At 40.7% G+C, this 49,277-nt stretch carries 45 protein-coding genes, 1 pseudogene and 1 riboswitch; of the genes and pseudogenes, 18 read left to right on the top strand and 28 right to left on the bottom strand.

The genetic code is table 11. From position 1 onward, the window contains the following. Nucleotides 1-529 precede the first annotated feature (529 nt). The 4 genes from pfkA to BUB05_RS15010 all read left to right on the top strand — a co-directional run bounded on the left by pfkA (nucleotide 530) and on the right by BUB05_RS15010 (nucleotide 4,485). Nucleotides 530-1,489, top strand: coding sequence for a 6-phosphofructokinase (pfkA, locus tag BUB05_RS15025; protein WP_073050440.1), 960 nt, complete (start codon nucleotides 530-532; stop codon nucleotides 1,487-1,489). A 170-nt stretch (nucleotides 1,490-1,659) separates the two neighbouring features. Further along, entirely contained in the window at nucleotides 1,660-2,376 is a 717-nt protein-coding gene (locus BUB05_RS15020) for a GntR family transcriptional regulator (protein ID WP_073050439.1), read from the top strand. Nucleotides 2,377-2,604: 228 nt separating this feature from the next. Next, nucleotides 2,605-3,054 carry a PTS sugar transporter subunit IIA gene (locus BUB05_RS15015; protein WP_073050438.1) on the top strand — a complete coding sequence of 150 codons (450 nt, stop codon included), beginning with the start codon at nucleotides 2,605-2,607 and terminating at the stop codon, nucleotides 3,052-3,054. Between the two features lie 36 nt (nucleotides 3,055-3,090). Then, nucleotides 3,091-4,485, top strand: coding sequence for a PTS fructose transporter subunit IIC (locus BUB05_RS15010; RefSeq protein WP_073050437.1), 1,395 nt, complete (start codon nucleotides 3,091-3,093; stop codon nucleotides 4,483-4,485). A gap of 115 nt (nucleotides 4,486-4,600) precedes the next feature. Here the strand turns inward: BUB05_RS15010 and BUB05_RS15005 are convergent, their stop codons facing one another. Genes BUB05_RS15005 through BUB05_RS14995 form a run of 3 tightly spaced genes read right to left on the bottom strand, consistent with a single transcriptional unit; the run spans nucleotide 4,601 to nucleotide 8,964 of the window. Continuing rightward, on the bottom strand, nucleotides 4,601-5,584 hold the full coding sequence (locus BUB05_RS15005; RefSeq protein ID WP_073050436.1) for a substrate-binding domain-containing protein: 984 nt from the start codon (nucleotides 5,582-5,584) through the stop codon (nucleotides 4,601-4,603). Then, nucleotides 5,571-7,346, bottom strand: coding sequence for a sensor histidine kinase (locus tag BUB05_RS15000; protein WP_245819916.1), 1,776 nt, complete (start codon nucleotides 7,344-7,346; stop codon nucleotides 5,571-5,573). The genes BUB05_RS15005 and BUB05_RS15000 overlap by 14 nt, the downstream gene beginning before the upstream one ends. Before the next feature lies 1 nt (nucleotide 7,347). Beyond that, nucleotides 7,348-8,964 carry a response regulator gene (locus tag BUB05_RS14995; RefSeq protein ID WP_073050434.1) on the bottom strand — a complete coding sequence of 539 codons (1,617 nt, stop codon included), beginning with the start codon at nucleotides 8,962-8,964 and terminating at the stop codon, nucleotides 7,348-7,350. A 189-nt stretch (nucleotides 8,965-9,153) separates the two neighbouring features. Here BUB05_RS14995 and BUB05_RS14990 point away from each other — a divergent pair, with 189 nt between their 5' ends. Beyond that, nucleotides 9,154-10,401 carry a putative manganese transporter gene (locus BUB05_RS14990; RefSeq protein ID WP_175548577.1) on the top strand — a complete coding sequence of 416 codons (1,248 nt, stop codon included), beginning with the start codon at nucleotides 9,154-9,156 and terminating at the stop codon, nucleotides 10,399-10,401. 516 nt (nucleotides 10,402-10,917) lie between these two features. Here the strand turns inward: BUB05_RS14990 and BUB05_RS14980 are convergent. Both BUB05_RS14980 and BUB05_RS14975 read right to left on the bottom strand, forming a co-directional pair. Beyond that, nucleotides 10,918-11,391, bottom strand: a complete 474-nt coding sequence (locus BUB05_RS14980) for a GyrI-like domain-containing protein (protein WP_073050433.1) — start codon at nucleotides 11,389-11,391, stop codon at nucleotides 10,918-10,920. Nucleotides 11,392-11,778: 387 nt separating this feature from the next. Further along, nucleotides 11,779-13,071, bottom strand: coding sequence for an MFS transporter (locus tag BUB05_RS14975; protein ID WP_073050432.1), 1,293 nt, complete (start codon nucleotides 13,069-13,071; stop codon nucleotides 11,779-11,781). A 402-nt stretch (nucleotides 13,072-13,473) separates the two neighbouring features. Between BUB05_RS14975 and BUB05_RS14970 the strand changes: the two genes are divergently transcribed. Next, entirely contained in the window at nucleotides 13,474-14,751 is a 1,278-nt protein-coding gene (locus tag BUB05_RS14970) for an MFS transporter (RefSeq protein WP_073050431.1), read from the top strand. A gap of 154 nt (nucleotides 14,752-14,905) precedes the next feature. Here the strand turns inward: BUB05_RS14970 and BUB05_RS14965 are convergent. The 9 genes and pseudogenes from BUB05_RS14965 to BUB05_RS14925 all read right to left on the bottom strand — a co-directional run. Beyond that, nucleotides 14,906-15,184: pseudogene (locus tag BUB05_RS14965) on the bottom strand (glutaredoxin family protein); the annotation flags it as partial. Between the two features lie 78 nt (nucleotides 15,185-15,262). Beyond that, complete coding sequence (locus tag BUB05_RS14960; RefSeq protein ID WP_073050430.1) at nucleotides 15,263-15,883, bottom strand: GGDEF domain-containing protein; 621 nt, start codon at nucleotides 15,881-15,883, stop codon at nucleotides 15,263-15,265. A 203-nt stretch (nucleotides 15,884-16,086) separates the two neighbouring features. Next, nucleotides 16,087-18,060, bottom strand: coding sequence for a transketolase (tkt, locus tag BUB05_RS14955; RefSeq protein ID WP_073050429.1), 1,974 nt, complete (start codon nucleotides 18,058-18,060; stop codon nucleotides 16,087-16,089). 199 nt (nucleotides 18,061-18,259) lie between these two features. Beyond that, entirely contained in the window at nucleotides 18,260-19,591 is a 1,332-nt protein-coding gene (locus BUB05_RS14950; protein WP_073050428.1) for an APC family permease, read from the bottom strand. Nucleotides 19,592-19,731: 140 nt separating this feature from the next. Beyond that, entirely contained in the window at nucleotides 19,732-21,321 is a 1,590-nt protein-coding gene (locus tag BUB05_RS14945) for an NAD(P)/FAD-dependent oxidoreductase (RefSeq protein ID WP_073050427.1), read from the bottom strand. A 34-nt stretch (nucleotides 21,322-21,355) separates the two neighbouring features. Next, complete coding sequence (locus tag BUB05_RS14940) at nucleotides 21,356-22,837, bottom strand: phosphohexomutase domain-containing protein (RefSeq protein WP_073050426.1); 1,482 nt, start codon at nucleotides 22,835-22,837, stop codon at nucleotides 21,356-21,358. Nucleotide 22,838: 1 nt separating this feature from the next. Next, a complete protein-coding gene (locus BUB05_RS14935; protein ID WP_073050425.1) occupies nucleotides 22,839-24,878 on the bottom strand; it encodes an ATP-dependent helicase in 2,040 nt (679 codons plus the stop codon). Nucleotides 24,879-25,026: 148 nt separating this feature from the next. After that, nucleotides 25,027-26,433, bottom strand: a complete 1,407-nt coding sequence (locus BUB05_RS14930) for an MATE family efflux transporter (protein WP_073050424.1) — start codon at nucleotides 26,431-26,433, stop codon at nucleotides 25,027-25,029. Beyond that, entirely contained in the window at nucleotides 26,434-26,865 is a 432-nt protein-coding gene (locus tag BUB05_RS14925; RefSeq protein WP_073050423.1) for a MarR family winged helix-turn-helix transcriptional regulator, read from the bottom strand. Nucleotides 26,866-27,270: 405 nt separating this feature from the next. Here BUB05_RS14925 and BUB05_RS14920 point away from each other — a divergent pair, with 405 nt between their 5' ends. From BUB05_RS14920 to pflA, 8 genes are all read left to right on the top strand, one after another. Further along, a complete protein-coding gene (locus tag BUB05_RS14920; RefSeq protein ID WP_073050422.1) occupies nucleotides 27,271-28,050 on the top strand; it encodes a nitroreductase family protein in 780 nt (259 codons plus the stop codon). Nucleotides 28,051-28,445: 395 nt separating this feature from the next. Beyond that, the gene (locus tag BUB05_RS14915) at nucleotides 28,446-28,913 is read left to right on the top strand and encodes a DUF2975 domain-containing protein (RefSeq protein WP_073050421.1); all 468 of its coding nucleotides are present in this window, start codon (nucleotides 28,446-28,448) and stop codon (nucleotides 28,911-28,913) included. 9 nt (nucleotides 28,914-28,922) lie between these two features. Continuing rightward, nucleotides 28,923-29,135 carry a helix-turn-helix domain-containing protein gene (locus BUB05_RS14910; protein WP_073050420.1) on the top strand — a complete coding sequence of 71 codons (213 nt, stop codon included), beginning with the start codon at nucleotides 28,923-28,925 and terminating at the stop codon, nucleotides 29,133-29,135. Then, entirely contained in the window at nucleotides 29,135-30,739 is a 1,605-nt protein-coding gene (locus tag BUB05_RS14905; RefSeq protein ID WP_073050419.1) for a DUF4153 domain-containing protein, read from the top strand. Before BUB05_RS14910 ends, BUB05_RS14905 begins: the two co-directional genes overlap by 1 nt. Before the next feature lie 66 nt (nucleotides 30,740-30,805). Then, nucleotides 30,806-31,054 (top strand): hypothetical protein, encoded by a 249-nt coding sequence (locus tag BUB05_RS14900; protein WP_073050418.1) that lies wholly within the window; start codon nucleotides 30,806-30,808, stop codon nucleotides 31,052-31,054. A 152-nt stretch (nucleotides 31,055-31,206) separates the two neighbouring features. After that, on the top strand, nucleotides 31,207-32,106 hold the full coding sequence (locus BUB05_RS14895; RefSeq protein WP_073050417.1) for a DMT family transporter: 900 nt from the start codon (nucleotides 31,207-31,209) through the stop codon (nucleotides 32,104-32,106). Between the two features lie 103 nt (nucleotides 32,107-32,209). Continuing rightward, nucleotides 32,210-32,294: riboswitch (ZMP/ZTP riboswitch) on the top strand. A 45-nt stretch (nucleotides 32,295-32,339) separates the two neighbouring features. Further along, nucleotides 32,340-34,565: a formate C-acetyltransferase gene (gene pflB, locus BUB05_RS14890; protein WP_073050416.1), complete on the top strand. Its 2,226-nt coding sequence runs from the start codon at nucleotides 32,340-32,342 to the stop codon at nucleotides 34,563-34,565. A gap of 21 nt (nucleotides 34,566-34,586) precedes the next feature. Next, nucleotides 34,587-35,315, top strand: coding sequence for a pyruvate formate-lyase-activating protein (gene pflA, locus BUB05_RS14885; RefSeq protein WP_073050415.1), 729 nt, complete (start codon nucleotides 34,587-34,589; stop codon nucleotides 35,313-35,315). A gap of 24 nt (nucleotides 35,316-35,339) precedes the next feature. On the opposite strand, the gene BUB05_RS14880 is transcribed toward pflA, so the two are convergent. After that, on the bottom strand, nucleotides 35,340-36,365 hold the full coding sequence (locus BUB05_RS14880) for an acyltransferase (RefSeq protein WP_073050414.1): 1,026 nt from the start codon (nucleotides 36,363-36,365) through the stop codon (nucleotides 35,340-35,342). Nucleotides 36,366-36,747: 382 nt separating this feature from the next. On the opposite strand from BUB05_RS14880, the gene BUB05_RS14875 reads away from it, so the two are divergent. After that, nucleotides 36,748-37,047 (top strand): hypothetical protein, encoded by a 300-nt coding sequence (locus tag BUB05_RS14875; RefSeq protein ID WP_073050413.1) that lies wholly within the window; start codon nucleotides 36,748-36,750, stop codon nucleotides 37,045-37,047. Nucleotides 37,048-37,107: 60 nt separating this feature from the next. Here the strand turns inward: BUB05_RS14875 and BUB05_RS14870 are convergent, their stop codons facing one another. Continuing rightward, the gene (locus BUB05_RS14870; protein ID WP_073050412.1) at nucleotides 37,108-37,701 is read right to left on the bottom strand and encodes an exonuclease domain-containing protein; all 594 of its coding nucleotides are present in this window, start codon (nucleotides 37,699-37,701) and stop codon (nucleotides 37,108-37,110) included. A 226-nt stretch (nucleotides 37,702-37,927) separates the two neighbouring features. Here BUB05_RS14870 and BUB05_RS14865 point away from each other — a divergent pair, with 226 nt between their 5' ends. Further along, nucleotides 37,928-38,164, top strand: coding sequence for a hypothetical protein (locus tag BUB05_RS14865; protein ID WP_073050411.1), 237 nt, complete (start codon nucleotides 37,928-37,930; stop codon nucleotides 38,162-38,164). 89 nt (nucleotides 38,165-38,253) lie between these two features. On the opposite strand, the gene BUB05_RS14860 is transcribed toward BUB05_RS14865, so the two are convergent. From BUB05_RS14860 to BUB05_RS14820, 9 genes are all read right to left on the bottom strand, one after another. Then, nucleotides 38,254-38,574: a hypothetical protein gene (locus BUB05_RS14860; RefSeq protein WP_073050410.1), complete on the bottom strand. Its 321-nt coding sequence runs from the start codon at nucleotides 38,572-38,574 to the stop codon at nucleotides 38,254-38,256. Between the two features lie 324 nt (nucleotides 38,575-38,898). Next, a complete protein-coding gene (locus BUB05_RS14855; RefSeq protein ID WP_245819912.1) occupies nucleotides 38,899-39,330 on the bottom strand; it encodes an acyl-CoA thioesterase in 432 nt (143 codons plus the stop codon). Nucleotides 39,331-39,416: 86 nt separating this feature from the next. Beyond that, nucleotides 39,417-40,364, bottom strand: a complete 948-nt coding sequence (locus BUB05_RS14850) for an MBL fold metallo-hydrolase (RefSeq protein WP_073050409.1) — start codon at nucleotides 40,362-40,364, stop codon at nucleotides 39,417-39,419. A 67-nt stretch (nucleotides 40,365-40,431) separates the two neighbouring features. Further along, nucleotides 40,432-40,617: a hypothetical protein gene (locus BUB05_RS14845; RefSeq protein WP_073050408.1), complete on the bottom strand. Its 186-nt coding sequence runs from the start codon at nucleotides 40,615-40,617 to the stop codon at nucleotides 40,432-40,434. A gap of 90 nt (nucleotides 40,618-40,707) precedes the next feature. Further along, nucleotides 40,708-41,580 carry an isocitrate lyase/PEP mutase family protein gene (locus BUB05_RS14840; protein WP_073050407.1) on the bottom strand — a complete coding sequence of 291 codons (873 nt, stop codon included), beginning with the start codon at nucleotides 41,578-41,580 and terminating at the stop codon, nucleotides 40,708-40,710. A 24-nt stretch (nucleotides 41,581-41,604) separates the two neighbouring features. Then, nucleotides 41,605-41,916: a DUF6951 family protein gene (locus BUB05_RS14835; RefSeq protein ID WP_073050406.1), complete on the bottom strand. Its 312-nt coding sequence runs from the start codon at nucleotides 41,914-41,916 to the stop codon at nucleotides 41,605-41,607. A gap of 125 nt (nucleotides 41,917-42,041) precedes the next feature. Continuing rightward, nucleotides 42,042-43,328 carry an FAD-dependent oxidoreductase gene (locus tag BUB05_RS14830; RefSeq protein WP_073050405.1) on the bottom strand — a complete coding sequence of 429 codons (1,287 nt, stop codon included), beginning with the start codon at nucleotides 43,326-43,328 and terminating at the stop codon, nucleotides 42,042-42,044. Nucleotides 43,329-43,476: 148 nt separating this feature from the next. Next, the gene (tsaA, locus tag BUB05_RS14825; RefSeq protein ID WP_073050404.1) at nucleotides 43,477-43,890 is read right to left on the bottom strand and encodes a tRNA (N6-threonylcarbamoyladenosine(37)-N6)-methyltransferase TrmO; all 414 of its coding nucleotides are present in this window, start codon (nucleotides 43,888-43,890) and stop codon (nucleotides 43,477-43,479) included. Nucleotides 43,891-43,940: 50 nt separating this feature from the next. Continuing rightward, entirely contained in the window at nucleotides 43,941-44,624 is a 684-nt protein-coding gene (locus tag BUB05_RS14820) for a methyltransferase family protein (protein ID WP_073050403.1), read from the bottom strand. A gap of 294 nt (nucleotides 44,625-44,918) precedes the next feature. On the opposite strand from BUB05_RS14820, the gene BUB05_RS14815 reads away from it, so the two are divergent. Then, entirely contained in the window at nucleotides 44,919-46,073 is a 1,155-nt protein-coding gene (locus BUB05_RS14815; RefSeq protein ID WP_073050402.1) for a double-cubane-cluster-containing anaerobic reductase, read from the top strand. Continuing rightward, on the top strand, nucleotides 46,073-46,825 hold the full coding sequence (locus BUB05_RS14810; RefSeq protein WP_073050401.1) for an acyl-CoA dehydratase activase: 753 nt from the start codon (nucleotides 46,073-46,075) through the stop codon (nucleotides 46,823-46,825). The genes BUB05_RS14815 and BUB05_RS14810 overlap by 1 nt, the downstream gene beginning before the upstream one ends. Before the next feature lie 94 nt (nucleotides 46,826-46,919). On the opposite strand, the gene BUB05_RS14805 is transcribed toward BUB05_RS14810, so the two are convergent. From BUB05_RS14805 to BUB05_RS14795, 3 genes are all read right to left on the bottom strand, one after another. After that, the gene (locus tag BUB05_RS14805) at nucleotides 46,920-47,759 is read right to left on the bottom strand and encodes a pirin family protein (protein WP_073050400.1); all 840 of its coding nucleotides are present in this window, start codon (nucleotides 47,757-47,759) and stop codon (nucleotides 46,920-46,922) included. Nucleotides 47,760-47,875: 116 nt separating this feature from the next. After that, nucleotides 47,876-48,697: a nitroreductase family protein gene (locus tag BUB05_RS14800; protein WP_073050399.1), complete on the bottom strand. Its 822-nt coding sequence runs from the start codon at nucleotides 48,695-48,697 to the stop codon at nucleotides 47,876-47,878. A gap of 172 nt (nucleotides 48,698-48,869) precedes the next feature. After that, nucleotides 48,870-49,277 (bottom strand): IS200/IS605 family accessory protein TnpB-related protein (locus BUB05_RS14795; RefSeq protein ID WP_139258032.1); only part of this gene is annotated, 408 nt, incomplete at its 5' end.

The following is a 49,277-nucleotide window of genomic DNA, read 5'->3' as shown; positions in this document are numbered from 1 at the left end:
TCTTTCTTGAAATTTGTCAAAGGTCAAAGGCATTTTGACCAACCTTTTGAAGTGGTTTCAAACTCGCAGGCAGTTTTTAACTCACTCTAGCGTTTATGCCGCGAAAGCCTATTTATGATGAGAAGATGATATGTTATGCTCGTGCAAAGCATCACATGTCCTCTTAGTGTGTCCTTTTTACAGGTGGGATGCTTCTGGTGCTTCTCAACATATCATCAGAGGCTCGTCGTCAATAGGTCGTGGAATAAATGCGGGCTTTTCCCCACACAAAAAGCACTGAAGTCCAGTGCTCATGTTTTTATTTTTTCGGGACATTTTCTAAAATGCTTGACAATTAAATTGAAAAAAATCTCATCAAAAGGAAGTTTACTTTTTTACGACAGTCTATTGACAAAACATTACATGATGTTTTAATATAAATCATAATGTTTTAATATCTTTTTATATAAAATTAAAATGTATTAGCATCATTATTTTCACAATTATAATTGGCAAAGGGGAAAAACGTAATCCGGCAAGGAGGAATTTTATGCGAAGAATAGGAGTACTGACCAGTGGTGGAGACGCTCCCGGCATGAATGCGGCAATCAGAGCCGTTGTAAGATATGCAATTTACAGGAATATTGAAGTACTTGGCATTAAAAAGGGATATAAAGGCCTAATAGAAAATGATATTAAGCACATGGACTTGTCCTCAGTGGCCGATATTATCCATAGAGGCGGTACAATCCTTGGAACAGACCGCTGCGAAGAGTTCAAAACAGAAGAAGGCTTCAACAAGGCTCTTGACAACATACGATATAGGGATATTGACGGAATAATTGTAATCGGTGGAGACGGATCCTTCCAAGGTGCCAGGAAGCTGAGCCTGGCAGGTATCCCTACCATAGGCATACCCGGCACTATTGACAACGACCTTGCGTATACTGAATATACTTTGGGATTCAATACGGCATTAAATACGATACTGGATTCCATCAGCAAAATAAGAGACACTTCATCATCTCACGAAAGGACGAATATTATTGAAGTAATGGGCAGAAATTGCGGAGATCTTGCACTTTATTCAGGGCTTGCAGGAGGAGCAGAGGTTGTAATAATTCCTGAAGCGCCCATTGATATGGATACAATATGCGAAACAATTATGAGAGGAAAAGCACGTGGCAAGAAGCACAGTATAATAATGCTTGCTGAAGGTTCTGGTAATGCATACGAATTAAAGGATGCCATTACAAATAAATTTGACGTTAACATCAGATGCACCGTATTGGGATATATACAAAGAGGAGGAACTCCTTCCGCTTACGACAGACTTTTGGGCAGTAGGCTGGGAGCCAAAGGAGCAGAGCTTCTCGTTGGAGGGACTGGAAATGTTGTGTTGGGAACTAAAGACAACGTGATATTCAATATGGATATAGATGAAGCGCTGAAAATAGAAAAACAATTTGATTACGAAGCTTACGAACTGACTAAGATACTGTCCATGTAATAAAATTATGTTAAAAATCCATATAATATGTCCATGTTGAATGTAGTCATAATAAATATTATACATTTTGTATTGTATTAATATTATTTATATGATATTATAATGTCATTCATTTTCGTCATATATTGTATTATGATGTTATATTCTAAGTATGGAAAGGGGGCATAACAATGTTAGATCATGATAGCATAATTCCACTATACGAACAAATTTCAGAAAAAATCAAAGAAGAAATTCAAAAAGGAACTTTTGGTTCTCAAAAGCGACTGCCTACGGAAGGTCAGCTGGCTGAGCAATATGGCGTTAGCCGTATAACTATTCGTAGTGCAATAACCGAACTTGTCAAACAAGGATTGGTAAACAGAAAACAGGGCAAAGGAACATTTATCACCACACCTTCAATGCAAAAAGATTTCAAGCGCCCAGGAACTGGTTTTACCCAAATCTGCCTTGAAAATGGCCAGAAGGCTAGTTCCAAGGTTTTGGAAGCTGGAATTTTTGTTCCAGATGATCCAAAAGTGATTGAATGGCTCGAACTAAAAGAGGGCGATGAAGCAGTAAGAATTGTTCGATTGCGTTATGTAGGTGATATGCCTTGTATTATAGAAGAAAACATATTCCCCATGAAATACAGTTATCTTCTGGATATAGACTTAACCGGTTCAATATATAAATATCTGAAGGAAGAAAAAAATATTGATGTAGTAGCCGGAGAATTGATTCTGAACATCATTCGTCCGGATCAAAAAACCGCCCGTCTGCTGCAAAAGTCCAAGAATACGCCTTTACTTAAAATCAGCGGCAGGTCATTCAGCACGACTGGAGAAATACTCCACGTATCAAAGACCATTGGTTATGGAGAAGAATTCGATTATATTATAAGATAAATATATCAGCAAATTTCCCTTTTCGGGTAAATAAACAATATCCTGATCTTAAATATCAAGCTCTCATTCAATTTATTGAATGGGAGCTTTTATTTTTTAGCCTAATTACAAATATCAGATTTTTCAATTTTCACATCATGATTTTCAAGTTTTTAAATCATAATCTGTCCTATAATGTACCTAAGAAAACGTTTAACTTTCCTAAGTTATGCGAAAGGAGTTAATAAAATGATTATCAATGAAAATCTGGTTAAACTTAATCTGGAAGCTTCCTCAAGAGAAGATGTACTGAAAAAACTTACATCAATAGCTTCAGAAAACGGAAAAGTAAATGACGAAAATGCATACATAGAAGCAATATTAAAGAGGGAAGAAGAATTTTCAACAGCCGTTGGATTTGGTGTTGCAATCCCTCACGGAAAGTCCGATTCAGTCAACGAACCATTCTTTATGTTCTCAACTGTCGATTCCATCGACTGGAAATCAATGGACGGAAATCCCGTAGACCTTGTTTTCCTCATAGGAGTGCCGGCAAACGATGCAGGTTCAACACATTTGAAGATACTGGCAGCCTTGTCGAGAAAGCTTATGAAGGAACCATTCAGGGATTCACTTAGAAATGCAAACTCATCAAAGGAAATAATGGACATACTGGAAACAAGCGAATTGGGATTATAAACAATTGGCAATAATCAAATCATAGGAGGAATAATAATGAAAATTTTAGCAGTAACATCATGTCCTACAGGTATAGCCCATACATACATGGCAGCCGAAGCACTTGAGCAGGCAGCTCAAGAAAAAGGCTATAAAATCAAAACAGAGACAAGAGGTTCTGTCGGAGTGGAGAATGAACTGACAGCTGAAGAAATAGCAGCAGCAGATGCCATCGTACTGGCAATAGACACTGCAGTACCAATGGAAAGATTCGAAGGTAAAAAACTTGTTACAGTTGGTGTAGCCGACGCCCTTCAAAAATCAAGCGAACTAATAGACCAGGCCTTGAAGGCTCCTGCATACAGCACAGGCAGAAACACTGACAATAAAGAAGCAGATCTTAAGACCAAGCAAAGCACTGAAAGGAAAGGCCCTTATAAGCATCTGATGAATGGAGTATCCTTCATGATACCTTTCGTTGTTGCAGGAGGTATTGCAATAGCACTTTCCTTCCTAATCGGTGGATACATTGGATTCCAGGAAGAAGGCACTTTGGCTGCATATCTCATGGGTATTGGAGGCACAGGCGGTTTTGGTCTCATGATTCCTATACTTGCAGGTTACATAGCCTATTCAATAGCTGACAGACCGGGTCTCGCAGTAGGTATGATTGGCGGTTCCGTTGCAACCCAGATAAATGCTGGTTTCCTTGGTGCAATCATCGCAGGTTTCATGGCAGGTTACGTAGTTGAAGCCATGAAAAAATACATCAAGCTTCCGAAGAATCTTCAAGGCATCATGCCCGTACTCATAATACCGGTATTTGGTTCACTTATTGTAGGTTTGTCCTTCTTCTATATCATAGGCGGTCCGGCTGCAGCCATCAATACTGCAATGAACGACTTCCTTACAGGCATGGAAGGAAGCAGCGCCGCCGTACTGGGCTTGATAATCGGACTTATGATGGCATTTGATATGGGCGGCCCTTTGAACAAGGCAGCCTACGCATTCGGAACAGGTACACTCGTTGCAGGAACAGGTTCGGCAGTAATGGCAGCAGTTATGGCCGCCGGCATGGTTCCCCCTATAGGCCTTGCACTAGCTACCTTCGTATTCAAGAACAAGTTTACGGCAGCAGAAAGAGAATCAGGAAAATCAGCCCTTGTACTGGGAATCAGCTTCATCACGGAAGGTGCAATCCCATTTGCAGCAGCCGACCCTGTAAGAGTAATTCCATCAATCATGGCAGGAGCAGGAGTAACAGGCGCACTGTCAATGATATTCAATGCAACACTAAGCGTACCTCACGGCGGTATATTCGTATTCTTCGCAGTGGAAAACCTTGGCATGTATCTGGTATCAATACTGGTAGGTTCACTTGTTTCTGCAGCACTTGTAGGATTCCTGAAAAAGCCGGTAGAAACTGTTCAATCTTTAAAGGCAGCTCAGTAAACGATCTTATAATTCAAAACAATATGCACATTTGTCTGATATAAAAAAGAAGGGATGCTGAACCAGCAGAAGTTGGCTCAGCATCCCCTTTCCTTGTCAAATTTGACCTTCACCATCATTCAAGGAAAGGAATTATGAATTTCTGGTTCTCCTCTTGGAACATGTTGTCCTTATCAACAAGCACAACATCAACATCTATGAATCCGGATCCCTTTCCGCCCTTAGCCTGCCTGTATGCCTCCTTGACACTCAAATATCCCATATTGAATGGTCTTTGAACAATGATCGCCTTGATGATATCCTTCTCCAGATAGGAAGCCGCTTCTTCGCTTATATCAAATCCTACAACCATAATCCTGTCATTAAGTCCAAGATCCTCAATAGCCTTTGCTATGCCTATCAATGTAGCTTCATTGGTTCCGAACAAGCCTGTAACTTCAGGATAATCTTCGAGAAAAGCCTTAGTTTTTTCATAAGCTATAGCAGTATCGTTGCCGCTGTATGGAATTTCATCCACAATCTTCATGTTTTTGTATTGACTTATCCCCTGCTTGAACCCCTCTTCACGGTCAGTGGCAGAAGTAGCGCCTTCGAGATGGGATATGATTCCCACAGTTCCTTCCCCCTCCATAAATTCAGCCAACTCTTCACCCAGAATTCTTGCCGCTTCTACATTGTCTGTTGCTACAAAACTGTGTTCTTCTTCAATATTGACATCTGAATCCACTGTAAGAAAGGTTATTCCACTGTCATAAACTTCCCTGGATACATCGGCCAGAACATTGTAGTCACTGGCAGCCAATATGATTGCCATAGGCCTTGCCTCGATTCCTTCCCTTACGAACCGGATCTGGTCGTCAAAGTCCAACTCACGTTCTGGACCTGCAAAGACAAGGTCCACACCAAGTTCATCTGCTGCCACTTTGACACCTCGTTCCACACTGTGCCAGAATGTACTGTTTTCGGAACTGGTTTTGGATACAAAATATATCAATTCATTTCTGTTCCCAAAACCAATATTAGCCAATAAAAGTACCAGAACAAGGGACAGCAGTCCAATGGAACCTCCAAGAAAATAGGATACTTTATTCTTTTTCATTTCCATCCTCCCTGGTAAATACCTTTGGCAGCTTCATTGTTATTTTTGTTCCCTCAAACTCTTCGCTTTCAATATCTATGCCGTATTCATCGCCATAATGGAGTTTGATGCGCTGATCTACATTCAAGACACCGATTCCACCCTTGCCCGAGCCGCCTTTCTCGCCCGGTTCAAGCAATTTTCGAACAGTTTCTTCATCCATTCCCACTCCATTGTCTTGAATGATAATCTCCATATACTCATCTTTGTCAGTCAATCGGATCCAAATCATTCCCGGAGTTGCCAGCTTCTTAATGCCGTGATATATAGCGTTTTCAACTATAGGCTGTATAATGATTTTAACGATTCTAAGGGACAGAAGCGAAGGGTCCGCCTTAATCTCATAATTCAACTTTTCACCATATCTAAGCTTCTGTATTTTCAGATAGCTTTCAATATGCTCAATTTCCTGGGCTACAGTGACAAATTCATCTCCTCTGTTTATAATGATTCTGAACAGTTTTGCCAGTGAATCAGTCATTTCCACTACTTCCCTGTTCATTTCCGCTTCAGCCATCCAGACAATGGAATCCAGAGTATTATAGAGAAAATGGGGATTGATTTGAGACTGAAGGGATTTAAGCTCGAATTTACGTTTCGCTTTTTCAGACTGCTTGTTCCTCTCCACAAGATTCTTGATTCTTCCAGTCATATCGTTGAAGGTATCAGCCAATTCTCCAAACTCATTTTCCTCCTTGATATCAACCACAGTATCCAGATCACCGTACTTGAACCTGTTCATGCCGTCATTCAAATCCTTGATAGGATGCAAAAAACGCCTCGAAATGATTACCGAAATCAGTATGGCAAGTACCAGTGAAAGTCCAATCAACAGGATATAAATCTGTTTGGTCACCCTTTCATAAGGATTGAGCTCATCAACATAAACGGCTCCAACCACCTTCCATCCTGAATAATCGGATGTGGAAATAATATAATCCTTAACCCTGTCTTCTTCCATTGTTGACACATAACCATCCTTGGAATCAACGATCAGCTGGATATCTTCATGCCTGATCCCGCTGTAAATCAGTTCGTGTTTCGGATGATAAACTATATTTCCCGCTTCATCCGTTATGAACATGTACCCTTTTTCACCCAGACTTACATTGTTAAGCACATCATCAATCAAGTTGAAGTTCAGGTCTATCACTGCAGTGCCAAGATAATCTCCACTTTCAACATCGAAAATACCCGTACTGCATGATACAACCCATTTGTATCTGTCTACGATTAAATTTTGAATATGTGCATTGGATATATCCATGAACTCCCCGTCAGCAGATTTCACATCATGCATTTCCATAGGCATGGGGAAATCCTGTTTCAATTCATAGCCTCCTTCATTCACTATGACTGAACCGTCTTTTCGCACAAGGAAAACATTGACAGCATCATTCCTGGATACCAGATAGTCATTGAGCATATCTGAAATATTGCCTTCAAGCTCGGAATCGGTTTCTTCCATTTCAAAATAACTGTAAATCTCTTCATTCGATTTGATTGTATTCAATGAAATTTCAATATTGTTCAAATAGTGCTCTATATCATAGTTGATTTGATTGACCAGCTGTTTTACATACTCATTGGTGTTCTCATCCACCGTCCTGGTCGTTATAAGAAATGATACAATTCCTATGATTGTAATCATCATCACTATGGCAATTGAAAAGGATATGGCAATCAAATTCTGTATGCTGAGCTGGCGCCATTTTCCAATCATGTCATCCACGCCCCTTCCTGCGCCATTCAGAAGGTGTGGACTTCACATGCTTCTTGAAATTATAACTGAAATAATTTGGATCTTCATACCCTACGGCTCTGGCGATTTCATACATCTTCCGGCTGGTGTTGGCAAGGAGATATTTTGCCTGGTCCATGCGCAATCTTGTGAGATAATCCACAAAAGTCTCTCCGGTTGTCTGCTTGAAAAGTCTGCTGAAATGCCCGGGACTCAAGAAAAGAGTCTTGCACAGACTTTCAAGGTTAAGATAAGGGTCGGAATAGTTTTCTTCCATATATTTGATTGCAGAATTTACATATCCCTGTTCTTCATTCCTGCGGATTTCCTTTATTCTGCCTGAAAGGGTTTCACAAAGTTCAATGTAATAATCTTTAATATCATCAAAGTCATTCATCTCGAACACCTGGCTGAAAATAGTATAATCCATATCCTGTTCGCCATCATCCACTTGCCTTATATCGTTGTATGCCTTTAAAATTGTGATGGTGATCTTTAGCAGCATGGTTCTGAAATCTTCAATATCAATCTTTTCATGATGAATCATGGAAAAAATGTAATCTATAACCTTTTGGAGGTTTTCCTTGTCTCCAACCTTAATCAAATTCTCCATTCTGACAATCTGTTTGTCAAATTTATTAAAAGCAAAGGAAGACTTATTCTCGACATCAGTCTTCAGAATAACTTTTCCACTGCCTTCAAGCACCTGATACTCCAATGCAGTAATGGCATCCTGATAGGCATAGGATAACTCACCCGTCTCGTAATATGCATCGCTGAGTCCAATTGTTGCATCCATATGAAACAAATTATCAATCTGCAACGTAATATCTGTCAGACCTGTTATCAGTTCATTCAATTCTTCGCTTTGATCTTCACTTTTCCCTTTAAATATCATACAAATCTGATTACCCGGTCCGAAGAAGATTATGTCCTGATCAACTCTCGCCAGCAATTCCTCCGTCAGGTTGTAAATTGCAAATTCAAGAAGGGGTCTGTCCTCTCCCCAAAATTCCTTTTCAGATTCACGACCATCCTTAATGGTCATAACACCAACCCGATAGTAATTCGCTTCAAGATTGATTCCCATTTCCATCTCACTCATGCTAAAATCGGGCTGAGAGTAGCCTAGAATAAGATTCATCAGGTATTTGTCGATCATAAGCTCCTTGCTCTTTTCATACTGCTTCCGGAGGAACTCAAGATTCTTCTTGTCGGCAAACCTCTGGTCCATTTCAATTTTGATTTTACCCAGAGTTTCCGTAAAACTATCCTTGGTTATTGGCTTCAACAGATAATTTGAAACATTCAAATCAATGGCCTGCTGCGCATAATCAAACTCATTGTATCCTGTCAGGATGATTATGGTCATGTTGAGGTGGCTCTTGCGAATCTGCCTGCTAAGTTCCAGTCCATCCATAAAGGGCATGGATATATCCGTAATCACAAGGTCCACAGGATTCTCTTCCAGATATTCAAGTGCCATCTGCCCGTTATCCGCCTCATGAACAAGCTTATATCCCAGCTGCTCCCAATCGATAATACGCGATATGATATTTCTAATAGGTATTTCATCTTCTACAATCATGACTTTGTACATATCTTCTCTCCCGACCAAATTGTTATCATGATAAATAAATCCTAATATAATTTTATCATATATAGGTTGGACTTAAAATACAATAAGAGGTAATTTATCCATATTGAAGACCTTCATGAATATATGGTAAAATAATAATGAATAGACAATATAATAGATAGCTGGTACAGTCAAGGAGGAGATGCATCCGTGAAAACAGATATTCTGGAAATTATATTAACAAGCGCCGAAGAAGCCTTTCTTGAAGTTGCTGTTTTTGTAGGATGCGTACTTCTTATAATGGCTTTCATAAACTACAAGAAGCATGACGAGCCCCTCGTTTCCATTGAAAAGACAATGAAGTTCCAACCTGTTATTGGAGCCTTCATCGGACTCATTCCAGGATGCGGTGGAGTCATATTCCTTGTTCCTCTTTTTTTCAAAGGTACAGTAAGCTTTGGTGCTATTATTGCCGCTTTGATAGCAACAACTGGAGATGCAGCTTTTGTACTTATTTCGACTGTGCCGCTCCAGTTTGTGGTTGTAAGTTTCGTAGCTCTTGTCACGGCAATAGCAACAGGATATTTGGTGGATAATTCAAGGATTGGCGAAATGCTTTTGAAAAGATACGTTGAAAGGAAAATACCTCCAGATGAACTGGCGGAATTGCACAGGAAGGCAACACATACAATAAGTTATTCAGAACTGAAGAAAAAGCAAATAGACCATATTGGTCATGAGGAGGGAGACGAGATGGATATCGTGCTCCATCACAAGTCCAAAGGTCATGAAAAATACGGAACTCTCAGTTACCGGTTCACTCACGGTTCCTTTGCAATATATTGGACAATAATGTTAATAGGATTAATAATGGGTATTCTTCTCATGTTCCAGGTTGACATAGACAAGGCATTATTTGAAGGCGCCGGCAGGATAACAGGAAGTGTAGGAATTGTATTTTCAATTGTAGTGATGGTTTTGTCAAAGAAGATCATAAAAGCACAAAGCCACGAAGAGACGGAACTGAAAAGTTTGTCCCTTAGGGAAGCGTTCATCCACAGTGCCGAAGAAACAGCCTTTATCACCACCTGGGTTTTTGTAGCCTTTATGATTTCATCCCTTGTTATGTTCAGGATAGGACATGGTAACATTGCGGAAGGGGAAGAAATACTTAAATCGATGATATCTTCGGCCGGGCCCGGAATAGCTGCCGTAGTACTGGGGGCTGTCATAGGATTGATACCGGGATGCGGACCACAGATTATATTTGTTTCTCTTTACCTCAAAGGAATGATTCCCTTCGCAGCTCTGCTGGCTAATGCATTGTCCCAGGACGGTGACGGATTGTTCCCCATGCTTGCAATAGATTTGCGCTCTTCCTTCTGGGCAAGCTTAATAACGACTTTGCCTGCCCTTATTATGGGACTGGTATTTTATTTGCTGGAATTCACCATATAAAAGCTATAAAAAAACATTCAAGCGAAAATCCTCACTTGAATGTTTATCTTTAACAGCTTAGGAACATGACCCTGAACAAGAACCACAACTGGCAGGTCCTTGATTGACTGGCGCTACCATGTAACCCCCTTGGCGGTGCTCGACTCTAAAATCGCCTAATTGATCATGTAAATCTCCTTCAATGATGAAGTTGACTCCTTCAAAATCACATGCCTTGTCTCCATCTTTTAACTCATCCAGAGCTAATCCAAAACTTGGACCCGCTCAACCCATTCCTGCAATGTAAATTCTTACATTACCAGGTTGGTCGGTTTGGGCAGCTATGATTTTTTTAATTTCATTGGCTGTTTCTACATTTGAAAAAATTTTCACTCTTACTCTCCTACATGTTTTCAATAATGTTTATTCTAATTGTAGTATATAATTAAGTTTACAAATTGTAAAGCATTTTAACCATTTGAAAAATAGAACGAGAGCCCCCGGCACTCGTTCTGGTTTATAAACTCCTGTTTACTTCTATTGTACTTCCTGTTCCAATGGGAATACAACCTTGGTCTGAATCTCACCTTCAACAGTTTCCAGCGGATCATCCACATAAAACTCGTATGATACTCCCTTTGGCTTGTAGTTGTGCTCTTCCATCCATCTTCTGATGGTATCGTGGTTTGGCTCTATTTCCTCGTAGGTACCTACATGTACGCAGGAAACTTTCTTTCCACCAGGTATGTCTCTTGCCATTATATCCTTGTGTCCCTTGATTTTCTTTCTTACTGTCATACCAACTTCAATTTCAAGTTTTTCAACATCATTGTTGTGGAAAGCCACAAAAGGTGCGCCAACGGGAATTTCATTTATTCCATTCAAGTATCCCTTTATTCTGCTGTAGCATTCGCTAAGTACCTTTGGCATTTCTTTGATAGTTGTTGTCCTCTTGATCACTAAAACATGGTGAGTTACTTTTTCATCGATTATCTTACATTGGTAATTCATAATATTCCCTCCTGATCTATATTGTTTTTTGCTTTTTATTTTACTTCTTAACTAATTATACCTCTCTTTTTATTTTATTGCAAACGTTTTCTTCGTTGTAATATCAACGTTTAGTTAAATTATTAACATAGTTGCTATGGCAATAATGTTAAATAATTAACGGCATATGTTCATTAGTTCATTTTGCTGGATAGTTAAAAACTTGTCTATTTCCCTTCTGTTAAATCCTTAACCAAATTCAGCAAAAAAGCCTAACCTTTTTTAATAAAAATTTAAGCTTCATTTTTATTTCGTGGAATTTCATTAAAAACAAACCTAAACTAGCATTTTTTTACGCATTTATTAAGCCGCAAGGAAACTTTCCTAAGCTGAAAAAAACATCAACCATCAGTCTGACGACTCGGTTGATGCTCCTTTCATACTTGCTGTACCATTTATCCTCTTGTCCATATACCCAGTAGCCATGAATCCCAGGAAAGCCACTATCGATATGGCGCCTATTCCCTTCCATGCAGTTTCGTAACTGAAGTTGACCATCATATAACTCATGATTCTGGGGCTTACTACAAATCCTGCCCCCATGAGAAATTCAATTATTGCACTGAACCTTCCCCTGTAGTTAACAGGAGTATGGGACATTATGAATACATTGGAATTTGTCACCATCACTATCTCCGCAACTGTCCATATGAATACGGACATGAAATAAAGAGGCAGCCTGGACCCGATGAAGGCTATCATTCCAAAACCTATGGTATTCAGAAGAGATGCCAGGGCTACATTGTAAACAGGTCTGAATCTTTTCAGCAGTTCCGTTAGGAGTATGGTAAGGGACAATACTACAACTGCATTAAAGCTTATGAGCATTCCGTAATAAGCAGCTCCATATTGCCCTCCGAAGACATGATCCATGTGCAGGGAAAGACCAAATCCCATTTGCGCATATACTGCCGAATTAAATATTGCAAACATTGTATACATTAATAGAACAGGCTTTTTTATGAAAATCCCTGCTGTAAAGCCGCTTTCCATCTTTTCTCCACCTTCAGCCTCTTCCATTTCTTCATTGGAAAGCATTGTCTCCTTAACGAATAAGGCTATTAGTACAACACTGATCATAGTCGTTATGGCATCTCCCAGGAAGAACCACTTGACATAATTGGCCAGAAGGAATCCTCCCAGTATGGGACCTATGGCTACTCCTATGTTTATCCCGAGATAAATAAGGGAATAGGACCGCCTTCTTTCATCCTGGTTTTTTGTGATATCCGCCACCATTGCATTGTTAATGGGACCAACCATGTTATAAAGGAAGGATGCGATTATGAGAAGAACTGGTATGATCTCCGGCCTTGTATCGGTCAGTATTCCGCAGGCAACAAAGAAAAGGGAGCCTAGAAACTGTACGGAAACAAAGATGATTTTCCGACCCTTCTTGTCTGCAACATATCCTCCTATGAATGGTGAAAGCATCGAGACGGCACCGTTTAGCAGGACGTAATTGGCTATGTCGCCTTCGCTCATTCCCAGCTTGGTTTTCAAATAAAGGGCAAGAAAGGAATATACGAAACCTCCCAACCTGTTTATTATCCTTGCTATAAATAGTATGTAAATGCTTCTCGGCAGACCTCCATAATTTGTCTTAACCGATTTAACAGCACCTTTAAAGCTGAATTTCAAACACCACACCTCCTGTGACTCCGCCGCATTAACGCTCAAACATATAATTTCATATCATTATATCAAGTAAAGAACCACAATTATTGTGAAGATATTTTAACAATAATTATGATTTTTTAACAATATTGACATTCATAATTCATAGTTCTATACTTAAATTGAACGAATGTTGTACAAAATTGAATTGGAGCAAAAGAAGCTTCAATGTACGCAAATAATTAATGGAGGTTGCTTTCATGTTGAGAAGAGAAATATTACAAACCGGAACTGAATACAATGCAATAATCAATATTAAAGTAACCTGTGTATAGGACAGTTATTGTTATATTCGAATACCTGCCGTAAACAAGGTTATTGTTTGCGGCTTTTTTACGCCCTTTCACAGGTTAACCGGAGGAATTTATGAAATCATTTAAAGAAATATTCAACCCCTATATGGGGCTTAAACGCGAAATATACATACTCTTCATTTCCAGACTTGTAAACGCCCTTGGAGCATTCATATTCCCTTTCATGACACTGCTTTTAAAAGACAAGATAGGACTGGATGAATCAGCAGTGGGACTGTTTTCCGCACTGTGCGGCCTTGTATATGCACCTGCCAGTCTTATAGGCGGCAAGATATCCGATACAATCGGCAGAAAGAAAATCCTTGTGATTTTCGAATCACTGGGAATGGCAAGCTACCTGATCTGCATATTCCTGGAACCGGGAATGACAATGGTATACATGCTCATGAGCGTCAGCTTCTTCTTTGGAGTGGCAGGACCTTCCCATGACGCAATGGTTGCGGACCTAGCATCGGATGAAGAAAGGCAGGGAGCATATTCACTTCTGTATCTTGGATTCAATCTTGGATTTGCAGTGGCCATGCTCTTCGCAGGAAGGCTTTTCGCCAACCACCTGAAGCTTATGTTCGCCATAGATGCTGCAACAGCCTTTCTTGCCATAGGGCTCATAGCACTGTTTGTCAAGGAAACCTATAATCCTGAAGAAAGCAGGAAAATTGCTGAGGAATCCACTGCAAAAGGGAACGGCAATCTTGAAGCCCACAGCAACGAACCTATATTCAAGGTGCTTTTGAACAGACCCGTACTGCTTTACTTTGCCATGGCAATCTTCGGATACAGATTCGTATACAGCCAGTGGTCATTCATGATGCCACTACATGCAAGCTCTAATTTCGGCGAAGCAGGCTATACCCTTTATGGTGCTCTGGGTTCAATAAACGCCCTGGTTGTAGTAATTTTTACACCAATACTTACAAGCCTGTTCAGCAAGGAAACAAATATCAAACGGATAATCTATGCCGGAATTCTCTTTACCCTAGGATTTGGAATGCTTGGATTCATATCTGTTGAATTGGCCTTCTATGCTTCTGTAGTTATCTTCACCCTTGGAGAAATACTTGAAGCAATAAGCGTCATGCCTTTTATAATGAACCACACTCCCGCATCCCACAGGGGAAGGATGAGTTCTGTCCTGCCCATGATCATGGGAGCAGGATATTCACTTGGACCTTTTGTTATGGGAATGGTACTTGAAGGGACAAGCTTTGAATATTCATGGAAGCTTGTAGGCATAATTGTACTGACCGCGACAGTCTTCATGGGATTTCTTGAATTATACGATAGGAGAAACCATGATTTGTCGACTAATAAAGAGGGTTCAACTGTTTAAGAAAAAGACAGCCATGCTGCGTTATCCACTTAATACAAACACTTTAAGAAATTATGCTTATCATTATTGTACTATAAAGAAACGGTCTGTGAATTTCGATTTCACAGACCGCTGTATTTCAATAACATATCTTAATATTACTTTATTATTCACTCTATATAACCTGGCCGCATTTCGGACATTTCACGGCTGAAGATCCCCTGTATTTTGGAATTCTCAATTTTTGTCCACAGTTGGGACATTTTCCCACGCTGTAGTCAACAAGTTCGTCTATCTTCTGCGTGTCAAGACCAACTACAGTCTCGCTTCCGATAAGGAATGCAGGCACACCCATTATTCCCTTCTCCATCAACTCCTTTCTTGCTTCCATGTCAGTGTTGATGTTCTTTTCAACATACTTGTAGCCTCTTTCTCTAAGGAACTCCTTAGCAGTCGCACAATGTGGTCAGGTATTGCTTGAATACATTATTATGTTTATCATCGAAAACTCCTTTCATGCCAAATCTTGCAATTATATGCTTTTTCTCTGATCAAATCTATGCTTGTCAGCCTTCAGGTTGTCCTTCGCCCTTTCAACGACATCTATAACCGACTCATTGAAGCGGTACTGTGATATTCCTATGCAATATGAATAATGAATTATATGTTCCATGAGGTGAACTTCCCAATCCTTCATGAAAAACTCTATCTTTGCCTCGACAATCCTGGCATCGTCAAAATTGGTTTCAGAAAGAAGAACTATGAACTCGTCATCTCCCCACCTGGCAATTGAATCTTCAGCTCTCAATATGGACTTAACACTCTTTGCAAAATTTTTGAGAACTTCGTCACCTGCTGTATGACCATATTTTTCATTGATTTCCTTAAAGTCATTGATGTCAATCAGAAGAAGTGAAAAAGGTTTTCTTGTCCTTTCCGCCCTGCTCTTCTTGTGTTGAAGAATACTCTCAAAAGCCTTGGGGCTGTAAAATCCTGTGAGCTTGTCCGTATAACTTTCCTGCTTGAGCATTTCCTTTAGCTGTGCAATCTCTCTTTCCTGAACAAAAAGCTCTTCATTTTTCTTGTCAAGTTCCCTCTGCAGCTTATCGATCAGTTCCCTTAACTTTTCTTCTTCTTTAAGTTCGTATGACAAATCATCATCCCTTTCATAGAAATTTTATTACAGATTATATATTTATTATTGTATCTCAAATTCTGGAAGATTACAAAAATATTTAAGAAATTTAACACTAAAATTCTCAGGACATCGAGCCCTTCGAATTATCTTGAACACCATGTACAAAAAAAGCGCATAAACCACTCAAACATGGTTTATGCGCAATTATTACTTCAATCTTAAAGCATTTCTTCAACAATCTTCACTACATTTTCAACGTTGAAGCCGTATTTCTCTATAACAAGTCCACCTGGTGCACTTGCTCCGAACTGGTCTATTGTAAGAAGCTTTCCTTCAAGTCCAACATACTGTCCCCATCCAAGAGAAGCTCCCATTTCGATTCCAAGTCTTTTTCTTGAAGCAAGAGGAAGAACCGATTCCTTGTATTCTGCAGACTGCTCGTTGAATCTCTTGAATGAAGGAAGTGATACAACCCTTGTATCGATTCCCTTTGCCTTAAGAGCTTTCTGTGATTCAATTGCAAGTGCAACTTCACTTCCTGTTGCAATAAGTATCGCATCTATCTTATCGGCTTCAGGGGATATTACATATCCACCCTTTGCCACTCCCTCTCTTGAAGCCTGGTCAAGAGTAGGTACGTTTTGTCTTGTAAATACAAGTGAAGTAGGAGTAGTCTTCGACTCTACTGCAAGCTGCCATGCTGCCATCACTTCATTTGCATCCGCAGGTCTGATTACATCCATGTTCGGAACCGCTCTAAGTCCTGCAAGCTGCTCAACAGGCTCATGTGTAGGTCCGTCTTCACCAACTGCAACAGAATCATGGGTAAAAGCAAATATTGAAGGTATTCCCATCAATGCCGCCATTCTCATTGCAGGCCTCATGTAATCGCTGAATATGAAGAATCCGCCACCGAATCCCTTGAGTCCGTGAAGAGTAAGACCGTTCACCACTGCTGCCATTGCATGCTCTCTTACACCATAGTTGATGTTTCTTCCTGCAGGAGTCTTTGCCGAGAAATTCCCGTCGATTCCCTTGACCTTAGTAGAACCTGAAAGGTCTGCACTTCCACCTATAAGAAGTGGGTTTTCTCCCTGAAGAAGCTTAAGCACATCTCCTGATGAAGCTCTTGTCGCTACAGATGCCTTTGGCTCGTATCCGTCAAAAATCTTGTCATAATCTATATCCAAAGCTTCGCCGTTCATTGTCTGAAGAAGGTATTTTGCATCTTCAGGATATGCAGCCTTGTATTCTTCAATCATTTTCGCCCAAGACTCGTAAGCAGCTACACCTTTCACTTCATTTTTAGCCTTGAAATCATCATATACTTCCTGAGGGATTTCAAAGGGACCATGGTTCCATCCAAGAGCTTCCCTTGTTACTACTGTCTTTTCCTCTCCTATTGGAGAACCATGTGTAGAACTGCTTCCTGCATCAGGAGAGCCGTGTCCTATGACAGTTTTTATCTCTATAATCGTCGGCTTGTCCGTAATCTTCTTTGCTTCTTCTATTGCCTTTGCAACAGCTTCTGCATCTTCACCATCTTCGACACGGAGGTAGCTCCAGTTCATCGACTCGTACTTGGCCTTTACATCTTCCGAGTTTGCCATGCTTACAGGTCCGTCTAGCTGTATGTCGTTTGAATCGTAAAGAACCACAAGTTTTGAAAGTCCCAGGTGTCCAGCAAGACTGATCGCCTCCTGAGTTACACCTTCCTGAAGATCTCCGTCTCCGCAAAGGACAAAGGTATGGTGGTCAACAACAGGATATCCTTCCTTGTTGAATCTGTTTGCCATGTACAATTCAGCAATGGCCATTCCTGTTGCCATAGCGATTCCCTGTCCCAATGGACCGCTTGTCGTATCAACACCTTCAGTGTGATTGTACTCCGGATGTCCAGGAGTCTTTGATTCCCATTGTCTGAAATCCTTCAATTCATCCATTGAAAGATTGTGTCCAGTCAAGTGCAGCATTGAGTATAGCAGTCCCGATCCGTGGCCTGCAGCCATTACGAATCTGTCCCTGTTGAACCACTTGGGCTCTGCAGGATTATATGCCATATGTTCAGAATACAGAGAATACATCATTGGAGCCGCTCCCAGTACGATTCCCGGATGTCCGCTGTTTGCCTTGTTGATCATGTCCACACCCAACATTCTCATGGCATTGATTGAAGTTTGATTTTGATTCATTATTTCACCTCATATTTATTTACATATTATTTTATTGACTTTTCTAATTACTCCATACATTCATGTATTTTATTTGATTTCACCCTTTTCTTCAAGTCTTTTCTTAACTAATTTCAATTATTTTGAAAGGTTTAAAGGAAGGCGGCAACAAAAAGGATGAATAGAAAGGCATTGCCTGTCGATTCATCCAGATTATCTGCTATTTTCTATAGAACACCAATCCCACAAGAAGAACCAGCAGGGAGATACCAAGATATATGCCTATACTTGGATTAGTTATTCCACCATAAAGTATGATGGCAGATCCTAGAATTGCGAAAACCGGAATACAGTATCTCTTCCAGAAGTTAAGGTCGTCAAAATTCTTCATATACCATATATACAGGAATATATACAGACCGTATATCAATACAATAGGTATTTCATCAAGTCCTATGTACTGCCCAAACCAGTTGTTTAGACTTCCATACCATATCAACAAATAAATGTATGATATGATTGCTGCATATATTGAAGCTCCCGGAGGCATTGTAGTCTTTTCATTCACCTTTGACAACAGCTTCGGAAAAGGTCCCTGATTTCTAACCGCCAGTGAATAAGGCATTCTAATATTTGAAACTACAAGACCGTTTAATGTACCCAGACATGAAACCACGACAAAAGCTATCAAGATAACCGCAGCGGAACTACCAAAAAGACTGTTTGAAGCTTTGTCAACTGCGCCATTCCCAAGAGATACGATTTCAGCTGTAGGTATGACACCCGCTATTCCAAGAAAATATATTACATACACTACAAATACAATAAATGCTCCTGCAGTCAGTGCCCTTGGCAGGTTTTTCTTTGAATCCTTTATTTCACTGTTTATTGTTGTCGCCACTATCCATCCTTCATATGCAAAGGCTGTTGCTACAACTGCCGAAGCAAGGGTACCTCCGTTGCCTCCAACACTGGCGGCCGCTGCAGTGAAGTTTTCAACAAGCACTCCATTTGACAGTCCTGTAGCAGCTCCTACCACTGCAATCAGGATAAGAGGTATGAGCTTGATAACCGTAGTTGCAACCTGAAACCTGCCTGACAATATGGGAGCATAATAATTAAGCAAATATCCAAGGCCCATATAAACAACTGCCAGAGTCCAGGTCATGACTGAATTGTCAGGTGTTTCACCTCCCAAAAGAACAACTGTGTAAAGAGCTGATACCCATGCAAGTATTGCACTTAAGGGGCTGTAGTACAAAGTTCCCTTGAACCAACCCACAAGATACCCGAATCTTTCTCCATATGCTTCTTCCGAATAGTCTACTATACCGTTTGATTTTTCAATTCTTTGGGCATATTCCGCAAAAACCAGAGAACCGAAAATCATTGCAAATGCACCTATTATCCATGCCAGCAATGCCAGTATAAGATTCCCGTTTGTAAGTGTCAGTACATCATCTGCCTTAAAAAAAACTCCAGATCCTATAACGACACCTACGACCATTGCAATGGCTGTAAAGATACCATATTTTTTTTCTAATGTGTCCATTATTCACCTCTAGACGATATAAACTATCATCTTCCTTTGTAGTTTTTCAGGTTAAACATTCATAATACCTGTTTATTATATTACAAAACAGTAATATTATAAATCTACAGAGTCTTTTATTCAACCATATACAATACCTTTTATTTAAATTTTTGTAACATTTCCAAAATTTTTTCTGCAGCCTTGATCCCATCCATGGCAGAGGACATTATTCCACCGGCATAACCCGCACCTTCACCTATGGGGAATACGCCTTTTATGCTGCCTTCCATATTGTCATCCCTTACCATTCTAACAGGAGACGAGCTTCTTGTTTCCACTCCTGTCAATATGGCGTCATCACTGTTGAAACAACCTATCTTGGAACCGAAGGCGTCTATTCCTTCTATTAATGAATCCGCTACGTATTCGGGCAATATTTCCCTTAGATTTACAAATTTCGTTCCAGGCTTGTATGTAGGTAGAATGCTTCCGAACGCTCTGCTGACAACATTGTTCTTGAAATCTCCAAAAAGCTGCACGGGAGCGCTGTAGTCCTCTCCGCCCGCCTTGAATGCCTTTTCTTCAAGTTCCCTTTGCAGATACATTCCTGCAAGAGGGTCATCGGATCCGAAATCATCGGGAGTGATGCCCACAAGAACTGCACTGTTTGCATTCTCAAGATCTCTTGCATAATAACTCATGCCGTTTGTCACCACTCCCCCTTCTTCTGACGAGGAACCTGCAACCACACCGCCGGGACACATGCAGAATGTATATACATGCCTGCCTCCATCACAGTGATGTACCAGCTTGTAGTCTGCTGCAGGGAGATTGTATTCCTCCCTGTCAACACCATACTGGCTCATGTCTATGTCTTTCTGCAGGTGCTCCACTCTTACTCCTATGGAAAATGGCTTTTGTATCAGTTCCAGCTTATCCTTAAGCATTTCAAAGGTATCCCTTGCCGAATGCCCTACTGCCAGAACCACGGCCTCAGACTCATACCTTCCCTTGTCTGTGGTTACCGCCTTCACAACACCATCTTCAAATTCAAGGTCCGTCACCTTTTCAGAGAAAAAGAATTCCCCACCTGCTTCTTCAATTTCTTTTCTTATATTCACTACCACCTGTCTCAGCCTGTCAGTTCCAACATGGGGTTTGCTGTCATACATGATTTCTTCAGGAGCACCCGCCTTTACCATTTCTTCAAGTACCTTTCTTCCCCTGTTTCCTCTGTCCTTTACAAGAGTATTAAGCTTGCCGTCAGAAAAGGTTCCAGCACCCCCTTCACCAAACTGTACATTGGACTCGGCATCAAGCTTTCCTTCATTCCAGAACCTGTCAATATCTTTAATTCTGTCCTCAACCTTCTTTCCCCTCTCTATGATCAGCGGTCTGGCACCATTCCGGCAGAGAAGCAAGGCGCAGAAAAGACCCGCAGGTCCCGCACCGACTATAACCGGCCTCTTATCACCTGAATATGCACACTCAAAGTCATAGGATTTCCTCCCTGCAACCTGGATATCCCTGTTCTTCTTGCCCTTCATTACCTTCCTTTCATCCTTTACAGTCACATTTACAGCATACACCACAAATATGCTGTCGGACCTTCTGGCATCTATGGACTTCCTGTATATTTCCCAGGAAATTATTTCATGGGGTTTCACATTCAAAAGCTTGCATATTTTCTTCTCCAGCGACTTCTCGTTCTGCATGGGGTTTAACTTAATATTGCTGATTCTTATCATCAATTAACTCCTAGGTTGTTTTTTCAATAAATGTTTAGTATTTGAGGTCCTCGTATTCTTTAAGAAGCTCAAGGAGCTTCTTCTCTATGATCTCGCATCCTCCAACGGAATCCGACTCAATGTTCAATGGAAGCACGGGATCGTGAAGCGACATCCTCAACAGGAACCAACCATTTCCCTTGTTCTCGTCGCAGTTTATCCTTACACCTTCATAATTCGGTTTCTCCACAGACCATCCTTCAATTTCCGATGCCTTTTCTTCGATACCTTGAATTACATCCTTCCCATACTCAAGGAAATCTTCCCTGCCAATCTTTATCCTTATTTCCTTTTCCTCGGCAGGATCCTCGTAGTCCCTTATCAGGTCGAAAATGTCGCTGCCTTTCTTCTTCATGTTAGCGAACTCAGTTAGGATCTTCACGGCAAGGAAAGCGCCGTCGTCAAGAAAATAGTTTTCCTTCAATGCCCCGTGTCCGCTTGTCTCTATTCCTATATGACTCTCATGTCCTTCTTCATTGAGCCTTATGGATTCGTTGATTACATTCTTGTATCCTCTCTTGAATCTGTGGTGGACTCCACCCTTGTCCTCTATAAACTTCTTGAGGCCTTTGGATGTCACTGAATCCGTCACTATGTACGAACCCGGATGCTCCTTTAGAAGGATTGCGGATATTAGAGCAATCAACCTGTTCCTGTTTACTGCATTTCCTTCCGAATCGATTATGGCAGACCTGTCGACATCCGTATCGAAGATTATTCCAAGGTCGGCCTTCACATCCACCACCTGCTTCTTGATTATCTCAAGGGCAGTCTTGTCTTCAGGGTTGGGCACGTGGTTGGGGAACATTCCGTCAGGGTCAAGATAGAGACTTCCATCAGTATCGGCTCCAAGCTTTTCAAGGAACTCGCCGGCAAAAAATCCTCCGGCACCGTTTCCTGCATCAACTATTATCCTGGTACCGGCAAGGGGCTTTTCCATTCCTGTCTTTTCAATGATATAGTTTCTTAGGCCTTCGGCATATTTCACCAAAAAATTGTCCTTCCCGCACTGGCTGTACAGCTTGAATTCATCGCTGTATTCATTCTTTTCGGCATTCTCAAGTATTTCCCTGATGAGCTTCTTGTCCGCTCCACCTTCCTTCATGAAGAATTTCATTCCATTCCTGTTGAAGGGCAGATGGCTTGCAGTGACCATTATGGCTCCGTCAACATCAAGGTCCTCATCCATGATCGACATGAACATTGCAGGCGTAGTTGCTATTCCAAAATCCACAGCACTGCATCCTGAGTGCTCTATTCCTGCTGCTGCCGCTTCAAGAAGCTCCTTGCCGGACAGCCTGCTGTCCCTTCCAAGGGAAATCCTAACCTTTTTCCCAAGCCTTTTTGACAATATCTCCGAAAACGATGCAGCTATCTGCCATACACCTACAGCAGTCAGGTTCACACTTTCTCCATCTACACCTTCAAGGGCAATGCCTCTTATGTCTGATCCATTTTGCAGTTTCAATAAATCCATATCAGTTCTCCTCTATTATTTCTATAAGGTTTTTCTCAAGTATCAGGTCCATGGAAAGGGTATGGTTCTTCTTTCGCCTGTTCCTGAACACCATTATTTCATCATCCATGTCCACTATGGTTCCCCTGCCAAGCTTCTTGTGCTTGACTGTCATTCCCTTTTTCAGTCCCCTGACGGCCTCCATTCCCTTGTCCCTTCTTATTTCGCTTATGAATCTTGAAGGTAGTTCGGAATGAAGTATCTCCAGATTGTTTCTTGCCCTGGTCATTCCTACATAAAACACCCTTCTTTCCTCTTCCAGATATTCATCATACTCTTCCTTGGACTGGTTCCTCTTTTCCAGTGGAAACTCGCCGAAATTGTTGTCTATGAGAAAGACCCTGTCAAATTCAAGACCCTTGGTGCTGTGTATGGAGGAAAGTATAACATTGGCATCAGTTTCCTCCTTGGCATTTCTCAGAAGGTCCTTGAGATATTCTATATTTTCAATGAATTCAAATACCGTATTTGAATTTCTGCATATCTCCTTGGTTATTTCAAGGTCCAGAAACATTGATGAATATGATATTCTTCCATCCTTTTCAAGCCTGTTTAGATAGTCCTCATACCCCATGTCGAAGCGGATATAGTCAAGGGCGGCCTCGGGCCTCTGTTTTGAAATATGTCCCAGGTCCCACTTGAAGTTCTTTATATTGCTTCTCTTCAACTTGTCGAGATGGGGAAATCTGTACAGGTCGTCATAGACGGTTCCGTGACCGTTTTGCACATACTGGTTCATTTCCCTTGTGAAATATGTCTTGCACTTGTAGTAGATGTTCGCAAAGGACTCCCTGTCCCTTGGATTCACAGACAAACTGAAAAAGCTGATTATGTCCTTCAATACCTTTGAATTGAAATACTTGTTCCTGTCTTCCTTTATGTAGAACCTTGTGCTTTCCTTCCTCAGGGCTTCCGCCGGCAGGATGGAGGAAATATTGTACCTGTAAAGTATCGCCGTCTCCATTTCCGGGTTTTCCCTTATTTTTTCCATTATATATTCCGTCTGCTGACGCCTTGTGGGAAATGACTTCACAGATATGTCCATGTCCTTTTCCCTGTCGGCCCTTATATGCTTTTCATATCGTTTGTTGTTTTTTTCTATGAACCTTCCAACCCTTTCAACTATATATCCGTCGCAACGGTAATTCTTGTCGAGATGGTAGATGCTTCCATTCTTGTAAACGTTCTTGAACTCAAGGAGTATCTTTGGATTGCTTCCCCTGAAGGAATAGATGGACTGGTCGTCGTCTCCCACCATGAAAAGATTGCCGTTCGACACAAGATTGATTATATCCCTCTGTATTATTGACAGGTCCTGTGCCTCGTCCACCTGGATATACTTGTAGTATGACTTGAACTTGTCCGCCGTAGCCGTATAATGGCTCAGCAGCTTTTCGCAGTATATGAGCATATCGTCAAAGTCTATCATGTTCATTTGGCGTTTCCTGCTTTCATATTCGGTGAAAAGCTTCTCGAAATCCTTGATATTGAAACCGAGGCTTGAAAAACCGCTTTTGTCTATCCTCATGTTCTTTACATAGCTTATCTTGCTTGACAGGTTTTCTATCTCATCGGTTCCTATATTGAAGATGTTGTTCTCGGCATAGGTTTTCGCCATTATTCCCTTCAGCATTTCAAAATTGGAATTGAGAAGTTCAAGCTTCTTGCCTGTCTTGTTGAAATAGTCCCTGACTATCCTGTAGGCAAAGGCGTGTATTGTGGAGAAAAAAGCGGTACCCATTGGTGCATCGGGAAACAGCTTCACAAATCTTTCCTCCATCTCAAGGGCGGCAAGCTTCGAAAAAGTAATTGTCAATATCCTTTCCCTCTCAAGGCTGCCTTCGTAGATCAGTTTTCCGGCCCTTGCAGTAATTACGGTGGTCTTTCCGGAACCTGCCGTAGACAGAACAAGCCCGGGCCCCCTGTCATGTGAAACCGCCGACAGCTGCTGGTCGTTCAGATATATGTTTTTTTCTTTTTGCAGATATTCAATATAGTTCAATTTACTCTCCAAATCCATTCCTTTATGACACTACTTATTCTAACACATAATCTATAAATCTACATTATCAATAATGCAATATTTGTTTTACTAGCCAAGTCCAGACAGAGACATGGCCGGGAAATTTCCCGGCCATGTTTAATTACTATTAATAAGTAACCGCATCCTCTTCATTGAATTTTTCATTTTTTGCATTATTTTCATGTTCCCAGCCTTTGAAAATTTTCCCTAAATCAACCATAAGCCAGGGTCCTATTATCATCATTGACAATACTTCAGCTATTATGAATGCATACCATACATAGTCAAGTCCTCCCAGTCTGGCAAGAAGCCATGCAAAGGGCAGAATGAAAATCATTTGTCTTGCAAAGGATGCTATGAGGCTTATATGTCCCTTTCCGAGAGCCTGGAAAGTTATTGAGAATGTTATTCCCACTGCAGCCATCGGAAGACAAAGAGACATTCGCTTAAGTGCACCCATCCCGATTTCCACCATTTCAGAAGAAGCGTCGAACAGTGAAAGAAGCTGACTTGGGAAAATATTCATCACAGCAGTACCCAGGACCATTATCAAAAAGGCGAATCTTACGGTAACTTTCAAGCTTTCAACCATTCTATCCTTGTTTTTTGCCCCGTAGTTGAAGCCCATTATAGGCATGTACCCCTGTACAAGTCCGAAGACAGGCATGATTACAATTGACTGGAGCTTGTAGTATACTCCAAGTACCGCTACTGCCGTAGAGCTGAAAGTGATGAGGATGAGATTAAGTCCCGATATCATGACAGAACCGAGTGACTGCATAATGATTGCAGGAAGGGCGACCACGTAGATGTCCTTCAGAATCCTGGCATTTGGCTTGAAGTGCTTAAGGTCTATTTCAACCTCGTGTTTTCCGTTCCTCATGACGATGCCTATATAGACAAAGCTGAGAATCTGTCCTGTAACTGTTGCTATTGCCGCTCCCCTTATTCCCAGCTCCGGCATTCCAAGAAGGCCGAATATTAGTATGGGATCCAGCACGATGTTGGTTACAGCGCCGATGAGCATGGCCTTCATGGGATGGATCATGTCTCCCGTAGCCTGAAGGGTGCTCATTCCAGCCTGGGATATGAACCTGCCGAAGGAAAAGACGAAGACTACGGATATGTAACTGGTTGTCAGGTCTATCAGATTCGCATCGTCTGTAAATACAGACACTGCCTGTTTTGCAAAGAAGAGTCCGAATAACAGTATGATCAGCGAGTATGCCATATTGATTACAAAACCGTGGTTTGCAGCCCTGGTCGCAGATTCCCTGTCATGCTCGCCCAGCCTTCTGGATATTAGCGATGTAATACCCGACCCTGTTCCCATGACAAGGGCAATTATCAGAAGCTGCAGCGGGAATGCAAGTGATACTGCAGTCAGTGCATCCTCTCCTATCCTCGATACATAGATACTGTCTACAATATTGTACAACGCCTGTATCACCATGGATATAATAGCCGGTATGGACATGGACAGCACCAGCTGCCTTACAGGCATGGTTCCCATTTTATTTGTTTTTCTAGTCATTTAATCACCTTCTTTAATATTGTCAAGCATTCTGGTCAGATAGTCTATGGCTTCACCCTTTTCATCCTCTTTGAATCCTTCGAAAAGAACATCTTCCAGATGATATACAGCCTCCAGAGATTTTTCCTTTAAATCTCTGCCTCCTTCAGTAAGATACACTCTCTTTGCTCTTCCGTCATCCTTGCAGCTTCTTCTTTCAACAAGTCCCTTTTTTTCCAGCTGGTCAATAAGCTTTGTAAGCGACGGAGCCCTTACATCCATTTCTTTTGCAATTTCAGACTGGTGAAGGCCGCCTTCTTCCCACAAACACCTCAATACCTTGTTTTGTGATGAAGTGACTCCATATTTTAGAAGCTTCTCATTCAGTTTCAGATGAAAAGCATGATGTGTCAAAGCAATCAAATATCCCGGCAATTTAAATTTGTCTACCATGAAATCTCCCCTATTGTTTAAAGGGCCATCGACCCTTCCCACTCAATTTAGTTAGTTAGGTAACTAATATTATCACCTTTGGATTTCAATGTCAATACTATAAATAATTGATTTTCCAACATTTTGCTGGACGAATACAGTTCTTCAACATGAATACGATTTCATAAATTTTGCAAATCTGTTATAATAAAGAAAAGTGACAAAGTCACGTCAGACACAAAGTGACTGTTTCTGTCGAAGAAAGTTAACCTAAAACATAAAATTACAATGCTTCAAGTAATTTAATACACAATAAACTTTCTGAGATCAAAATAAAGAAACCATTTTGCATCATATGCTCAGGCAAAGCACCTATGTCATGTGATCTGTGACAGCAAATGTTATATTAGGAAAGGAGCAGTGAATATGAACGATGTTATTAAAACCATAAAGAACAGAGTATCTTTAAGAAATTACAAGGACATGGACATTTCAAAGGAAGATCTTGACATTATAATTGAAAGTGCCATGGAGGCTCCTACTGCAGGTAATATGATGCTTTATTCAATACTGGTTATCAGAGACCAGGAAACAAAGGAGATTCTCAGTAAATCATGCGACAACCAGCCTTTCATCGCCAAGGCTCCCGTACTTTTGTTGTTCCTTGCGGACCAGCAAAAATGGTTCGACTACTATATAAAGGAGAATGTAAAGGAATATTCCGAAAAGGTGGGCATAGATTTTGAAGCGCCTCAGGAGTCGGATCTCATAATAGCATGCGAAGACGCACTCATAGCCGCGCAAAATGCCGTCATTGCAGCGGAATCCCTTGGAATAGGCTCCTGCTATATAGGGGATATAATTGAAAACTACGAATTCCACAGGGAACTTCTAGGACTGACAGACTGGACCTACCCCATTACCATGCTGTGTCTCGGATATTACGAAGACGACTACAACAGGGTACACAGAAACCGCTTCGACAAGAAATTCGTTGTATTTGAAGAAAAATACAGGCAGCTTACGGACGAGGAGCTGGATGAAATGTTCGAGGAAAGGGCCCAGTTCTATGTCAAGACAAACAAGTACGAAGCCGACAACTATGCACAGATGTTCTACGCCAAGAAATCAGGCGCGGACTTCAGCAAGGAAATGGCGAGGGCCGTTCGTGTTGCACTGAAGAAATGGACGGGAGAGCTGCTTTAGCTAAAAGAAAGCAAATGGCAGGCCGATTAGGCCTGCCATTAACATATTCATTTAGATTTGTTCGTGTATTCCACTTTATCCTTCAGTTCCTCAATATCCTTCTCTATCTTTTCAAGCCTGTTCTTTCTTTTCTTGAAAAAATAGTACGCCAAATATATTATCACACCCCACAACACAATATTGAATATCTGGAAAACAAGTGTCCAATCAATATTACACTTCTGGATTTTCCTCGATTTTCTTTTTCAATATATTTTTATTGTTTTTCGATAATTTATTATTGCTTTTTGATTAACTCCGTGCTAAACTGAAACTGAAAGAAATCGGAGTTGAAACATCTTGGCACCGAATCACTAAATGAAATACAACATTAAAGCTAAAGGAGTTTAAGATTTATGAAATATTCTGGAAAAAATTCACTTGCGTCATTTATGAAATACTTTCTTCTTCTGTTGGAAGGTGCAGCAGTAATAGTCCTTCTTGGACTGCCCAAATTCCTGGGATTCTACCTCAACTGGATCCAATCCGTATTCTACAGCCAGGCACTGTACTACGGACTCATTGCCATTCTGTATATTACAGGCATCCTGTCGGTACTCATATTGGATACATTGAGAAAGCTCTTCACCACTATGGAGGATGCAAATCCCTTCATACGAAAAAACGTAATGGCGCTTAGAAGGATGGGAATATATGCCTTCATAATCGGAGCTGCATATGTATCCAAAATCTTCTTTCTCAACTCATTCATGACAATGATCGCGGTCTTCATCTTCTTCATAGCCGGCATCTTCTGCATAGTACTTGCGGATCTTTTCAACCAGGCTATCAAATATAAAGAAGAAAACGACCTTACAATATAGGAGGCCGCCATGAAAATTATTGTAAATCTTGATGTCATGATGGCAAAGAGAAAAATCGGCCTGTCGGATCTGGCTGAAAAAGTGGGCATAACAAATGCCAACCTTTCAATACTTAAAAACAACAAGGCAAAGGCAATCCGCTTCTCTACCCTTGAGGCAATATGCAGGGAGCTGGACTGCCAGCCGGGAGACATACTTGAATTCAGCAAGGAGGAAGAATAATGGATACTGCAATTCAACTTAATGAGAGAGGCAACTCAAAATCAACCCTCATGTTCATATATGCCATAGGACTGGGTATGATTTTCGACCTTCTCTTCTACGAAAACAACATAGGCCTCAACTATCCACTCTATGCATTGTTTTTCCTGGGTGGAATATATATGATCATGAAGGATGACGAATCATTTTCCTTCATTCGATTCATGGTATTTTCGGCTGTAATAATGTATACGTCATCTTCCTATGCCAGGTTCAGCTTTTCATCTGTTGTAACCATACTTGACTTCTTTGCCGTACCTGTTATGTTCGCCGTACTGCCTGCATTGTCCAGAAAGGATTTCAAGGAAGAAAAAAGACTTCCGTTAATAGCTGTTGACAGGTTCGTAAGGTCATTGGGCGGTTTTTTCTTCCTGGTGGAAAAGACCTTCAATCTTTCATCCTCTGCCGTCGGTACCAGGGACAGATCAAGAACTTATGGAATAATTGCAGGTCTCGTACTGAGCCTTCTGGCAATGGTGGTAATAATACCCCTCATGGCAAGTGCGGACATGGTATTCAACGAAATAATGCTGAAGATCACAAGAAACATGACATCGGGAATTGAACTTGAAAGATTCATTTCACATATTTTAATCATATTCCTGGTTTCCGGTTACATGTTCGGATTCCTGGGTACTATTCTCAACAAAACAGAAAAGAAATCATCCCTGGACTATAATCCTGCAGATGAAGCTCCAAATATGGAAGACACCCTTCCATATGGTCCTGTATCCATAGGCAGACTATCTGCTGATGAAACAGCCGAAAAACTGCTGGAAAGAAAAAGCTCAAAAGAAAGAACAGACTTTGACAGCACGATTCCACTTACTGTATTCCTTTGTGTTATGAACCTGGTATTTCTTCTCTTCTCATATATCCAGGTGAAATATATCATCCTGGGCGGCACGGATTTTCTTCCCGAAAACATAACCTATGCCGAATATGCAAGAAGCGGCTTCTTCCAGATGATGATACTGTCGGTAATCAACTTCTCAATAACAATATTTTTGAGCAGCCATATTTCCAGACTTGAAAACACGAAGAAACTGAAGATTCTCCTTACTACTCTGAGCATCTTCACGCTTATAGTGGTCTTCTCCTCATACTCAAGGATGAACCTTTATGAAAACACCTATGGATATACCAGGCTGAGATTTTTGGTCTACATCATCCTCTTCACGGAAGCAGGCCTCAACCTTATGCTCATGTACGGAATCTGGAACAAAAGCTTTGAATTCCTCAGATACGGACTTCTATCGGTCCTACTTGTATTTCTGATGCTCAATACCGTAAACATAGACGGATATATTGCATCAAGAAATATAGACAGGTATGTTGAAACCAACGACATCGATATGGACTACCTCCTTTACAACCTGTCTTCAGATGCATCTGCCGAAGTACTGAGACTCAAAGATATGGAAATCGGAGGCCAGAAATACTATGTCGATAAATATTTTGAGAACCTTAAGGACTATGGAACAAGAAATCTTTCATTGTTTGAATTCAATCTGTCGGATAGAAGTGCTTATAAAAACGCAGAGGAATATTTTGAAACCCGATAAAGTCCATAAAAACCAAAATGAGATATCCTTGAGCTAAGATATCCATGATATATCGGAGGTGTTCTAATGATAAAGCATAAGTTTCTTCCATACATACTGCAATTGCTTCCAGGGCTGGGGTTCATGTTCATCCTCAGCCCCTTTATCCTGCATTGGTTCATCCATGGAAGTCACGACAGGTACATATGGATTATAAACGGTCCCTACCCTTTCTACAGTTTTGGCAGCGGCCCCTTCCTGATGTTTATATATGCTGCTTTATTCCTGTTTGGATCGACTCTACTTTTCATTGCAAACGCTGTTAAAAACCGCTGAAAACGTTTGATATGAACATTTTCACAATTTCAAGCTCCTATTAGTAGACAAATACTCCCCCTTGTGTTATGATGGTTGTGAATCATGCAAAAGATAATGATTCTCAATAAGACAAAGCGACTATGTCGCGTCATAAAAAAAGAGAGTATATTATGAATCAAATCAAAAACAACAAAAATCTGGGGATTATTCTGATAATTACATCGTCATTGTTTTTCTCCCTTATGGCTACAGCAGTCAAATCTGTAAACCACTTCCCCCTTGCGGAGAAGGTGTTCTTCAGAAACTTCATAGGACTCATATTCCTATCCATACCCATGATCAAGGACAGGGGCCTGTTGAAGGTAACAAACAAGAAGCTAATGTTTGGAAGAGCATTTTTGGGAACTTTTGGAGTTTTCCTCTTCTATAATTCGGTGCTTCACCTTCATCTGTCAGAAGCAATGGCTCTTAACAAGCTATCGCCTTTCTTCATTATAATATTGAGCGGACTATTCCTTAAGGAAAAAATCAAGCCTGCGCAGATCATTGCAGTATTCGTTGCAATCGGGGGACTCATGGTTATCCTTAATCCAAAGCTTAATATCCCGATGATACCGGCACTTCTCGGACTTACAGGGGCATTTTGTGCAGGAGCTGCATATACAATGATACGACAGTTGAGACTGACTGACCATCCTTCAACAATAGTTTTCTATTTCTGTCTGTTCTCCTCGGTAACATCGCTTCCGATTATGCTAAGCAACTTCATAATACCCACTGGAATTGAACTGCTGAAGCTCTGCCTCATAGGATTGATGGCCCTCGGAGGACAACTTGCAATGACCAATGCATACAGATATGCACCTGCTTCACAGCTTTCCATATACACCTACCTGAACATTGTTTTCTCATCACTGTGGGGATTTTTGTTCTATGGAGAATCGCTTACACTTTCCTTCATGGCAGGTGCAGGGCTTATAATATTTGCAGGATATATCAATTTCATGTCTTCAAATGATAAGATGGGCAAAAGAAAGAAAAAAGCTGCCGTACTGACCAGTACGAAATAGCATATGTCCATTCACGAAAATTTCGTGTGAATTTTTCAACATCAATCGTTTTCACACGAAATTAGCTGTTGACAAACACCCTAATGTAGTATATATTCTACTTAAGAATTCACATGACTGACGGAGTTGCGGAGTTTACCGCAAGGGAGTGTGAAAATTGTGTAATGCCGACCGTCTGGGCTAAATGTCCGGACGGTCTTTGTGTTTTTTGTCCGGATACAATGGAGGTCAAAATGTTTAAGAAATGGAATGAATTTGAAAAAGGCGCATGGACAAATGAAATAAACGTAAGGGACTTTATTCAGAAAAACTACAGCCCTTATACAGGAGATGAAAGCTTCCTTGCAGGCAAATCGGAAAAGACTGCCAAACTCTTTGCAAAGGTTGAAGAGCTTCTGAAAGAGGAACAAAAAAGAGGTATCTACGACATATACACAGACAAGCTTGCAGCCATTGACTGTGCAGGAGCCGGTTACGTAGACAGGGACAATGAAACAATAGTGGGACTCCAGTCCGACGGTCCACTCAAGAGACTACTTAATCCCTATGGCGGAGTAAGAATGGTAGAGGGAGCCATCAAGGCATACAATCTTGACGTACCATGCGATATTCTTGCAGACTTTAAGAAATACAGAAAATCACACAATGAAGGCGTATTTGACGTATACAACGATGAAATAAAGAAGGCAAGATCTGTAGGTCTTATGACCGGACTTCCCGATGCATATGGAAGAGGAAGAATAATTGGAGACTACAGAAGAATAGCCCTCTATGGAATAGATTACCTAATTGAAGAAAAGAAGAACTATCTGAAAGAGATGGCCTTCCCCTTCACAGAGGAATCTTTGAGGAACAGGGAAGAAATATCGGAGCAAATCAAGGCTCTCAACAAAATGAAGACCATGGCATCTGCATATGGAATAGACATATCCGTACCTGCCGAGAATGCACAGGAAGCTGTACAATTCCTTTATTTCGGTTATCTTGCAGGAGTCAAGGAAAACAATGGAGCGGCCATGTCACTTGGAAGAACATCCAGCTTCCTTGACATATATATAGAAAAGGACATTGAAAAGGGACTAATAAACGAAGTTCAGGCACAGGAGCTTATCGATCAGTTTGTAATTAAGCTTAGGATTATCAGGCACCTGAGAACACCTGAATACGACGAGCTGTTCGCAGGAGATCCAAACTGGATCACGGAAGTACTGGGCGGAATGGGAGAAGATGGAAGAACACTTGTTACAAAGACCACATACAGATTCCTCCACACCCTCACAAACCTGTCTGCAGCACCCGAACCCAATATGACGGTACTTTGGTCGGAGAACCTTCCGGAATCTTTCAAGAAATACTGTTCAAGAATGTCAATCGAGACTTCATCCATACAGTATGAAAACGACGATATAATGAGACCTATGCATGGAGACGACTATGCAATAGCATGTTGCATCTCAGCCATGAGAGTTGGAAAGGAAATGCAGTTCTTCGGAGCAAGATGCAACCTTGCAAAAGCTCTTCTCTTTGCAATCAACGGTGGAGTCGATGAACTGACAGGTGAAACAATCATCGAAGGTATTGAAAAAATCGATGCTGAAATATTGGATTTCGACCAGTTGATGGACAACTACAAAATTGTGCTGTCAAAAGTTGCAGAACTTTATGTCAATACAATGAACTCCATCCACTACATGCATGACAAGTATGCCTATGAAGCAGGCCAGATGGCTCTTCATGACGGTGTTGTAGGAAGATACATGGCATTTGGAGTTGCAGGACTTTCCATAGTAATGGATTCATTCAGTGCAGTGAAGCATGCAGAAGTGAAGGCTGTCAGGGAAAACGGCCTGACTACAGACTTTGAAATAAATGGAGAATACCCCGCCTATGGAAACGACCTGGACGAGGTGGACTACCTTGGTAATGAAATACTTTCATTCTTCACAAATGAATTGAGAAAACATAAGGCATACAGAGATGCCAAGCATACACTTTCAGTACTTACAATCACTTCAAATGTTGTTTACGGAAAGAAAACAGGAACAACTCCTGACGGAAGAAAAGCAGGAGCTCCATTTGCACCGGGAGCAAACCCAATGCACGGAAGGGATTCATCAGGAGCACTGGCGTCACTTAACTCAGTAGCAAAGCTCCAGTACGAGGACATCTGCGAGGACGGAATATCCAATACCTTCACAGTGATTCCAGAAGCCATTGGAAAGCTTGACAGGCACAGAATAGACAACCTGGCTACAATAATGGACGGATATTTCGGCCAGAAAGGACACCACCTCAATGTAAACGTGTTGAGAAAGGAACTTCTTCTTGATGCATACGACAACCCTGACAAATATCCTAACCTTACAATAAGGGTTTCCGGATATGCGGTCAAATTCAACAAGCTCACAAAGGAACAGCAGATGGATGTAATTAACAGAACCTTCCACAAGAAGATGTAGGAGGTTCAAAAGGAGGATTCTATGATTAAAGTTCATTCAATAGAGACTATGGGAGCATTGGACGGACCTGGTTTAAGAATAATCTTTTTCCTTCAGGGATGTCCTCTTAGATGTCTTTACTGCCACAATCCTGATACATGGAAGACATCCGGTGGAAATGAATATTCGTCTAGTGAAATAATCGAGAAAGCCTTAAGATACAAACCATACTTCATAAAGAACAACGGAGGAATCACCTTCTCCGGAGGAGAGCCTCTGCTCCAGGCAGAGGAACTCATTGAAACAATGAAGCTGGCAAAGGAAAACGGACTGCACACGGCCCTTGACACATCTGGATACTATACCTGCAGCGACTCTGTGATTTCCGAACTACTTGAATATACAGACCTTGTGATTCTTGACATCAAGCACGAGGAAAGGGATATGTACAAGAAAATCACGGGACTTGAAATAGACAAACACAGGAAATTCAAGGATATACTTAAAAAAGCCAAGTCAAAGATATGGCTGAAGCACGTTGTAGTTCCAGGCCTTACAGACGATGTTGAACATATGGAAAGCCTGGAAAAGGAAGTGCGTACATTTCCCCTTGAAAGAGTCGAAAAGTTTGAACTTCTTCCCTACCACAGCCTTGGTGAAATGAAATATGAAGAGCTTGGAATGGAATATCCTCTAAAAGATACCGAAGAAATGGATATGGACAAGCTTAAGGAACTGAAAAAGCACATAAAATTAGACTGTCTCATTTGAGACAGTCTTTATTTTGATTTCTTGCTATGCCGGCATCTTCTTTTTCAGCCTGGCTTTCTTGCCATATCTATCCTTCAAAGTCACATATCCGATGGATGAGAATATGCTTGTGACAAGAACAGTCGCCGTGTAAAGCAGCAGCTTTGCAGAAAATGAAGTGACTGACGTACCGTCAACAACCCTTACATAAAAGCTCAGGAACAGTGGATGAATCAAATATATATAGTACGAACTCTTTCCAAGTAGGTTCACTTTGCTGTAGAGCCCCTTGGTCATTTTTCCAAGGAAAAGTCCTGTAACATAAAGAAATGGAATGGAAAGTGAACAGTGCAAGAACCATCCATAAATCAGATTAGCATTATTCGCAGCATAAAGATATGAATACACCAGAGATGTTGCTGCAAATACCAGTGCAGAAAAAACCTTGACTTTCTTCCTTTTCAACACTTTCATTACAATACCGTAGTTTCTCAAGACATAAATCCCTGCTGCAAAGAAAAACATGTATTTGAAAAAGACCCTGTCGCTCAAAGGAAAGCTTACCTCCAAGGTCATAATGTTTATGGCAAGGACCACAGCCAGGACAAATTCATCGCTGAAGATTTTGAAAAGCCTGCCGAATATGGGAACTAGCAGATACATCTGCACAAGTATTATTATGAAATACAGATGGTAGCACAATGTACCTGTCAATATACCCTTTACAAGAAATACAGGATCAAAAGAATAGTACCCTAGATATATGTATGAACCATAATATACAAGACAAACAGCTATATATGGGTATATTATCGTTGAAAATCTCCTTTTCAGGAAGAGCCTGAAATCTTCATTACACTTTTCAAAGGACCCGTAACATGTCATTCCACTCAAAAAAACAAACAGGGTTGTTGCATACTGCAGCGACCTGTTCATAAAAATCATAATTTTGGAGTGTATGCTTCCTGTAAGATATCCGACAACCCCCATTGCAGTTATATGAATCAATACAACTGAAATACAAGCAATAACCCTCATATAATCGAGTTCTTTTAGTCTTCGGTTTGTCATTATTAACTCCTCAAACATTATACATAGATTTTACAACAAATCCATAATTTGTCAAGCAAGAATGAATGCAACAGCATTCATTAAGCGGTGAGGGAAAGCTTCATTCACCACATAGAACCAACGTTTCAGGGGTCTATGCATATTTAAGCTTTCATGAACTAGCCACTACGCCGCGTCAACGTTATAAGACGTTGTTGCAACTGCGAAAAAAAGTAACCTTAATTGCATAACACCGACGCTTCAAGGGGTTATGCATATCTTGCCTTTTCTGAGCTGCAAGAATGAATGCGTCAAGCACCTCTATTGTAACCACTTACTCCAAGTGGTATAATTTAAGTGTGGTAAAAAGAGAATATCTTCATATTCTAAAAGGATGTGATTTATGAAGAAACTGCATGCTAAATTTGTAGAAAACTCAACAAAAGGTCAATATCATATTTATGTATTCAAGTTTAAGATGGAAGATACAAAAGAATACTATTATATCAGCATAAGGTTTAACGATAAGGTGTTGAAGGAAAATGAAATCGAGGATACCGAACTAAAAAAGATTTCGGAAAACATTGCCAAGCACAAGTTTATGATCAACCAGAAAACCAACCGTTTCAATACTTCGGAAATGCATGATGATGTATATATAAACTGCACTTATGATTTGAATTACTACTGGCAACCCACTTAGGAATCAATGACATCTTATGTAAAACCCATTCACAGGAATGGGTTTTTTGTATCTTTTTAATTATCTTTTATTGTCGCTGCAAGGCTTGTAGCCGTTTGAAAGCATCTGTCCCGTCTGTATATTCAGTAAATCTGCAAGTTCTTCCGGAGTATCTACACCTTTTGCATCACAGGCCTTTATAAGTACATTTGCACAGGCCAGACAGTCGTCCAGGGCGTCGTGGTGGTTGAAATCAAATCCCAAGTACTCTGAAACGGTGTTCAACTTGTGGTTGCACAGTTCCGGCCAGGTTTTCTTTGCTATCTTAACCGTACACAGATAGTCAAACCTTGGATACTCGAGACCGTAAAGGTCCAGCGACTTTCTCAGCACACTCGTGTCAAAGCTTGCATTGTGGGCCACTACCAGCTGTCCTTCGAGCTTTTCCCTGAATATCTTCTTGAACAGTTCGTCGAATTCAGGTTCCTTCTCCACCTGCTCAGGTCTTATTCCATGTATTGCTATATTCATGTAGTTGAATTTCATGTCCTCCGGCCTTATTAGCCAGGCTTCCTTGTCCACAATTTTTCCATCTACAACCTTAACTATGCCCAGTGCACAGGCACTTGCCCGTTTACTGTTGGCAGTTTCAAAATCTATTACCGTAAAATTCATCTTTCTTCCTCTATTTATTCTAATATCTATTACTCCAACAATTATATCAGAAGTATCCATATTTGTCAGAAAAAACGATCTGGAAATGTTTTTTCATTTATTTGCGCAGCTTATCATTTAGTGATATAATTAAAGGTGCGGGAAAAGTTTAATATGTATCAAAGGATAATTTTGGAATATACATCATTCGATCTGACACTACCCAAAATTCCAAGGGGAGGTATTTATGTATAGAATCAGAACCAAAACATGTCCTTACTGCAACTCAATCATCAACTGGAAGCCTAAGATTAAAAGGTTGAGAAACACGACCTATCACAAGCCGGTACCCTTTAAGGAACATGTAGTCTTAGGCAAGAAGATATTCGAGAACGAAACATCGGTTACATATTCATACCACTGCATGAACTGCCAGACAGAATATATATCAGTCATAAGCAAGACAACAAAGCGAGAATTGTAAATGCACTTTTATAATAATTATTAACGTAATAAGGGAATCTCTTTCGAGATTCCCTTAAATAATTAATTAAGTAATTTTATTATGTAATTTTAACCCACGTTTTGCAGCCTTATTCTGAATACATCTGCAATTTGCTGAACAATATCACACATTCTGTTTTCAGAAATGCCCAAAACTTCTACCAATTCCCTTAAATTGAACCTATAAACAAAATAAAGAAAAATTGCACGTTTCTCGACTCTTGAAAGATTTTTTAATCTTTCAAGGAAGAAACTGGCTATTTCTTCACTATTCATAGTTTCCTCAAGAAAACTTAACGAATCTCTTACCTCTCCTTCATGACTGAAAATATACCTGATGCTATCGGTCCTACTCATTTCTCTTGTTTCATAAACACTTACAATACTCATTATTACCCCCTTAATAAATTCAGTATCATTGAGAAAGCAGCTAAACGCTGCAAGAAACACAGACAGAAAACAATATATTTCCCTACGGCAATTCAGTTATCCTTCATAACTTCCTTTTTATTTCCTTCTTTCGACAGGATTGTCATCACCGGAGGATCTATTAAGTTTTTACAACTCTTTAAAAAGAGTCGTATCTATATTATATCTCATATTTATAAATATTCAAGAAAAATTTATGTAAAGCAACCGCGTGTCTTGTCACCTGTAAATCCGAAACCCAGCTGAAATCAACAAAAAAGGCTTTCCGTAAACAGCAGTTTTTTATTATTCCACTAGATATTTCTTTAACACTTCCTTCATCTCGTCGCTTAAAGGCTTGGATTTCCTTGTAGCATTGTCCATCTGAACGACTACGGATTCGGCAAGTGCGACATTCTCTCCATTCTGAAAAAGACCTTGATACACTGTCAACGAACTGTTTCCAATCCTTGTAACGCCTGTGCCTATCTCTACTGTTCCCGGATATTTTATTTCATTCAACAGATCCAGCTTGACACTCGCAAGAACGAGACCACAGTTGTTCTCCTCAACGAGACATTCAAATTCACCCATCTCCGACTGTCCGGTCTCCAGAAATGTAAAAAACAGGGCGTTGTTAACATGCCCCAATTTGTCCGTATCTGCAAAACGTACCTTGTCATAGCTTTGAAGGGGAAAGGATTTATACGTCAATTCATTTTTATTCATATTTTTCATATATTATTCTCCATGTATATTTTGTTTTTGTAATTTCAATTTAATCGAGTTGCAAGATATTATACCACAAATACTATTAATGACAATCAATATCCAAACCATTCATAGATTTCCCTGGCTTTGTCCATGTATTCATCAACATGAGTTTCATTCTTCTCATACATCTCATGCCAGTTTTCCTGGACGGGAATATCTTCATAGAGCATGGAACGCCATGCTTCCAGCATATGTCTTTCAATGCCCATGAAATCCGCTGCACACATGACCCTGTTTCCTGACAGTTCCGAAAGTTTTTCAATCCATACAATACCCTCATCGCATCGAAGAAGATGGTGGTCGAGAATCAATGTCCCTGCATTCCCTGCCAGCTTCAGGGAATTTTTCCACACTATTTCCTTCTTGTCCTTCATCCTGTCTGTCAGATAAATAGGAGGTCCGCTTGCCAGTACGATGTCAGGTTTCAGCCTGATAATTTCATCCACGGTATCCTCGCTGAACATCTGAATATCAGAAGCATGGATGAACACACTGTCACCGTCATCAACCATTGTCATCATTACATTTCCATTATGAACGGAATCTTCCCCGTGAGATACGGGTCCTAGAAACGTCATAAGCTCATCAACCTTTCCCTCTGCTTCATTAGAAGACCTTCCCAACCCAAGGACAAATGCTTTTTGCCTTATCTCCATCTTGTTGCTGTATGCAATGTCACCATTGATCCAGATCCTGCAGTCAGATGGAATATCCTTTACCTGTTCCACAGAAAGCTGATATGGATTCGCATCAAACAAGGGTATATGGTCTCCATGTAGATGGCTGATGACTATGTCCGTAGCATCCTGAAGCTCCTGTACTATCCTTTCGCGTATTATTCTACCTACTCCGATCTGGACTGGATGAGGTTTCAAACCGTTTCTGTATATTCCCAGTGCTATTCCGGGGTCTATAAAAATTTTCCTGTCCCGGGTTTCAACTACACAACTCAATCCTCTCACACCCAGGGATTCCGTTCCGAGTATTCTGATTTTCATTCATATTCACCGCCATTCGCTAGCATTTAAGAATCTCCGCAATCCATTGGACTACGGAGACAAATATCTATTCTGTGTCTTTCTCAATAATAAGCAGGCAGTCATATCCTGCAGTAGCACCCATCATATGAAACTTGGGTATAATATTTGGTATAATAGATACAACCTCTCCCTTCAATTCATTCAAGTATCTTTCCAGGTCCAGTTCATCGATTTCCTTGCCCACTTGGAATTTATGCACCCTGTATATCATACAAAACGCCTCCTCACCAATACAAATCTTATCTTCTCTACCTTAATTATACTCCTGCCGGAACCATCGGGCAAATATGCAAAAACTGACTTACTCAAACTCCCTTATAAGGTCAACATACAAATCCTTGTCGAGGATCTCATGTCTTCTTGCTGAAGACACCATAAGCTCATCATCACAGCCATCAGTTGTATCATTGACCTTTAGATACTCCAGTAATCTCTCAACTCCCAGGATGCTTGCCTTCAGCGTTGCATTTGCATAGATGACCATCTTATATCCCAGTCTCTCTATCTCCTTGTTCGGAATCATTGGAGTCTTCCCTTTCTCGACTATATTCAGTATTGTTGGCTTGGGAATCCTTTTGGGAATCTCAGCCATCTGTTCCAGAGTCCTGGGCGCCTCTATGAATATCATATCCGCTCCAGCCTCGCAATATGCCTGTCCCCTTTTAATGGCCTCTTCAAAGCTTCCTGTAGCCGAAATGGCATCAGTCCTTGCAATAAGCACCATGTCCGGATCCACCATGCCTTTTCTAGCGGCCTTGATCTTTGCCACCATGTCCATTGTGGAGATTACAGCATGGTCTTCAAAATGTCCGCACCTCTTTGGATTTTGCTGGTCCTCCATCTGTATCCCTGCTATGCCGATTTTCGAGTATTCCATAGCCGTCCTGTATACATTTATCGGAGCTCCATAGCCGTCGTCAATATCCGCTATAATCGGTATCTGCACAGCATCGTTCAATCTTTTTGCCATGGCCAGGTTTTCAGACATTGTTATAAGGTTATAATCGGGAAGACAGTAGTTCATATTTGACAGCCCCGCTCCTGTAGCATAGGCTACGGGATATCCTGCATTCTCGACAAGCCTTGCAAACAAGGCTGTCTGCGCTCCCGGTGCAACAATAAACTGGTCGCTTTCAAGCAATTGTCTAAGCTTCAATGATTTTTTCATATACATCTGCTCCTCCTAAACACGACAAACCTATTCAAACTTTATCTCAACTTCCTTAGGCAGTGCCAGACTGCATGCAACTTCGACACCCTTCAGCATTGCAGTGGGTACAGGACATGCCGCATGGCTGCAATGAACAGCCGCAGCCTTCGCAATTGCGCCTTCACCATATTTCTTGAACACTTCTTCATAACCGTTTACAGAAGGTACGTCATCAGCCAGCTTGCGAATATGCCCACATTGGCTCTCAACCTTGAATTCTGCATTCATGCCATCAACCGCCTCAACTTCAATTTCCGTTATCAGTCCACAAATTCCCGGATTTACAATTATCTTAGCCATATTTTTTCTCCTCCAAACTCTCAACTTATTCCAATTATATTACAGCTTGTTCTGGCGTGTCAAAAAACAAATTCTTCTTCAGCTATAATAAATCAGCTTCCAAAATGAAAGCTGATCTTTTGTATTCAAACAAGTTTCTTTGCCAATTTCTTCGCCAGTGCAATTATTGTAAGCATTGGCGGCAATCCCGGCGATGTAGGAAATACACTTGCATCACAGACGAAAAGGTTACCTATTTTCGTCTCGAAATTGGTGTCGACTATTTTACCCATAGCTGCCGTACCACCGGGGTGAGCTCCCGAAGGTTCTGTTACAATAATATTTCTATATTCTACTCCCGTCTTTTCGAGTATTTCCCTTGCCATTTTCGATCCTTTATGTATTTTATCCCTGTCCTTGTTGGTTGCTTTTTTGGATACCTTGCCGTTCTCATAGACTCGGCCAACGGGTTCATCACTTATTTTCACCATTATGCCGAGAGTCCTCTTGTCATTCATCATGAAACCCTTGACTCCCGCCTCCATAAATTTCACTGGTCTGGGATGGTTCACATGGGGTGAAAGAATAAATCCTTCACTATGGCTCTTCAGATATACCAGAGACATCTGCGGCTCATGAACAAGATTAAAGGCTTCGTGTTTGCCATAGACAATTACAAACGTATCTATAAAAAGATTGGATCCTGCATTCCTTATCCCTGACGCATTAAGTATAACAGGCGTTCCAACACCTCCTGCAGCAAGAATGATTTTATTCCCTTTTACAAGAATCTCTTTATTCCCTTTTACTGCCACTACACCGTTGGCTGAGCCATTTTCCTCTATTACCTTCTTTACCGCAGTATCGTACCAGACCTCTGCACCATTTGCCACGGCTTCCTCAAGATATACAAGAGGTGTCCATTTAGCTCCACTGGTGCAGCCTAAGGAACAGTTGCCGCATTTTATGCACTTTTTCGGATCGATACCCTTCGGCATAAGTTCCATATCGTAACCAAGCTCTGACGCAGCCTTTCTAATAGCCCTTCCACCCGGAGAAAGCAGCCTTTCCGACATTGGTGCCACTTTTATTTCTTTCTCGGCTTCAACAAATTCCTCCTTAAGGTCTATTCCAAGTTCCCTGAATTCATCCTCCATGCCTCTGTTAAAATTGCCTGTTGCAACAAATCCGCTTCCGCCGGCCATTATTCCACGCCAGATTATTATTCCTTCCTTTGACTTTACAGGTAAGAGCAGCTTATTATGGTCAAAAAATCTAATTGCATCCTTGAATTTTCCATAGCTGCCCTCATGCTTTCCCTTTTCAATGACCAGTACTTTTTTGTTCTTCAGGCTGAGCTCCCTGGCAAGAGTAGCTCCTCCGGTTCCGCTTCCAACAATGATGTAGTCAAATGCAACGTCATGACTTTTCATATACAAAACCTACCTTTTCAAATTTCTTTCCCGTCAAGCAGCACTGCAATGAATATAATCAAAATGGTACAACTGCATCTCTATACTTATTATAAATCAATTCATTTTTTCCCGCAAATAAATGTTCTTTTATAATTCAACAACAGCATCAATCCCCGCCACACTCGGACATATAAGGTTTAATATCCACTACAGGCGTCCCGTCCATCATGTCTGCATTTGAGATATAAATTATGTTGTCAACAATATCCATTATTTTCACCACAGTTACACCCAGACTGTTGGGTCTGTCGGGAGACCTTGTTGAGAAAACTCCGACAGGCCTGTCGGACATGCGCGAAGGCGTTATGAGTTTATATCCCTTTGAATGGTGAAAATTGAAGATAACCGTGATTTTCATACCTGCCTCCAAGTCGCTTATGCCTTCAGCATACTCGGGGCGCATCACAATTCTTGCCACACCATCCCGATTTACATATCCCTGGTAAGGTGTGCTTTTTCTATCTTTGTATTCCGACTCTATATATCCTATAGGGTCCAATATGATTGATTTATGCTCCATTGTCTGTAATTCCTCTCTTAATGTTATTCATTACAAGTACTAACCCGTTTTCACCATATAAAGGGTACAAGCCTTTTCTTCACCTTCTTCATGTATTCTTCATATCCTTCCAGTTCCTGTATCAGCATTTTCTCCTCTCCGACGGCCCTGACAGCAATGGTTATGGTTCCAAGGAAACCGATGGCAAGTCCGATTACCGACCCGAGCAGCAGCGGCCCGCCAAGCATAACCAGAAGATATCCAAGATACAAAGGGTGTCGCACAATGCCATAGACACCGGTTGATACAACTTCCTGCTTCCGCTCTGACTGAATCCGTACCTTGATGGAAAGATAAGTGTTGGTAACTGTTGACATATAGATGAAATACAGGGATAAAATCATAAATATTGCTCCAATGATTTTCAATCCCCTGGGGAAGGGAGGAGACCAGCTGAACCGTTCCGCATCCAGGGGCATAACAACCAGCCAAATTACAGATATGAATAGAATTATAAACAATATATACTTGTCCCAGCTCTCCTGATTATCCGATCCAGGCTTCTTACGCCTTTCAGCCAACAGTTCGGGATCCTTCACATACATATATATAACCGTAGATAATATCATCGCTACAAACCAAAAACTCAGTATCCAGCCTTCAATCCATGATGCGCTTCCGCCCAGCAGCATTATGATACCTGGAAACACAATCGAGGTCATAATAATACTTCTCAACAACTTTCCAAATGTCATTCTTTCAGTCTCCTTTCACAGCAACTTTCATAACTTAACCGCTAAATTTGCTGTCTCTTACCATTATAATCCTCAAAATATTAAGAAATCAATGACTTATTAAGTTTAAAATTTTTATCTATTGAATTATGGATGACTCATATTAATACTGAATATTTTTGTATAAATAATTCCTATTTGCAAATCAAGTGCCCATACCGGATAATTTAATTTGAATTCCCTGGGTATGACCCCTTCGAATTTATGCCCGTTCCAAATGGTTCGGCCTATTATTTAAAAACTGTGGAGGCATGTATGAGTTTAAGAAAAGATTTACCTGCAATATTTGAAGATTTTTCAGAAGCAAGAAGAAACGGCTTTATGGCCGCTAAAGAGTTTAAGGAACAAAACAGACCTATGGTCGGAATGTTCTGTACTTTTATGCCACAGGAAATCTCTATGTCAATAGGTGCTGCAACAGTATCACTGTGTGCAACATCAGATGAGACAATCGGTGCGGCAGAGAAGGTACTGCCAAGAAATCTATGTCCCTTGATCAAATCAAGTTACGGGTTTGGAAAAACAGATAAATGTCCGTTTTTCTATTTCAGTGACCTGGTAGTTGGCGAGACTACTTGCGACGGAAAGAGAAAGATGTTTGAGCTTATGGGAGAATTCAAGCCTGTTCACGTAATGCAACTGCCTCACAATTCTGAACAGAAGTATGCCAGGGAAATGTGGAAGGATGAAATCATAAAGTTCAAGGAAACAATTGAAAATCAATTCAATGCAGAGATTACAGATGAAAATATCAAGGATGCCATTGCACTTAAGAACAGGGAAAGAAAGGCATTAAACGGCTTTTATTCTTTAGGCAAGTTGAATCCTTCTGCCGTAACAGGCCTTGACATTTTAAAGGTTCTATACGGTACAACTTTCAAATTTGAAAAGGAAGACACAATCAAAGAATTGGAATCACTGACTGCACAAATATTGAGCGAATATGAAGCAGGCAAAAAGCTTGAAGATAAACCGAGAATTCTTGTAACAGGATGTCCAACAGGCGGTGTAACAGAAAAGGTGATCAAGGCCATAGAAGACAACGGTGCAACTGTTGTATTTTTCGAAAACTGCATGGGTGCAAAGGCAGTTGAAGATCTCGTGGATGAGAATAATGATGATGTATACGATGCTTTGGCAGAAAAATATATGCAAATAGGATGTTCTTGCATGTCTCCTAACAGAAACAGATTCGATTTATTGGACAAAGCTATTGACGAGTACTCTGTAGACGCTGTTGTGGACGTTGTTTTACAAGCATGTCATACTTATGCAATTGAAACTGCGAACATTAAAGACTTTGTCAACAATGAAAAAAACAAGCCATATATAAGTATAGAAACTGATTATTCTACATCTGACATTGGCCAGCTGAATACAAGGATGGCTGCCTTTATTGAGATGCTGTAATGTTCAGTATTGGAATAGATTCAGGGTCGGCAACTACAAAGGGCGTACTTTTCGACGGTAAAAATATCATTGAAAAAATCATAGTTCCCACGGGAGCCAATCCCAGACGTACAATTGAAGAGGTTTATGACAATTTATACAGGGATAATGCCTATACAGTGACCACCGGCTACGGCAGGAAGCTTCTTAAGTCCTCAGACAAGCAGGTGACAGAAATAACATGTCACGGAAAAGGGGCCGCCTTTCTTGATAAAGGAATATCTGCTGTAATAGATATAGGCGGGCAGGACAGCAAGGTGATATTGCTGGACCAGGATCTGAATGTCAAGGATTTCTTGATGAATGACAAGTGCGCTGCAGGAACTGGCAGGTTTGTTGAAGTCATAATGCGCCTTTTACAGGAAGATCTATGTGATTTTGATTCATATGTAAATAATGCAAAGGGTATTAAAATAAGCAGCATGTGTACTGTTTTTGCCGAAAGCGAAGTAGTAAGCTTGCTGGCTCAGGATGTACCAGGACCATCCGTAGCCATGGGGGTAATAGAGTCCATATCCGAAAGAATATCAACCTTTGCCAAAAGACTGCCTATAGAAAACAAGGTCTTCTTCAGCGGTGGCCTTGCTCAAATCGAAAACATGAAAAAATCTATAGAAAACAATTTGGGTCTGGAAGTTGTTACCCATGAAGATGCCCAATTTGCAGGTGCCATTGGTGCAGCTGTAATTGGGAGTCAGAAAATCAATAAATAAACCAAATCTCCGCAGTCTTTTTACTGCGGAGATTTGATATTTTGATTCTGTTATTCATTTCAAGCTTAGGGTTTCATTCACCACCACACCCAGTTTAATACCTTATTTCTTCTTTCAGAAAAATACCTTTCCGCAAATCGTCAAAAGCCTTATCCAATTCTTCCTTTGTGTTCATTACAATTGGTCCGCCCCAGGAAACAGGCTCTCCCAACATTGTTGAGCTAATGAACAGTACCTGTGTTTTTATATTGGACGACCTTATGACGACCTGATTACCTGCTGTCAGCTTGACCGCCGACTTTTCCCCGACCAGCTCTCCACCTATATAAGCATCTCCTGAAAGGGTGAATATAGTAACGGAACGGTCTTCCTCCGTATCCATGGTGATTGAAGAATCAGGGTCAAGGTGTATGTCATAATAATCCAATGGAAGATATTTGCTCATATATCCCTTTCGATCTTTATATTCACCGGCCAGCAATCTCAATTTCCCGTTTTCAATCAGTATCTCTTCAATATCTGAATTCTTTATGCTGTGATAAGCCGGAGCAACCATTTTATCCTTTGCCGGAAGATTGAGCCAAAGCTGAACTCCCAGCAGTTTTTCGGATGCAGGCAATTTCTCTTCATGCATAATCCCTGAACCCGCCGTCATCCACTGAACCTCACCGTCACCAATTGTATCCTCGTTGCCCAAGCTGTCCCTGTGGGTCATTCTTCCTCGATATACATAGCTTATGGTTTCTATTCCCCTGTGGGGATGCATTGGAAATCCCGCAATATAGTCATCAGGATTCATGCTGTCGAAGGAATCCAAAAGCAGAATCGGGTCATAATCATTTACTGTTCCATTGCCTAAAACCCTTACCAGGTTAACTCCAGCGCCATCAATAGTTCTATATCCGGTAACCTGATTTCTTATTTTTCTCTCCATTTTGTTACCCCCTGTTTCATTTCACTGATTATGATTAAACATTCTTCAGTTACTGCAACAACCACTTCCCTGTCCATAATTGTCCTTTTGTAGATTCGCATTGTCTTCAATTGCACCTACAAATAATTTACTGTAAGTTTCTTTCTAGGTACAGTTCTCAGATACTTCACATCCTTATACCCCAGTACAATATTAGTGATCATTCTATTGCCTTCAGGAATATCCAACAACCTGTATATTTCACTGTTTAGATTTGCTGCAACATTTAAAAATCCGATAAAGCAAGAACCCAGCCCAAGGGTTTCCGCAACTAGCGTCATCTGTCCCCCTGCAATGCCTCCATCGACATCCAAGGAGGTTGACTTATTTGGATTTCCATGAATTACTATCAAAGAAGGTGCATTGTAAAAAAGTCTGTCATATCCACTTTCCTTGTAATCCGTAATCATGTTGCAGAAAACCTGTTTATATCGCCCTTTAAGGTTTTGTCCATGTTCATACAAAGTATTCATAGCCAAAAGCTTTATTTCCTCCAATTTCTCAGCATCATTGACTACTGTGAATTTAAGAGGCTGTCTGTTGCCACCAGTGGGCGAAACTCTTCCAATCTCAAGGATTTTATTAATCAAATCAATGTCAACCGACTTATCCTTATACTGTCGTATACTTCTTTTCATGTGTATCATTTGATCAAGACTTTCATAACCAATATTTATTGAATCATCTAATTCCAAAATATCATAATAATATTCATCATCTACAAATTCAATAGCATTAGCAGGACATACTGCACCACAGTGACCACAAAATATGCAGCTCTTCATATCGTCAATAACTGCCGTGCCGTCACTAATACTTATAATTCTGGACAGACAATCCCTTGCGCATATTCCGCAGCCTGTACACTTATCATCACTTATGTTAATCCCTCTTGTCATAATAATCTCCTCATCAATAATTTATTAGCAATAAAAACACTACTGTCCAGGTGCTGTGAACTACTCGGCAATGAATTACCGAGCATCTAAGGGCATGCACCCAAAGAATTTGTTTAAGTGTCGCTCTCGCTACCACAAAGGCCGGTTCCAACGACCAATACCGCTAGTTTCCTTACACGGTTACGTTTATTGGACTGCATAGGTTTCCATAATCTATGTGGTCCTTTTTCATTTTCTTCAAATACAATCTGAGAATGTTATAGGCACCTACGCAATCGGCATTATAGATATTGTTTCCATCCACATATAGACCCCTGTGTTTACGGTTGGTCTTGGAAGCATACTTTTTGGATATGTCCTTGCTATTGGGAGAACACTTACTGGAATAGTATTCCTTTTGCTTTACCATTTCAATACCATATAGCCTTAGTTTGTAGTCCAGTAAAGAATAGACAATCTTGTAGGGTAGTGAATGCAGCTGTTGATTGTTTCTGCCAATATTCTTGTTTTCCCGAATACCTCTAATATCACCAACAACAACTGTGTTGATGTCGTTTTCATGGCAGTAATCAGCGATATA

The organism is Dethiosulfatibacter aminovorans DSM 17477 (assembly GCF_900142005.1).
Classification (GTDB): Bacteria; Bacillota; Clostridia; order Tissierellales; family Dethiosulfatibacteraceae; genus Dethiosulfatibacter; species Dethiosulfatibacter aminovorans.
This window is presented reverse-complemented; position numbering and strand designations above follow the sequence as displayed.

Bases quoted from the DNA above. Each gene is read 5' to 3' on its own strand.
- pfkA (WP_073050440.1), top strand. From the start codon at position 530: ATGCGAAGAATAGGAGTACTGACCAGTGGTGGAGACGCTCCCGGCATG.
- BUB05_RS15020 (WP_073050439.1), top strand. From the start codon at position 1,660: ATGTTAGATCATGATAGCATAATTCCACTATACGAACAAATTTCAGAA.
- BUB05_RS15015 (WP_073050438.1), top strand. From the start codon at position 2,605: ATGATTATCAATGAAAATCTGGTTAAACTTAATCTGGAAGCTTCCTCA.
- BUB05_RS15010 (WP_073050437.1), top strand. From the start codon at position 3,091: ATGAAAATTTTAGCAGTAACATCATGTCCTACAGGTATAGCCCATACA.
- BUB05_RS15005 (WP_073050436.1), bottom strand. From the start codon at position 5,584: ATGAAAAAGAATAAAGTATCCTATTTTCTTGGAGGTTCCATTGGACTG.
- BUB05_RS15000 (WP_245819916.1), bottom strand. From the start codon at position 7,346: ATGATTGGAAAATGGCGCCAGCTCAGCATACAGAATTTGATTGCCATA.
- BUB05_RS14995 (WP_073050434.1), bottom strand. From the start codon at position 8,964: ATGTACAAAGTCATGATTGTAGAAGATGAAATACCTATTAGAAATATC.
- BUB05_RS14980 (WP_073050433.1), bottom strand. From the start codon at position 11,391: ATGAATTACCAATGTAAGATAATCGATGAAAAAGTAACTCACCATGTT.
- BUB05_RS14970 (WP_073050431.1), top strand. From the start codon at position 13,474: ATGAAATCATTTAAAGAAATATTCAACCCCTATATGGGGCTTAAACGC.
- tkt (WP_073050429.1), bottom strand. From the start codon at position 18,060: ATGAATCAAAATCAAACTTCAATCAATGCCATGAGAATGTTGGGTGTG.
- BUB05_RS14950 (WP_073050428.1), bottom strand. From the start codon at position 19,591: ATGGACACATTAGAAAAAAAATATGGTATCTTTACAGCCATTGCAATG.
- BUB05_RS14945 (WP_073050427.1), bottom strand. From the start codon at position 21,321: ATGATAAGAATCAGCAATATTAAGTTAAACCCCATGCAGAACGAGAAG.
- BUB05_RS14940 (WP_073050426.1), bottom strand. From the start codon at position 22,837: ATGGATTTATTGAAACTGCAAAATGGATCAGACATAAGAGGCATTGCC.
- BUB05_RS14930 (WP_073050424.1), bottom strand. From the start codon at position 26,433: ATGACTAGAAAAACAAATAAAATGGGAACCATGCCTGTAAGGCAGCTG.
- BUB05_RS14925 (WP_073050423.1), bottom strand. From the start codon at position 26,865: ATGGTAGACAAATTTAAATTGCCGGGATATTTGATTGCTTTGACACAT.
- BUB05_RS14920 (WP_073050422.1), top strand. From the start codon at position 27,271: ATGAACGATGTTATTAAAACCATAAAGAACAGAGTATCTTTAAGAAAT.
- BUB05_RS14915 (WP_073050421.1), top strand. From the start codon at position 28,446: ATGAAATATTCTGGAAAAAATTCACTTGCGTCATTTATGAAATACTTT.
- BUB05_RS14910 (WP_073050420.1), top strand. From the start codon at position 28,923: ATGAAAATTATTGTAAATCTTGATGTCATGATGGCAAAGAGAAAAATC.
- BUB05_RS14905 (WP_073050419.1), top strand. From the start codon at position 29,135: ATGGATACTGCAATTCAACTTAATGAGAGAGGCAACTCAAAATCAACC.
- BUB05_RS14900 (WP_073050418.1), top strand. From the start codon at position 30,806: ATGATAAAGCATAAGTTTCTTCCATACATACTGCAATTGCTTCCAGGG.
- BUB05_RS14895 (WP_073050417.1), top strand. From the start codon at position 31,207: ATGAATCAAATCAAAAACAACAAAAATCTGGGGATTATTCTGATAATT.
- pflB (WP_073050416.1), top strand. From the start codon at position 32,340: ATGTTTAAGAAATGGAATGAATTTGAAAAAGGCGCATGGACAAATGAA.
- pflA (WP_073050415.1), top strand. From the start codon at position 34,587: ATGATTAAAGTTCATTCAATAGAGACTATGGGAGCATTGGACGGACCT.
- BUB05_RS14880 (WP_073050414.1), bottom strand. From the start codon at position 36,365: ATGACAAACCGAAGACTAAAAGAACTCGATTATATGAGGGTTATTGCT.
- BUB05_RS14875 (WP_073050413.1), top strand. From the start codon at position 36,748: ATGAAGAAACTGCATGCTAAATTTGTAGAAAACTCAACAAAAGGTCAA.
- BUB05_RS14870 (WP_073050412.1), bottom strand. From the start codon at position 37,701: ATGAATTTTACGGTAATAGATTTTGAAACTGCCAACAGTAAACGGGCA.
- BUB05_RS14865 (WP_073050411.1), top strand. From the start codon at position 37,928: ATGTATAGAATCAGAACCAAAACATGTCCTTACTGCAACTCAATCATC.
- BUB05_RS14860 (WP_073050410.1), bottom strand. From the start codon at position 38,574: ATGAGTATTGTAAGTGTTTATGAAACAAGAGAAATGAGTAGGACCGAT.
- BUB05_RS14855 (WP_245819912.1), bottom strand. From the start codon at position 39,330: ATGAAAAATATGAATAAAAATGAATTGACGTATAAATCCTTTCCCCTT.
- BUB05_RS14850 (WP_073050409.1), bottom strand. From the start codon at position 40,364: ATGAAAATCAGAATACTCGGAACGGAATCCCTGGGTGTGAGAGGATTG.
- BUB05_RS14845 (WP_073050408.1), bottom strand. From the start codon at position 40,617: ATGATATACAGGGTGCATAAATTCCAAGTGGGCAAGGAAATCGATGAA.
- BUB05_RS14840 (WP_073050407.1), bottom strand. From the start codon at position 41,580: ATGTATATGAAAAAATCATTGAAGCTTAGACAATTGCTTGAAAGCGAC.
- BUB05_RS14835 (WP_073050406.1), bottom strand. From the start codon at position 41,916: ATGGCTAAGATAATTGTAAATCCGGGAATTTGTGGACTGATAACGGAA.
- BUB05_RS14830 (WP_073050405.1), bottom strand. From the start codon at position 43,328: ATGAAAAGTCATGACGTTGCATTTGACTACATCATTGTTGGAAGCGGA.
- tsaA (WP_073050404.1), bottom strand. From the start codon at position 43,890: ATGGAGCATAAATCAATCATATTGGACCCTATAGGATATATAGAGTCG.
- BUB05_RS14820 (WP_073050403.1), bottom strand. From the start codon at position 44,624: ATGACATTTGGAAAGTTGTTGAGAAGTATTATTATGACCTCGATTGTG.
- BUB05_RS14815 (WP_073050402.1), top strand. From the start codon at position 44,919: ATGAGTTTAAGAAAAGATTTACCTGCAATATTTGAAGATTTTTCAGAA.
- BUB05_RS14810 (WP_073050401.1), top strand. From the start codon at position 46,073: ATGTTCAGTATTGGAATAGATTCAGGGTCGGCAACTACAAAGGGCGTA.
- BUB05_RS14805 (WP_073050400.1), bottom strand. From the start codon at position 47,759: ATGGAGAGAAAAATAAGAAATCAGGTTACCGGATATAGAACTATTGAT.
- BUB05_RS14800 (WP_073050399.1), bottom strand. From the start codon at position 48,697: ATGACAAGAGGGATTAACATAAGTGATGATAAGTGTACAGGCTGCGGA.